The 57,671-nt window shown below is 42.9% G+C and carries 45 protein-coding genes and 2 tRNA genes (1 of these 47 running past the window's edge); 13 read left to right on the top strand and 34 right to left on the bottom strand.

The genetic code is table 11. From position 1 onward, the window contains the following. The 4 genes from gcvT to thrA all read right to left on the bottom strand — a co-directional run. Nucleotides 1-49: the 5' portion of a glycine cleavage system aminomethyltransferase GcvT gene (gene gcvT, locus GWK09_RS00235; protein ID WP_163691022.1), read on the bottom strand. The gene continues 1,040 nt to the left of window position 1, outside the view; 49 of the gene's 1,089 nt are visible here — the first part of the coding sequence; it begins with the start codon at nucleotides 47-49; its stop codon lies beyond the left edge, outside the window. A gap of 95 nt (nucleotides 50-144) precedes the next feature. Beyond that, nucleotides 145-1,437 (bottom strand): threonine synthase, encoded by a 1,293-nt coding sequence (gene thrC / locus GWK09_RS00230; RefSeq protein ID WP_163691021.1) that lies wholly within the window; start codon nucleotides 1,435-1,437, stop codon nucleotides 145-147. Between the two features lie 21 nt (nucleotides 1,438-1,458). Next, entirely contained in the window at nucleotides 1,459-2,388 is a 930-nt protein-coding gene (locus GWK09_RS00225; protein WP_163691020.1) for a homoserine kinase, read from the bottom strand. A 62-nt stretch (nucleotides 2,389-2,450) separates the two neighbouring features. Continuing rightward, on the bottom strand, nucleotides 2,451-4,895 hold the full coding sequence (gene thrA, locus GWK09_RS00220; RefSeq protein WP_163691019.1) for a bifunctional aspartate kinase/homoserine dehydrogenase I: 2,445 nt from the start codon (nucleotides 4,893-4,895) through the stop codon (nucleotides 2,451-2,453). 45 nt (nucleotides 4,896-4,940) lie between these two features. Here thrA and GWK09_RS00215 point away from each other — a divergent pair, with 45 nt between their 5' ends. Further along, entirely contained in the window at nucleotides 4,941-5,114 is a 174-nt protein-coding gene (locus GWK09_RS00215) for a hypothetical protein (RefSeq protein WP_163691018.1), read from the top strand. Nucleotides 5,115-5,225: 111 nt separating this feature from the next. After that, entirely contained in the window at nucleotides 5,226-6,764 is a 1,539-nt protein-coding gene (locus GWK09_RS00210) for an NAD(P)H-hydrate dehydratase (protein WP_163691017.1), read from the top strand. 1 nt (nucleotide 6,765) lies between these two features. Here GWK09_RS00210 and GWK09_RS00205 read toward each other — a convergent pair whose 3' ends face one another. After that, entirely contained in the window at nucleotides 6,766-7,167 is a 402-nt protein-coding gene (locus tag GWK09_RS00205; RefSeq protein ID WP_163691016.1) for an STAS/SEC14 domain-containing protein, read from the bottom strand. A 187-nt stretch (nucleotides 7,168-7,354) separates the two neighbouring features. Beyond that, nucleotides 7,355-9,904, bottom strand: a complete 2,550-nt coding sequence (locus GWK09_RS00200) for an ATP-dependent Clp protease ATP-binding subunit (protein ID WP_163691015.1) — start codon at nucleotides 9,902-9,904, stop codon at nucleotides 7,355-7,357. A gap of 260 nt (nucleotides 9,905-10,164) precedes the next feature. Here GWK09_RS00200 and gyrA point away from each other — a divergent pair, with 260 nt between their 5' ends. Next, a complete protein-coding gene (gyrA, locus tag GWK09_RS00195) occupies nucleotides 10,165-12,696 on the top strand; it encodes a DNA gyrase subunit A (RefSeq protein ID WP_163691014.1) in 2,532 nt (843 codons plus the stop codon). A gap of 30 nt (nucleotides 12,697-12,726) precedes the next feature. Next, on the top strand, nucleotides 12,727-13,992 hold the full coding sequence (locus tag GWK09_RS00190; protein ID WP_163691013.1) for a tetratricopeptide repeat protein: 1,266 nt from the start codon (nucleotides 12,727-12,729) through the stop codon (nucleotides 13,990-13,992). Between the two features lie 47 nt (nucleotides 13,993-14,039). Here GWK09_RS00190 and GWK09_RS00185 read toward each other — a convergent pair whose 3' ends face one another. After that, nucleotides 14,040-14,807, bottom strand: coding sequence for a C40 family peptidase (locus tag GWK09_RS00185; RefSeq protein ID WP_163691012.1), 768 nt, complete (start codon nucleotides 14,805-14,807; stop codon nucleotides 14,040-14,042). Nucleotides 14,808-14,813: 6 nt separating this feature from the next. After that, entirely contained in the window at nucleotides 14,814-15,989 is a 1,176-nt protein-coding gene (locus GWK09_RS00180; protein ID WP_163691011.1) for an acetyl-CoA C-acyltransferase, read from the bottom strand. A gap of 113 nt (nucleotides 15,990-16,102) precedes the next feature. On the opposite strand from GWK09_RS00180, the gene GWK09_RS00175 reads away from it, so the two are divergent. From GWK09_RS00175 to GWK09_RS00135, 9 genes are all read left to right on the top strand, one after another. Next, entirely contained in the window at nucleotides 16,103-18,151 is a 2,049-nt protein-coding gene (locus tag GWK09_RS00175) for an HD family phosphohydrolase (protein WP_163691010.1), read from the top strand. A gap of 109 nt (nucleotides 18,152-18,260) precedes the next feature. Next, nucleotides 18,261-20,609 carry a TonB-dependent receptor gene (locus GWK09_RS00170; protein ID WP_163691009.1) on the top strand — a complete coding sequence of 783 codons (2,349 nt, stop codon included), beginning with the start codon at nucleotides 18,261-18,263 and terminating at the stop codon, nucleotides 20,607-20,609. Nucleotides 20,610-20,696: 87 nt separating this feature from the next. Continuing rightward, nucleotides 20,697-20,780 (top strand) — tRNA-Ser (locus tag GWK09_RS00165). Between the two features lie 138 nt (nucleotides 20,781-20,918). Continuing rightward, nucleotides 20,919-20,993 (top strand) — tRNA-Pro (locus GWK09_RS00160). Nucleotides 20,994-21,699: 706 nt separating this feature from the next. Beyond that, nucleotides 21,700-22,275, top strand: a complete 576-nt coding sequence (locus GWK09_RS00155; protein ID WP_163691008.1) for a DUF502 domain-containing protein — start codon at nucleotides 21,700-21,702, stop codon at nucleotides 22,273-22,275. Between the two features lie 178 nt (nucleotides 22,276-22,453). Beyond that, a complete protein-coding gene (locus GWK09_RS00150; protein WP_163691007.1) occupies nucleotides 22,454-23,074 on the top strand; it encodes a hypothetical protein in 621 nt (206 codons plus the stop codon). 327 nt (nucleotides 23,075-23,401) lie between these two features. Further along, nucleotides 23,402-23,869 carry a YqhA family protein gene (locus GWK09_RS00145; protein ID WP_163691006.1) on the top strand — a complete coding sequence of 156 codons (468 nt, stop codon included), beginning with the start codon at nucleotides 23,402-23,404 and terminating at the stop codon, nucleotides 23,867-23,869. A 550-nt stretch (nucleotides 23,870-24,419) separates the two neighbouring features. After that, nucleotides 24,420-25,142, top strand: coding sequence for a DUF3575 domain-containing protein (locus tag GWK09_RS00140; RefSeq protein ID WP_163691005.1), 723 nt, complete (start codon nucleotides 24,420-24,422; stop codon nucleotides 25,140-25,142). 77 nt (nucleotides 25,143-25,219) lie between these two features. Continuing rightward, nucleotides 25,220-25,942 (top strand): porin family protein, encoded by a 723-nt coding sequence (locus GWK09_RS00135; protein WP_163691004.1) that lies wholly within the window; start codon nucleotides 25,220-25,222, stop codon nucleotides 25,940-25,942. Nucleotides 25,943-26,057: 115 nt separating this feature from the next. Here the strand turns inward: GWK09_RS00135 and GWK09_RS00130 are convergent, their stop codons facing one another. The 26 genes from GWK09_RS00130 to GWK09_RS00005 form a co-directional block, all read right to left on the bottom strand. Then, nucleotides 26,058-27,221, bottom strand: a complete 1,164-nt coding sequence (locus tag GWK09_RS00130) for a BamA/TamA family outer membrane protein (protein WP_163691003.1) — start codon at nucleotides 27,219-27,221, stop codon at nucleotides 26,058-26,060. Nucleotides 27,222-27,330: 109 nt separating this feature from the next. After that, entirely contained in the window at nucleotides 27,331-27,756 is a 426-nt protein-coding gene (locus GWK09_RS00125) for a DUF2141 domain-containing protein (protein WP_163691002.1), read from the bottom strand. A 708-nt stretch (nucleotides 27,757-28,464) separates the two neighbouring features. Continuing rightward, the gene (cls, locus tag GWK09_RS00120) at nucleotides 28,465-29,943 is read right to left on the bottom strand and encodes a cardiolipin synthase (protein WP_163691001.1); all 1,479 of its coding nucleotides are present in this window, start codon (nucleotides 29,941-29,943) and stop codon (nucleotides 28,465-28,467) included. A gap of 130 nt (nucleotides 29,944-30,073) precedes the next feature. After that, nucleotides 30,074-31,087 (bottom strand): DUF4421 family protein, encoded by a 1,014-nt coding sequence (locus tag GWK09_RS00115; protein WP_239530522.1) that lies wholly within the window; start codon nucleotides 31,085-31,087, stop codon nucleotides 30,074-30,076. Nucleotides 31,088-31,467: 380 nt separating this feature from the next. Continuing rightward, entirely contained in the window at nucleotides 31,468-31,893 is a 426-nt protein-coding gene (locus GWK09_RS00110; protein WP_163690999.1) for a DUF2141 domain-containing protein, read from the bottom strand. A gap of 144 nt (nucleotides 31,894-32,037) precedes the next feature. After that, on the bottom strand, nucleotides 32,038-32,640 hold the full coding sequence (locus GWK09_RS00105; RefSeq protein ID WP_163690978.1) for a hypothetical protein: 603 nt from the start codon (nucleotides 32,638-32,640) through the stop codon (nucleotides 32,038-32,040). A 101-nt stretch (nucleotides 32,641-32,741) separates the two neighbouring features. Beyond that, entirely contained in the window at nucleotides 32,742-33,203 is a 462-nt protein-coding gene (locus GWK09_RS00100; RefSeq protein ID WP_163690998.1) for a hypothetical protein, read from the bottom strand. A gap of 89 nt (nucleotides 33,204-33,292) precedes the next feature. Continuing rightward, on the bottom strand, nucleotides 33,293-35,605 hold the full coding sequence (locus tag GWK09_RS00095; RefSeq protein WP_163690997.1) for a patatin-like phospholipase family protein: 2,313 nt from the start codon (nucleotides 35,603-35,605) through the stop codon (nucleotides 33,293-33,295). A 369-nt stretch (nucleotides 35,606-35,974) separates the two neighbouring features. Next, nucleotides 35,975-36,904: a BamA/TamA family outer membrane protein gene (locus tag GWK09_RS00090; RefSeq protein WP_239530768.1), complete on the bottom strand. Its 930-nt coding sequence runs from the start codon at nucleotides 36,902-36,904 to the stop codon at nucleotides 35,975-35,977. A 739-nt stretch (nucleotides 36,905-37,643) separates the two neighbouring features. Next, nucleotides 37,644-38,687 carry a helix-turn-helix domain-containing protein gene (locus tag GWK09_RS00085; protein WP_163690995.1) on the bottom strand — a complete coding sequence of 348 codons (1,044 nt, stop codon included), beginning with the start codon at nucleotides 38,685-38,687 and terminating at the stop codon, nucleotides 37,644-37,646. Continuing rightward, nucleotides 38,680-40,626 carry a hypothetical protein gene (locus GWK09_RS00080; protein WP_163690994.1) on the bottom strand — a complete coding sequence of 649 codons (1,947 nt, stop codon included), beginning with the start codon at nucleotides 40,624-40,626 and terminating at the stop codon, nucleotides 38,680-38,682. Before GWK09_RS00080 ends, GWK09_RS00085 begins: the two co-directional genes overlap by 8 nt. 457 nt (nucleotides 40,627-41,083) lie before the next feature. After that, the gene (locus tag GWK09_RS00075) at nucleotides 41,084-42,001 is read right to left on the bottom strand and encodes a hypothetical protein (RefSeq protein WP_163690993.1); all 918 of its coding nucleotides are present in this window, start codon (nucleotides 41,999-42,001) and stop codon (nucleotides 41,084-41,086) included. 178 nt (nucleotides 42,002-42,179) lie between these two features. Continuing rightward, the gene (locus tag GWK09_RS00070) at nucleotides 42,180-43,520 is read right to left on the bottom strand and encodes a metal-dependent hydrolase family protein (RefSeq protein WP_163690992.1); all 1,341 of its coding nucleotides are present in this window, start codon (nucleotides 43,518-43,520) and stop codon (nucleotides 42,180-42,182) included. A gap of 34 nt (nucleotides 43,521-43,554) precedes the next feature. Beyond that, entirely contained in the window at nucleotides 43,555-45,111 is a 1,557-nt protein-coding gene (locus GWK09_RS00065) for an amidohydrolase family protein (protein ID WP_163690991.1), read from the bottom strand. A 14-nt stretch (nucleotides 45,112-45,125) separates the two neighbouring features. Continuing rightward, a complete protein-coding gene (locus GWK09_RS00060; protein ID WP_163690990.1) occupies nucleotides 45,126-46,463 on the bottom strand; it encodes a metal-dependent hydrolase family protein in 1,338 nt (445 codons plus the stop codon). Nucleotides 46,464-46,476: 13 nt separating this feature from the next. Next, nucleotides 46,477-47,010, bottom strand: coding sequence for an HdeD family acid-resistance protein (locus tag GWK09_RS00055; protein WP_163690989.1), 534 nt, complete (start codon nucleotides 47,008-47,010; stop codon nucleotides 46,477-46,479). 291 nt (nucleotides 47,011-47,301) lie between these two features. Continuing rightward, nucleotides 47,302-47,469, bottom strand: coding sequence for a response regulator transcription factor (locus GWK09_RS15120; RefSeq protein ID WP_163692453.1), 168 nt, complete (start codon nucleotides 47,467-47,469; stop codon nucleotides 47,302-47,304). A 6-nt stretch (nucleotides 47,470-47,475) separates the two neighbouring features. Beyond that, a complete protein-coding gene (locus tag GWK09_RS00045) occupies nucleotides 47,476-47,610 on the bottom strand; it encodes a transposase (protein WP_163690988.1) in 135 nt (44 codons plus the stop codon). 229 nt (nucleotides 47,611-47,839) lie between these two features. After that, nucleotides 47,840-48,499, bottom strand: a complete 660-nt coding sequence (locus GWK09_RS00040) for a DUF3299 domain-containing protein (RefSeq protein WP_163690987.1) — start codon at nucleotides 48,497-48,499, stop codon at nucleotides 47,840-47,842. 35 nt (nucleotides 48,500-48,534) lie between these two features. Then, a complete protein-coding gene (locus GWK09_RS00035; protein WP_163690986.1) occupies nucleotides 48,535-49,794 on the bottom strand; it encodes an ABC transporter permease in 1,260 nt (419 codons plus the stop codon). Then, on the bottom strand, nucleotides 49,782-50,525 hold the full coding sequence (locus tag GWK09_RS00030; protein WP_204260335.1) for an ABC transporter ATP-binding protein: 744 nt from the start codon (nucleotides 50,523-50,525) through the stop codon (nucleotides 49,782-49,784). Before GWK09_RS00030 ends, GWK09_RS00035 begins: the two co-directional genes overlap by 13 nt. 303 nt (nucleotides 50,526-50,828) lie before the next feature. Then, complete coding sequence (locus GWK09_RS00025) at nucleotides 50,829-52,133, bottom strand: DcaP family trimeric outer membrane transporter (protein ID WP_163690985.1); 1,305 nt, start codon at nucleotides 52,131-52,133, stop codon at nucleotides 50,829-50,831. A gap of 17 nt (nucleotides 52,134-52,150) precedes the next feature. Further along, nucleotides 52,151-53,434 (bottom strand): metal-dependent hydrolase family protein, encoded by a 1,284-nt coding sequence (locus GWK09_RS00020; protein ID WP_163690984.1) that lies wholly within the window; start codon nucleotides 53,432-53,434, stop codon nucleotides 52,151-52,153. Between the two features lie 398 nt (nucleotides 53,435-53,832). Continuing rightward, nucleotides 53,833-55,311: a metal-dependent hydrolase family protein gene (locus GWK09_RS00015; RefSeq protein ID WP_204260334.1), complete on the bottom strand. Its 1,479-nt coding sequence runs from the start codon at nucleotides 55,309-55,311 to the stop codon at nucleotides 53,833-53,835. 85 nt (nucleotides 55,312-55,396) lie between these two features. Beyond that, nucleotides 55,397-56,653 (bottom strand): carbohydrate porin, encoded by a 1,257-nt coding sequence (locus tag GWK09_RS00010; protein WP_163690983.1) that lies wholly within the window; start codon nucleotides 56,651-56,653, stop codon nucleotides 55,397-55,399. Nucleotides 56,654-56,888: 235 nt separating this feature from the next. Continuing rightward, a partial coding sequence (locus GWK09_RS00005) for a hypothetical protein (RefSeq protein WP_204260333.1) occupies nucleotides 56,889-57,671 on the bottom strand: 783 nt, incomplete at its 5' end.

Here is a 57,671-nt window from a genome sequence, read left to right as displayed (position 1 = left end):
TTTTGGCTCCCAGGGATACATGGATATCATGTAAAGCAGTGGTCTTCATGCTTTGTTTTTTTATGTGGCGCAAAGGTATTGAAAATAAGTCTTAGCCACTTTCCGGGGAAAGAACTTTTAACCATTTTTCAGAGGAGGGCACACTCAGGAGAGGAGGAAATCCCGGAGTTCTTCGTAGCCCTTTACAGGGGTCGAAACTTTCTCCTTATCCATGACCTCCCTGATCTGAGGCGGTAGCGGGATCTCCGTATTCAGGGTTTCTCTCACCACATCCAGGAATTTTACGGGATGGGCAGTTTCGAGGAAAACACCTTCGGTATCCGGATGGGATTGCATGTATTTCTTCAATCCCAGGTAGCCCACGGCACCATGGGGGTCTGCCACGTACCCGTTATCCCTGTAAAGGGACTTCATAGCCTCTCTGGTCTCTTTGTCAGAAAAGGAGTAGGAACTCAGGTGTTTCTTCAATTCTTCAAAATCCTGGCCGTAGAGTTCCAGGATCCTGACGAAGTTGCTCGGGTCTCCCACGTCCATGGCATTCGATATGGTTGCTGTGGATGGGTGTGGGTCGTATTCCGAGGTTTGCATGTATCGAGGTACGGTGTCGTTTACATTGGTGGAGGCGATGAAATGACTCACCGGCAGGCCCATCCTTTGTGCGAGCATGCCAGCACAGATATTCCCAAAATTCCCGCTTGGAACGGAAAAGACAAGTTTCTTGCCCGTGTGTGGTAATTGGTGGCAGGCAAGCAGGTAGTAGAGCATCTGCGGGAGCCAGCGGGCCACATTGATGGAGTTGGCGGAGGTGAGCTGTATCTTACGGGAAAGGTTTTCGTCCGTAAATGCCTTTTTTACCATACGCTGGCAGTCGTCAAAGGTGCCCTTTACCCTTAGTGCCTTTATATTCTGTCCCAGCGTAGTGAGCTGTCTTTCCTGAATGTCGCTTACCTTGCCTTCGGGATAGAGAATGACGACATTTACTCCGGTAACTCCCAGGAAACCCTTGGCCACAGCGCCGCCTGTATCGCCGGAAGTAGCCACCAGGACCGTGACCTCTTTGTCTGAATTCCTGTAGAAATACCCGAGGCTCAATGCCATGAAGCGGGCGCCCACATCTTTGAAAGCCATGGTAGGCCCGTGGAAGAGTTCCAGAGATGAAATCCCGCCACCCAGGTTCACCAGGGGAAATTCGAAGTCGAGAACCTTAGTCAATATACCTTCCAGGACCTCCCCGGGAAGTTCCCCTTCAACAAAAGGGGTCATGGCTTCCATCCCGATCTCCAATGGGGAAAGTCTGCCTAAATCTTTGATAAAGCCCGGACGGAATTCAGGGATGTGTTCGGGGAAATACAGTCCGCCATCCGGCGCTATACCGCGTATGACCGCTTCCCTGAAGGAGGTATTCGGAGATCTCTTGTTGAGGCTGTAGTACTTCATCCTTTGTGTTTTGCCAGGGTCCTAGGAAATGATCCGTATCCCCTGGGTATTGATCTCTGAGACATAGGTGTCGTGTTCCAGGTCTATTCCGGTAAGCACCCTGCTCATGCTTTCAGATACTTTTACGGCGGTTTCCCTCCCTTTGCTCAGGGCGAATATCGAAGGCCCGGAACCCGATATGCCGCACCCCAGAGCGCCGGCAGCAATCGCCGCTCGCTTGATCTCGTCAAAACCGGGTATGAGGATGGAGCGGATGGGTTCCACGATATGATCTTCAAGCGAGCGGCCGATGAGATCGTAATCTTCCCTGAACAGACCGGCTATGAGTGCACCGAGATTCCCCCATTGCCTGATCCCGTCCGCCAGGGAGATGCTCGTTCTAAGGATCTTCCTCGAATCAGAGGTCTTGATCTCTATCTGGGGATGGACCACTGAGGCAAAGAGTTCTGCCGGAGCGTGTATGCGCACTACGTCCAGGGGGTCCGAACTGCGCACCAGGGTAATGCCCCCATAGATCGCAGGAGCCACATTGTCTGCATGGGGAGTACCGCTGGCGAGTTTTTCCCCTTCCATCGCAAAGCGCACCAGTTGTTCTTCGGAACAAGGGTTGCCCAGGAGGTGATTGATCCCCCAGACCACTCCGGAGGCGCTGGCTGCACTGCTGCCTATCCCGCTTCCGGCCTTGATCTTTTTATGGATCTCCACCTCAAAGCCGCCCTGGTATTCCAGCTCTTTGAGCATAGCCATGCCTGCGACGCCGGCCACATTCTTATCGGCGTCCATGGGGATCTCCTGACCCGTAATCCTGGTGATCCTGATCCCGGGACTATTTCCCCTTCGGATCACCATCACATCCCCAACGGTTCCCAGGGCGAGTCCGAGGACATCGAAACCACAGGAAATATTGGCGATGGTGGCCGGACAGAATATTTTGATCTCGTCTTTTGTCATGAAGCAGGTATGCCTGTACCGAAACTAATACAATTTCCTTTTTCCAGGTAGTTTTATGTCGGTTAATACGTACCGATACGGATAATATCGGCAAAGATCCCCGAGGCGGTCACATCGGCTCCTGCCCCGGCCCCTTTTATGATCAGGGGTTGTTTGGGATACCTTTTCGTATAAAAAAGGACGATATTGTCACTTCCTGCAAGGGAATAAAAATCATGTCCCTGAGGAATATGTTCCAAACCTACACTGGCCTTCCCTTCCTTGAGGGACGCAACGAATTTCAGTTTGCACTTCTTCGCCTTGGCGTCCCGGACCAATTGCTGGAATTCCGCCTCGTGCTTCTGCAGGGCAGCAAAAAATTGGTTGTTGTCTTTCGTTTTCAATGCTTCTTCCGGGAGGAAGGAACGATTTTCGATATCGGACAGTTCCAGCTTAAATCCGCTTTCCCGAGCCAGGATCAGGATCTTTCGCATCACGTCTATCCCGCTGAGGTCGATCTTGGGATCTGGTTCGGTATATCCCTGTTCCTGCGCCTGTTTTACCACATCGTGAAAGGTGGTATGCTCGTCAAAATGGTCGAAGACAAAATTCAGACTACCCGATAAAACCGCTTTGATCTCGAGTACCTCGTCACCTGAGGCAACGAGATGTTTGAGGGTGTCGATGATGGGCAGTCCGGCTCCAACATTCGTCTCGAACAAAAACGGCGCCCTGAATTGCTTGGCCAGCTCCTTCAGCTGCCTGTAATTCTCATATGCGGAAGAACAGGCGATCTTGTTGCAGGTGACCACAGAAATGCTCTCTCTGAGGTATCTTGGATAGCTCTCTGCCACCTTTTCGCTTGCTGTATTGTCTACCAGGATACTGTTGCGGGCATTGATCTTCTGAATGGTTTTAAAGAATTCTCCTGCATTCGCCTTTTCTCCGCCTGCCAGCAGATCCTGCCAATTTTGAAGCGAAATCCCCTGCTCGTCGAAGTACATCCTGCGCGAATTAGAGATCCCCAGAACCCTGATATTCAGCCTCAGGTGTTCCTTGAGATATTTCCTTTGCTTTCTGAGTTGTTCCAGCAATTTGGATCCTACATTCCCACACCCCAGGACATAGAGGTTCAACTGTTTGACGTTCTCCTCGAAAAAGGTCTCGTGCAGGGTGTTCAGCGCTTTTTTGACATCCTCCTTGCGGATCACGGCCGAGATATTCCTTTCTGAAGCCCCCTGGGCGATCGCCCGGATGTTCACATTGTTCTTTCCCAGTGTACTGAACATCCTGCCGCTCAACCCCTGGTGATTCTTCATCTGGTCTCCCACCAGGGCTATGATGGCAAGGTCTTTTTCATGGGCCACGGGTTTGATCTTCCCCTGCGACCTCTCAAACGCAAAGGCCTTGTCTATTTCCTTGATGGCCTTTGAGGCGTCTTCATCTGCGATCCCTATACAGATGGAATGTTCTGAAGAGGCCTGGGTGATAAGCACCACACTGATATTAGCCAGGGAGAGCACCTCAAAAAATCGCTTTGAAATACCCGGGATCCCGATCATTCCTGGACCTTCCAGGGAAAGCAGGGAAATGCCGGGGATGTAACTGATTCCCCTTACCGTCCTGCCTTCTTCAGGCGACTTCCTGGTGATCAACGTCCCGGCAGCATCGGGGTCAAAGGTGTTTTTGATACTGATGGGAAGGCCTTTGGCAAGAACTGGTTGCACAGTGGGCGGGTAGAGCACCTTGGCACCAAAATGCGACAGTTCCATGGCTTCTTCATAGGAGATATGTGCGATGGGTTTGGCCTGTTTTACGATCTTCGGATTGGCCGTGAACATCCCGCTGACATCCGTCCAGATCTGTAATTCGTCCACTTTCAGGGCGGCGGCGATAATGGAGGCGGTATAGTCAGAACCGCCCCGGCCGAGTGTCGTGACATTACCGTCCTCTGAGGACGCAATAAATCCGGGAAGAATGACCACTTTGGCCGATTCCTCTTCAAAATAATGGATAATCCGTTTATCGGTCTCCTTAAAATCCACAGCAGCCTTACCGTGGGTCTGATCCGTGATCAGAAGTTCGCGCGAATCCTTGAAAACCGCATCGAGTCCGCTCACCTTGAAATATTCGCTGATGATAAAGGCCGACAGTAATTCCCCGTAACTGACGACCTTATCGGAAAGCCTTGGGGTGACCTCACCTATATAATAAGCGCCCTCCAGGAGGGTCTCCAGTACGTTGAGCTCACTTTTTACCTTACTGAGAATCCCGCTTTGCGCCTTGGTAGGCAGCAGTTCTCGGACGACCTCCAAATGCCGGTCTTCTATGCCTTTCAGGGCTTTTCGGAAGGACGCATCCTGCCTGGAAGCCGTGTGCATGGTATCGAGAAGGAGATCGGTGACACCACCCAGGGCTGAGACTACTACAGCGATCCGTTCTGCCTTCGAGTTAGCCGAGATTTCCCGGACCTGCTTTATAACGCCTGAAGAAGCGACAGAGGTACCACCAAATTTTAAAACTTTCATTTTGCAAGGAGATTAAGGATAGAATAATAAACGTGACTGCGGAGAATGATCAGAGGCTACCCCCAGGGGGTGGTGATCGTCATCACACCCGTGCGGAAAGGGAATTCCGATGAGGAAAACATTGGGAAAGAAATAGGCGTTGATCTCATACCGGTCAAATGTAGTATTTTTACGATGCTGCCCCAACAAATCAGACGATTTTTGAGGACCAGCCTGTGAATAACCATCTTTTTTGCGGATTTTTCACCGACGGAGGGAAAAAGTGTGAACTTTCCATCAGTCGACAAAAAAGGATCCCAAACGGGGTTGACCCAAACTGAACTTGAAGAGATGAAAATACTTTCCGCGGAACAGATCAGGGCTGCAGATGCCTTTACAATAGAAAAGGAGGGCATCCAGAGCGATGAACTCATGGAGAGGGCCGGTAGCGCTATTTTCGGCTGGCTAAACAGTCAGCTGAACGGATCTCCTGTAACCCTCCACATCTTTTGCGGAACGGGGAACAACGGGGGAGACGGACTGGTAGTGGCCAGGCATTTGCTGGAACACGGCTATCAGATACAGGTGTATATCGTCAATTACAGCGATAAGCGTTCAGCAGATTTCCTGATCAACCTCGACAGGCTTAAAGACCGGAAAGTCTGGCCGGAGGTCATTAAAGAGGAGAGTGCCCTGCCCGTTATTCCCGAAGGGGATATCGTTTTGGACGCTATTTTCGGGACAGGCCTGAACCGTGAGCCCGAACCCTGGGTATGCAAGCTGATGCAATCCCTGAATAAAAGCAAAGCCCTGGTAGTGTCCATTGATGTCCCCTCAGGGATGTTCCTCGAGAGGCATTCAGATCCGAAACAGGTGGTGCACGCCCATTATGTCCTGACCTTTCAACATCCGAAACTACCCTTTTTCCTGCCTTCTTCCGGTCGTTTTTGTGAACAGTGGGTAGCCCTCGATATCGGTCTGCATCAGGAATTTATTGATTCACTGGACACGGCATACGAATTAATAGGGTTTCGGGAGGTCAGGCCCCTGTACCGATTCAGAAAAAAATTTTCCCATAAAGGCACGTACGGCCATGCTTTGATCGTTGGCGGATCCCATGGCAAAATGGGTGCTGTGATCCTGAGTTCTGAAGCCTGTTTGAGAAGCGGGAGCGGACTCGTCACGGCCTTTGTACCGGGTTGCGGTTACAATCCCCTGCAGTCGGCCCTGCCCGAGGTCATGGTGATGACCGGCAAGGATGAAAGTGAACTCACGGAAATAAGGATGCCGTTCACCCCTTCTGCCGTTGGTATCGGAATGGGGATGGGTACTTCCAAGGCTTCCATCGCTGCTTTCAGGGCTTTTCTGGAGAGCAACACCTCCCCACTGGTGGTCGATGCAGACGGGCTGAATGCCATTTCCAAAGACAGGTCCCTGCTGAAACTTATGCCACCGGGGACCGTTCTCACTCCCCATCCCGGGGAACTGGAACGACTCATCGGCCCGTGGAAAGACGATTTTGAAAAATTGGAAATGGCCAGGAAATTTGTCGGAGAGCACCACTGCCTTTTGGTGATCAAAGGGGCGCATACCATGGTTGTAAGCGGTACAAAAGGATACGTGAATTCTACCGGTAACCCGGGAATGGCCACAGCGGGAAGCGGGGACGTGCTCACCGGGGTGATCACTGGACTTCTCTCCCAGGGATATCTCCCTGAGGAGGCCGCGCTCATGGGTGTCTATATACATGGAAGGGCAGGGGATCTCTGCCTGGATTCTCAAAGTATGGAATCCTCGATCGCATCCGATATCACAGCACATATAGGGGCTGCATTCCGGGAATTCTATACGGAGGATAGCGATGAAAAAGAAAGAGAGGTCAGGGAGTAGTCTATTTCTTGAGCACCCGTCTCTTCACCCAAGCCAGGGCGTTGTTGTAATCGATAAAGAACTTCATCGGTTTTTTGTAGAACATCTTCTCGATGGTGAAGTTGTGCATGTCCATTTCCTTAACTGAAACGATAGCAAATGCTTTTAGGTTCTCCAGTTCCCTCACAAAACTGTAGATATTTGGATCAATGGCATAGGAGTTCTTCCTGTAACTGATATAACCAAAAGGTTTGTTTCTGAAGTGAATTTCTGTAATGCCTATCAGTTGATAGGCCCTTTCCAGGGTTACTGTGCAGCCTTCATTAAAAATGGACACCATGTAATTGTCAAAGACCTGAACCGTACCTATATCCAGAATATACTCCTTTACGACAACCGGTGTTTTGATCGGTCCAACTTTCATCCCCATGTAGTTTTGTAGTGTTCATTACGAAAGTATAGGGAGGGCCGTACCTTTAGAAAAATATTAGATTAAAGGCTCAAAAATCGTTTTATTGACATGAGGCGCAGTCAGGAATTGAAGTTCTGAAGGAGGAATAAAAAAAGGGTGTCAGTTAACTAACACCCTGTTTACATCTATTTCTTACAGCTTACGCTTTGGAAGACTTCTTGGCTTTGTTGATCTCAATAGTAAGGAGTTCTGATTTCCCGTCATAGTCCATAAAAATGCTGTCTCCTTCTTCCAGTTTCGAATTGACGATCTCTTCGGCCAGGGCATCCTCTATGTATTTCTGAATCGCCCTTTTAAGAGGTCTGGCACCGTATTGTTTGTCAAACCCTTTTTCCGAGATATAGTCCTTGGCCTTGTCTGAAAGATTCAGTTCGTAGCCTATGTCCTTGATCCTGTTGAACAATTTATCGAGCTCAATATCAATGATCTGGTGGATATGCTCTCTTTCGAGCGGATTAAAGACAATCACATCGTCTATCCTGTTCAGGAACTCAGGGGCAAAAGCTTTCTTTAGTGCGTTCTCTATCACACTCTTTTGGTGGGAATCCTCCTGGGATTTTTTGGCCGAAGTACCAAAACCTACCCCTTGTCCGAAGTCTTTCAACTGTCTGGCCCCGATATTGGAGGTCATTATAATGATGGTATTTCTGAAATCGATCTTCCTGCCCAAGCTGTCTGTCAGGTAGCCGTCGTCCAGTACCTGTAAGAGCATATTGAATACATCGGGATGCGCTTTTTCCACCTCGTCGAGGAGGATGACTGAATAGGGTTTGCGTCTGACTTTCTCAGTCAGTTGTCCGCCTTCCTCATACCCCACATATCCGGGAGGGGCACCTACCAGTCTGGAGATGGCAAATTTCTCCATGTATTCGCTCATATCGATCCGGATAAGCGCGTCCTCAGAATCAAACAATTCCTTGGCCAGTACCTTGGCTAACTGAGTCTTACCCACCCCGGTCTGACCGAGGAAGATAAAGGATCCTATGGGTTTGTTGGGATCTTTGAGTCCGGCCCGGTTACGCTGTATGGCTTTGGCCACCTTGGCCACCGCCTCGTCCTGCCCGATCACATTCCCTTTTATGAGGGCCGGCAATTCTGCCAGTTTGTTACTCTCGGTCTGTGCGATCTTGTTTACCGGGATACCACTCATCATGGAAACCACATCTGCCACATTGTCCTCGCTCACGACCTCCCTGTGCAGTTTGCTGTCTTCTTCCCATTTTTCCTGGGCCACTGCCAGTTCCTTCTCCAGGCGTTTTTCATCATCTCTCAATTTGGCAGCCTCTTCATACCGTTGTTTTTTCACAACCGTATTCTTGAGTTCCCTTACATCCTCTAGTTGTTTTTCCAGTTCGAGGATCTGTTTGGGCACGTCCATATTAACGATATGTACACGGGATCCGGATTCGTCCAGGGCATCGATGGCCTTGTCCGGCAGAAAACGGTCCGTCATATAGCGATTCGTGAGTTTTACACAGGCGAGGATGGCCTCATCCGTATAAATCACGTTGTGGTGGTCTTCGTATTTTCCTTTGATGTTCCGGAGGATCTCTATGGTTTCCTCCACGGTGGTGGGTTCTACCATGACCTTCTGGAACCTTCGCTCCAGGGCTCCGTCCTTTTCAATGTACTGACGGTACTCATCCAGGGTAGTGGCCCCTATACATTGGATCTCCCCTCTGGCAAGGGCAGGTTTGAACATATTGGAGGCATCCAGGCTCCCGGTGGCTCCACCGGCACCCACTATGGTGTGGATCTCGTCAATGAACAGGATCACATCGTCATTTTTTTCCAGCTCGTTCATCACCGCCTTCATCCGCTCTTCGAATTGCCCGCGGTACTTGGTGCCGGCAACGAGGGAGGCGAGATCAAGGGTCACCACCCTCTTGTTGTAGAGGATTCGGGATACTTTCTTGTTGATGATACGCAGGGCCAGCCCTTCAGCAATAGCACTCTTTCCCACTCCGGGTTCACCGATGAGCAGGGGGTTGTTTTTCTTTCTGCGACTGAGGATCTGGGAGACGCGTTCGATCTCTTTTTCACGGCCTACCACGGGGTCGAGTTTGTTCTCCTCAGCCAATTGGGTTAGGTCGCGTCCGAAATTGTCGAGCACGGGCGTCTTGGATTTCTTGCTCCCCTTTTGGGCAGAGGCTCCCCCATAGGAGGCTTCCTTCCCTTCGGAGGGCTCATCAGAATCGCTTGGGAAGGATTCTGAGGTAGGAGAATCCACGTAATCGTCCTCGCTGGTGATCATAGATTTGAACTGTTCCTTTACCCCGTCGTAGTCCACTTTCAGCTTGTGGAGCAATTTGGTGGTAGGGTCATTCTCATTCCTCAAAATGCAAAGGAGGAGGTGAGCTGTATTGATGGAAGAACTCTGGAACAATTTAGCTTCCAGGAAGGTCGTCTTCAAAGCGCGTTCAGCCTGCCTGGTGAGGTGCAGGTTCTTCTTGTCTTTTTGGGTATTCCCCGGATTGGGGTTGGCCGGACTCAGGATTTCCACCTTTCTGCGGAGATGGTCGAGGTCTACGTCCAAAGCGTCCAGGATACTAATGGCCTTTCCACTGCCATCCCGGAGTAAGCCTAACATCAGGTGTTCGGTGCCTATGAAGTCGTGACCGAGCCTCAGGGCCTCCTCCTTGCTGTAAGCAATTACGTCTTTTACTCTTGGTGAAAAATTATCGTCCATAAGGTTTCCTTAAAACACTTTAAAATTACTAAAACTTACCATAAGAACGTCAATAACCGTACCTATATTAGATTAAGTTGGCCTAAATGACGAAAAAATGCCCGATTTACAAAATAATTAACAGGGCTTTTATCAACGAAAATGACCATATGTCATGTTGATAAATTCTGCAATAAACTCAGCGTTTTGTACGCCTTAACCTATCATTTTACGTATATTGGGCCGATGTTTTAACCACTGATAAGCAATAGGATTTTTATATGGCGGAAGGAGAAAAATTGATCCCGATCAACATAGAGGATGAGATGAAATCTGCCTACATTGATTACTCAATGTCGGTCATTGTGTCACGGGCCTTACCCGATGTCAGGGATGGACTCAAACCGGTGCACAGAAGGGTGCTCTACGGAATGCACGAACTGGGTGTGAGATCTAACAGTGCCCATAAGAAATCTGCCCGTATCGTAGGGGAGGTTCTGGGTAAGTATCACCCCCATGGCGACACGTCTGTTTACGATACCATGGTGCGTATGGCACAGGAATGGAGCCTGAGGTACATGCTCATAGACGGGCAGGGTAACTTCGGGTCCATAGACGGGGACAGCCCGGCGGCGATGAGGTATACGGAGGCAAGGATGCGGAAGATCGCGGACGAAATGCTTACGGATATAGAGAAGGAGACTGTAGACCACCAGCTCAACTTCGACGACTCCTTAGAGGAGCCCACCGTCCTGCCTGCCAGGATACCCAACCTGCTCATCAACGGAGCATCCGGGATCGCCGTGGGTATGGCGACCAACATGCCTCCCCACAACCTGTCGGAGGTAGTGGACGGTACCGTTGCTTACATCGATAACCCGGAGATCGAAATAGACGAGCTGATCTCCCACATCAAAGCCCCGGATTTCCCTACAGGAGGGATCATCTACGGATATGACGGGGTTAAGGAAGCCTTTCATACCGGCCGAGGGCGCATCGTCATGCGGGCCAAATCCCATTTCGAGGAAGTGGATGGCCGCGAGTGCATCGTGGTGACTGAGATCCCCTACCAGGTCAACAAGGCGGATATGATCAAAAAGACGGCCGACCTGGTCAATGAGAAGAAGATAGAAGGTATCAGCAACATCCGGGACGAAAGTGACCGCAAGGGAATGCGTGTGGTGTACATCCTTAAGAGGGATGCAATCCCGAACATCGTGCTGAATACCCTGTACAAATACACCGCCTTACAATCCTCCTTCAGCGTGAACAACATCGCCCTGGTAAAAGGACGACCCCAGTTGCTCAACGTCAAAGAGATCATAACATACTTTGTCGAACACCGCCATGAGGTGGTAGTTCGCAGGACCACCTTCGACCTGAAAAAGGCAGAGGATCGGGCCCATATCCTGGAAGGATTGATCATCGCTTCGGACAATATAGACGAGGTGATCAGCATTATCCGCGCCTCTTCGGATGCGGATACGGCCAGGCAGAATCTGATCGAACGATTCGAACTGACAGAAGTTCAGGCCCGGGCGATCGTGGAAATGAGATTGAGGCAACTCACCGGACTCGAGCAGGACAAACTGAGGTCTGAATACGAGGAGATCCTCAAGACCATTGAGGACCTCAAAGACATTCTCGCCCGCAAGGAAAGGAGGATGGACATCATCAAGGAGGAATTACTTGAGATCAAGGAGAAATACGGGGATGAGAGGCGCTCGGAGATCAACTTCGCCGGGGGAGACCTCAGTATAGAGGACATGATTCCCGATGAGCAGGTGGTTATTACCATTTCCCACGCGGGATATATCAAAAGGACCCCCCTCACGGAATACAAGACCCAGCACAGGGGTGGGGTAGGCCAGAAGGCATCCTCTACCCGGAACGAAGACTTCCTGGAGCACCTCTTTGTGGGGACCAACCACCAATACATGTTGTTCTTCACCCAGAGCGGAAAGTGTTTCTGGATGCGGGTCTATGAGATCCCTGAAGGTAGCAGGACCTCCAAAGGCAGGGCGATACAGAACCTGATCAACATAGAGACAGACGATAAGGTAAAGGCCTTTATATGTACCCAGGACCTCAAGGATGAGGACTACGTCAACAGCCATTACGTCATTATGGCCACCAAAAAAGGTGTGGTGAAGAAGACCTCCCTGGAACAGTATTCAAGGCCCAGGCAAAATGGAATCATCGCGATCAATGTGAGGGAAGGGGATGAGTTGCTCGAGGCCAAGCTTACCACGGGGACCAGTCAGATCTTCCTCGGCCTGAAATCCGGAAAAGCCATCCGTTTTGAGGAAAGCAAAACACGGCCAATGGGCAGAAGTGCCTCCGGAGTTCGCGGGATCACCCTGGCCAGCGAGGATGATGAAGTGATCGGCATGGTCTCAGTACATAATTTTGAAGAGGATATCCTCGTGGTTTCTGAGAACGGATACGGAAAAAGGTCGAGTATTGATGACTACCGTATCACCAACCGCGGAGGAAAAGGGGTCAAGACCATTTCCATTACCAAGAAAACGGGAGGACTCGTGGCGATCAAGAATGTGTCCGATTCGGATGACCTGATGATCATAAACAAATCAGGCATTGCCATCCGCATGAGCGTGGACGATCTGAGGACCATGGGCAGGGCTACCCAGGGGGTAAGACTGATCAACCTCAAGGACAACGATTCGATCGCAGCAGTGGCCAAGGTTATGAAGGATGAAGATGATCTGGAGGAGGTAAACCTCAGGGATATCGAAGTTAAAACCGAAGATGGCACGGCTCTTGATACACAGGAACCAGAATCAGAAGAATAATTAATAAACACTAAACAAAAGATTAAAACAATGAGAACGAAACTATTCATTTTAACGGCTATGATGATTAGCGCGCTCGCTTTTTCACAAAAGAACGAGCTGAAGGATGCCGAAAAAGCCATGAAAAGTGGGGATGCTGCAGCAGCCAAAGCCAGTCTGGAATCTATTTCTGGAATGATAGGCGGGGCCGATGACCGTTCCCAGGCTCAATACTACTACGTCAGGGGGCAGGTGTTTGCCGATCTGGCCAAGAAAGGAGAAGCCGGGGCTTTTGATGAGGCGATCGCTGCCTACAAAAAGGTGATCGAAGTGGAGGATGCCAGTGGGAAGCAGAAGTACAGCTCAGATAGCGGGCAGGCCCTGGCGGGAATGACCTCCGACCTGATCAATGCGGCTGTTGAGGACAACAACAACAAAAAATTCAAGGAAGGGGCCGATAAACTCTACATGGCTTACAAGTTGAGCCCACAGGACACCATTTACCTTTACTACGCCGCCAGCAGTGCGGTTAACGGGCAACATTACGAGCAGGCTCTAGGGTATTACGAGGAGCTTAAGGATCTGAATTACGACGGAAGCACCATGTCCTACAAGGCCACGAACGTAGAGACTGGAGAGGTTGAAGAAATGAACGACAAGACTCAGATGGACATCATGATCAAATCCGGAACCTACAAGGATCCGGTCATGGAGCGATCTCCTTCTAAAAGTTCTGAGATCATTAAGAATATTGCCCTGATCTACACTCAGCTCGGGCAGGACGAGAAGGCCCTACAGGCCTATAAGGATGCAAAAATAAAAAACCCGAATGACGTGAACCTGGTCCTGAATGAGGCCAACCTGTATTACAAGATGGGTGATAAGGACCGATTCAAGAGTCTGATGGCAGAGGCTTCCAACATGGCTCCGGACAACCCGGATCTCCAGTACAATATTGGAGTGATCAATATGGAGCAAGGCAATATGGAAGAAGCCAGGGCGGCCTACCGCAGGGCTATTGAGATCAATCCGGGCTATGTGAATGCCCAGCTCAACCTTTCCACTACCTATGTAAATGAGGGGAATGCGTTGATCGATGAGATGAACAGCCTGGGGAATTCAAGGGCAGATATTGCGAGGTATGAGGAATTGAAGAAACAAAAAGACGGACTTTTCAGAGAAGGTGCTCTGGTTCTGGAGGATGCCCTGAAAAACAATCCGGATAACCAGGGAATCCTATCCCAGCTGAAGAATATCTATGGAGCCCTGGGGGATAATGAGAATTTTATGAGGATCAAGAAACTCCTCGGAGAATAATTTTCATTACTGACATAAAAAAGAACCCGGCAAGCTGCCGGGTTTTTTTATAGGATCTTTTTGATCACGCGAAGCCGGTGGGTGTATCTTCCCTGTTCCTGATCGTAGATTCCGCTCTGATCCAGCCGGTCTATACGGACCTTTCCGTGGGCGTGAATCACGTGGTTGTCCTTCATAATGAGCCCCACATGGGTGATCTTTCCCTCCTCATCATCAAAGAAGGCGAGGTCTCCGGGGTTACTCTCTTCCACAAAGCTCAGTACTTCCCCTAAAAGAGCCTGGTCCCAGGCATTTCTGGGAAGCTTGTATCCGTTGATCTTATAGACCATTTGTGCCAGACCCGAGGCATCGATCCCGAAAGGGGTCTTTCCTCCCCACTGGTAGGGGGCGTTGAGGTAGAGGAAGGCGGTATTCAGCAAGTGGGATTTTTCGAGTGTACCCCTTACCAGTTCTCCCTCGTAATCGTGTTTCAGGTGGTCTGCAAAATGGACTACAGAACCCAGTAGCACAGGGATGAGTTGGTTATTCCCCATACTGACAAAGGAGATGAGGTCTGAGGCATGGGCGGGTTCCCGGGCCGACTTCAAAGCCTGATAGTCCTCCTTTTCAAGTGCATGGGATTGATTTTTGGGGATCCACCCCTCGGTCCCGTCATAGGTCACCCGTATCTTTACCCATTCTTTCCGGTGGTCTGTCACCTTGTACAGGTCCCCGTACAAGAGCTGGGTCACCTGTTCCCCCGATGGATTTGCGGTATTCCTGACCGGGATGATACTCTGGGCACAGAGCCCGTAGTGATGGGCGTTTTTTTGCAAGGAATCTTATTTACGTTCCAGGAGCAGGGCTGAGGCACCTCCCCCTCCATTACAGATAGCTGCTGCCCCGTATTTACCGTTGTTCTGCTTCATCACGCTGAGCAGGGTGATAACGATTCTCGCTCCGGAGCAACCCAAAGGATGCCCCAGGGACACGGCACCTCCGTTGACATTGACGTTGGAATCCTTAAGGCCTAGGAGTTTCATATTGGCAAGACCTACCACAGAAAAGGCCTCATTGAACTCAAAAAAGTCGATTTCCTCTATTTTCAAGTTCGCTTTTGCAAGCGCTTTGGGAAGGGCCTTTGCCGGGGCCGTAGTAAACCATTTGGGTTCCTGGGCGGCATCCGCATAGGCTTTGATAGAGGCCAGTGGTTTGAGATTCAGTTCGGCCGCTTTTTCGGCGCTCATCAGCACCAAGGCGGCTGCACCGTCATTGATGGTGGAGGCATTGGCCGCCGTGACCGTACCGTCCTTAGTAAAAGCCGGCCTTAGGTCAGGGATCTTCTCTATTTTTACATTTTTGAATTCCTCATCCTCGGAGACGATCAAAGGTTCCCCCCTTCTTTGGGGTACTTCCACGGGGACCACCTCATCCGCAAATTTTCCCTCGGCCCATGCTTTGGCGGACCTCTGGTATGATTGGATCGCGAAGGCGTCCTGGTCCTCCCTGCTGAACTTGTGTTCCGCCGCACAGAGGTCGGCACATACGCCCATCGCATTCTGGTCATAGGCATCTACCAGACCATCTTTTTGCATGCCGTCCTCCAGAGTTGCCGGGCCGAATTTTTGCCCCGTCCTCATATGCACATAATGAGGGATCAAACTCATGTTCTCCATCCCGCCGGCCACCACGATGGAGGTGTCGCCCAGGGCGATGGATTGGGCTCCCTGCATGATGGCCTTCATCCCGGAGGCGCAAACCTTATTTACTGTGGTACAGGGAACCGTATCAGGGATCCCGGCGTAGATGGCGGCCTGGCGGGCAGGAGCCTGGCCGGTCCCGGCCTGTACCACGTTGCCCATAAGCACTTCTTCCACCTGGTCCGGGGCAAGGCCTACCTTTTCGAGAGCCCCTTTGATAGCAATAGCACCCAATTTAGGTGCCGGAATACCGGATAATGCCCCCATAAAACTTCCGATAGGGGTCCTGGCGACTGAAACGATTACGACTTCTTTCATTGTTGTGTAGTTCTGTCGCGAAATTAAGAAATTATGTGCCAAAGAAGAGCCTTAGAATATAAAAGAGGAGGGATGCCATTATATTTTCTATTTTTATTGCAGCGGATGACTGCATGGAAGATTCACTAGATAAACTTTATAAGAACCAGGGCCTGATCTACAAGTACATCCTGTATTTTGTGACGGTAGGCTGTATTGTTTTCTTCTTCCCCAGGGGAGGGAAGTTCAAATACGAATTCCAGAAGGGAAAACCCTGGCAGTACGAGAACCTGTATGCCCCCTTCGATTTCTCCATCCGTAAAGGGGAAGAGGAGATCAGTAGGGAACAACAGTCCCTGAGGGAGAAACAAATTCCCTATTACACCTATGACACGGCTGTGGTGGCAGAGGTCAGCCAAAATTTCCGGGAGGATTTCCAGGTCCTTCTGGATAGCCAACAGCTTACAGAGAGGCAGAAAAGACGGCTGAGCCGGATAGGGGAGGATATCCTGCTCGAATTGTACCGGAACGGGATCCTGCAGAATACCTCGGGCAGGGAAGTACCGGAATTTCTTTACCTGGTGAGGAACAATGAGGCCAGCCGAGTCAGGACCGATGCCCTTTATTCCCTCTCGGAAGTGGATTCCTTGGTCAGGGATATCCTCAAATCGAGAAGGGCGGGCGACTATTATTCGATTTTTCAGGATGTGTTCTTCAACGCGGTCAGGCCCAACGTAACTTATGATGCGGAACTTTCAGAAAAAGAGTTGGCAGACGAACTTTCCAAGATCTCTACCACCCGGGGGAATGTAGACGAGGGGAAACTCATCATCGCCAGGGGGGAGGTGGTTGAAGCCGAGAACCTCAACATCCTGAATTCCCTCAAGGCAGAGTTTGAGTCGGAGTTATGGTCGGCAAACAATCAGTACCTCATCCTTTTTGGTTACACCATCCTTGTGGCACTGGTACTCATGATGTTGTTCCTTTTCCTGAAGAAGTACCGCCCTGCGATCTACCGGAACAACATCAAGGTCACCTTTATCTTCTTTAACGTTCTGCTGATGGTCTTTCTGACCACCCTGGTGGTTAAGTACGATGAGGCTTATGTCTTTGTGGTGCCCCTCTGCATCCTCCCACTGATCCTCAAAACCTTTTTCGATGCCCGACTGGGGCTTTTTGTCCACGTGCTTACGGTGTTGATCCTGGGCTTTGTGGTACCCAATAGTTTTGAATACATCTTCCTGCAGATCATAGCAGGGATCGTTACCATCCTGACGGTGTCAGAATTGTACAAAAGGGCTAACCTCTTTATTTCGGTCGGACAGATCACACTGATCTATATAGTGGGCTATTTCGCTTTCCACATCATACACGAAGGGAACCTGGATGATATGAACTTTTTTACCTTCGGCTTCTTCCTGCTCAACGGTATGATTACCCTGTTCGCCCAGCCACTCATCTACATCTATGAAAAAATATTCGGTATGGTCTCCGATGTGTCCCTTCTGGAGTTATCCGATACGAATTCCCGCCTGCTGAAAGAACTATCGAATAAAGCACCCGGTACCTTTCATCACTCCCTCCAGGTCGCCAACCTGGCTGAGGCAGCTGCCAATGCGGTTGGGGCGAATGCAATGCTTACCCGGGTGGGCGCCCTGTATCACGATATCGGTAAAATGAACAACCCCACTTATTTTACGGAGAACCAGGTAACCAATGTGAACCCCCACGACGATATAGAACCCAGGGAAAGTGCCGAGATCATTATCAACCACGTCATAGAAGGTATAGAGATGGCCCAGAGGAACAATATACCGGACAGGGTGATCGACTTTATCCGCACCCACCACGGGACCACTCGCGTGTATTATTTTTACAAGAAAGAAATGGAGCGGAACCCGGAGACAGATGAAGTGGCTTTCACCTACCCGGGCCCCATTCCATTTTCGAAGGAAACGGCTATTTTAATGATGGCCGATTCTGTGGAGGCAGCATCCAAGAGCCTGGTAAACCCTACCTATCCCGTAATCGAGGAGTTTGTGGAAAAGATCGTGAACGGGCAGATGAAGTCTAACCAGTTCCTCAATGCCAACATCACCTTTAAGGAGATCGAAATGGTAAAAAAGGTACTCAAGCAAAAACTCACCAATATTTACCACCTCAGGGTGGAATATCCGGAATAGGCCATCTGTTCGTCGACGTTAAAGAATTCCCAAAGAATTTGGGGAATTCCTCATTCCATCCTAACTTAAAGGCAATACTACTTTTTATTAATAGTAATACTTTCATTACATGAGATTCTGTTTGAATTGTTATGCCGTTTTTATCCTGTTTTTCTCTTCTTTCTATTTTGTTTCGGGACAGGGAAATAGTAACCATTTCGAAGAAGGTGTTCACCACATCAATTTTACGGATACTGGACTTAACCAACAGGTGCTGGCCGACTCACTCTGGCTATGGCAGGAACGGGTAGACCTGCAAATTGATAGGCCTGTCGTACGACCAGAAGAGGTTCTTTTCTTTAAAGCTAACATACTCACGGGGCCAAACCAATACAGGGTCAGCGCCAGTGAGGTCTTAAGGCTGGAACTTTTGGATGGGGATGGGAAGCTGCTCAAGAAACAGGTTCACAGGATTACGGAAGGGAGTAGCTCGGGATCTTTGGAATTGCCAAAAAAGATGGACGCTGGAATTTACTATCTCAGGGCTTATACCCGCTGGATGTTGAATTATGGCCTCAACCATCTTCCGACGAAGAAAATTCTTGTAAAGGACCGGAAAGATGATTTTTTTAAGGAAACGAACGAGGATCTGGTAGTTGTTCCTGAAGGAGGCTTTCTTGTCAGCGGCCTTCAGACCAAGGTCATCGTCTCGTCCGGAACCCTGAATTTAGAAGCAATCCCAGTGGTAAATCAAAAGGGAGAAATCGTTGCGAATATCAATACCTACGGCAGGGGCCTTGGTGCTTTTCAACTGACACCTGTTTGGGGAGATACCTATGCAGTGCGTATTGCTGATGACCGGCTGGTACCATTACCTGAAGTCCTTGAAAAGGGTTACAATATGCAGGTCAACAACCTCGCGCCTGAAAAGATGATCGTACAGATAACTGGTTCAGGTCCTTCTGGAAAATCGTCATTGTATCTCCTGGGGAAATCCGGAGGAGCCACCTATGTGGATAAGGAGGTCGCCTTTGACGATGATCTGGTGGCCCGTATTGAGATACCCAAATCGGACATTCCTGAAGGCATTTTCCACTTGCAGCTTAGGGATGGATCCGGGCGGGCTTGGAGCTACAGGCCCGTAGTGGTCGAAAAGAATGAGCTGCAGATTCAGGCAGAGAAGTCCTTCGATTCTGAGGGAACGGAGATACTGAAAATAAGGGTAACAGACAGGGACAATGAACCCGTTGAAACTACCTTGTCCCTTAGCCTTACGGGAGAGGTTCTCACAAATCGGTCAGGAGGAAGACTCCCTTTTGATTTACCAGCCCGAATACTGGATCGCAGTACAGCTTTTGTCAATGATCTTAAAATCCTCTCCGGAGAGCAGCAAATTTCTACTGGCTTGTTGAAAAGGTCTGCTGTCCCTGAAAGGATCAAATACGACTTCCAGAAAGGAGTGGATTTTTACGGACAGGCATACAACCTCTATAACGAGTTGTTGAGAGACACAGACATACAAATCCTGATTGAAGAAGGAGACAATGTCTATGTCCGGGAGGTAAGAACGGACGATGATGGTCGGTTTCAGCTTTCTGATCTGGATATATCGGGAGAAGCTACCCTGGTGTTCAGGACTGCAGGAGAAGAAACGGAAGCCAAACTGGTTAAGGTGATCCCTTTTGAATTCGAGACCCCACCCCTAATAATTCCTGAGGTTTACAAAGGAACTTTGATTCCAGAGGAAACACTCAATTCAAGCACAGAATTTATGGGCAACCGTGAAGAAAATGAGCAGATCATAGCCTTAAATACGGTGACCCTGATAGCCACCCGTGAACTAAAGAAATCGAATATTCCGGATTATGCATTACAGGCTACGAGGGTCATTAGCCAGGAAAGGGAAAGACCTGTACCCATAGACCAATTATTCCTCAATATTCCAGGTGTTCAAGTGGTAGGACTGGGAACTCCGTATCCTTATTTGTCCATTCCAAGGGCGGCAGGACTGGGACCTCTTTTGTGGGTTCTGGATGGCTTTATAATGAACCAAAGCACAACGCTGGTCGATATCATAAGTCTGGTACCTTATACCGATGTCGAGAGCATAGAGATCCTGATCGGTGCGGAAGCTTCTATTTACGGTACGCGGTCAGCCGGAGGTGTCATCTCCATAAAGACCAGATCCGGTTCGGACGTCGATTACCTTGCGCGGAAAGACGCACAGGCTGTATTGCATGGGTATCACGAATCCCCTTCTTTCAAAGAGATCAGTGGGGGAGAGCGCAGCCGTAGGAAAGGCAGAATAGCTCTCACCACTCTCTTCTGGGACCCTGTGTTGAAGACCGATAAAAACGGGGAGGTGATCATACCCCTGCCCGGTGCTGAGGAGTTCGATTTGATACGCATGGAGGCCAGGATCTTCACCCAGGATGGGAAGCAAGGGAATATTGAAAGCTTTTTCACTAAAAACAATTGAAAAAGTTGCGTTATTACCTTTGAAAAAGTACTTTTGCACCCGCCTCATGGATGAACTGAAAGATCATTTTTGAGACATTGACAAATTGGAGAGGTGCCGGAGTGGTAACGGAGCAGATTGCTAATCTGTCGACGCGTAAGTGTCGCCTGGGTTCGAGTCCCAGTCTCTCCGCCTTCGCTACGCAAGAGCGTAGCTCCGGCGGACAGGTCCGCCAGTATAAAGTTCATATTTCATTTACCCAGATTGCCATTAATAATAGTAATTTAGGTTTTGGAATTTATTTATTGGAATTTGCAGCTTTAGCTGCTACGGGGTGTAGCGTAGCCCGGTTATCGCGCCTGCTTTGGGAGCAGGAGGCCGCAGGTTCGAATCCTGCCACCCCGACAGTAAAGTAGAACCATCGTCTTTAGGCGATGGTTTTTTATTTTCCTGTACCGAGTGGAATTCATTCTGATGAGAGACAGGAAAATAAAAAACGCAATGAGCGCAGCGAATAGGTTCACTTTACTGTAAAGCAGCCCTTCAGGATCACGGCGAAGCCGTAATCCTGAATATCGAAATTCCAAATCCCAAATTCCAAAACTACGCGAGCGGAGCGAATGGTTCACTTTACTGTAAACCACCCCCTTCAGGATCACGGCGAAGCCGTAATCCTGAATATCGAAATTCCAAATCCCAAATTCCAAAACTACGCGAGCGGATCGAATGGTTCACTTTACTGTAAACCTCCCCCTTCAGGATCACCGACTGAAAGGAGGTAATCCTGATTATAAGGTCAGGAAATAAACTATTTGAGCGGAGCGAATGGTTCACTTTACTGTAAACCACTCCCTTGTGGATCACGGCTTGCCTGCCGTGAGGCAGGCGCAGTCTTAATACCGCGATCCCGGACAAAAAAACCGATGCTTGCTTCTATTGAGCTGACCGCCAAGATGCACTGTAAAAGGATGATTAGTAAAACTATTAAAAGAGTCGCAAACTGAAACTGACATCAGTTACAACTCAGTTATTGCAACATTGCTTTGCAAAAGGGGTGCTTACAGGATGCGTGTTTTTTCTTAAATTCATGAACTAATTTAATTCAATAATTATGAAAACCTTCTTCAGCTTTATAAAGTCAACCCTCTTAGGCGGCATCTTATTTCTGTTGCCTTCGGTATTGTTGATAATAATATTAACCAAGGCATATTCCATCTTGGAGAAGCTTTCTGAACCATTGTCGGAAAGACTGCCTGAAAGCGCTTCAGGTTTTAATTATGGCATTTTACTCACAATAGTCTTGTTACTTACTATTTGCTTTTTTAGCGGGTTGCTGATTCGTTCTGCTTGGGTCAATAAGAGGATTAGCAAACTGGAGAATACGGTTCTTGTTAATATTCCGGGCTATAGTTTGATAAAATCGATTACGGCTGATGCCGTTCGTGCTAAATCCGATAAACATCTACTGCCCATTACTATCCGGGATGGCGACAGTTGGAATATTGGGTTTTTGGTGGAAGTGGGTGATAAGGTGAGTATGGTCTTTATTCCGGATGCCCCCAAGTACGACGCTGGAGAAATGAGGGTGGTAGCTTCTGAAAATGTTCAAAAACTGAATATCAGCACTAAGGATTTTTTAAAATCGATTAAAATCTTCGGCAAAGGAATAATTCATCACATGGACTGATTCTGTATTGAGGTGTGCTCCGAATGGATTTTTTTCCATTAATCCAGGGTTAGTAACAAACAATGATGAAGGTACATAGTTCCAGAAAGCTAAAAAAAACTATTTTAGCGATGCTATAGGGACGGATCAAACCCCTGTGCTATATACCATAGAAAGAACAATTATTATTTTGTAAATTATGAAGAATATCAACATAAAAAGCAGTTACCTTTTGAAACCAGTTTATATAATCGTTTTAAGTCTATTATTTACTTCTTGCGCAACGACCTATTTAACAGATAGCATAGCTGTTTCGGAGAAGCAAGCTTCATTTGAAAATATATTGATCTATGCCAATTCAAAAGATCAGGTGAATAAAATCAGGTTTGAGGAACAAATAAAATTAGAACTGAGTGCTTTACAAAAAGGCAGTAAAACCAGTGCGGAGGTAAATGTGACCTCCAATGATCCTGATGTAATTATAAAAACATTGCGATCACAAGGAGTAGATGGTGTAGTTGTGACCACGCTTTTGTCTGAGGATGAATATCAAAATGTCATCCCGGGCACACCCAGTACGTATTATTATCCCAGGCGTTTTGGGCGGTATTGGGGGGCCTACCCTGTAACAACCTGGTCACCGGATAGGGTAGTAACCGGTAAAAAGTACTCTTTTCAATCTGCTTTATACGATTTGAGAAAACAGGAGGACAATCTCATTTGGGTGGGTAAATTTCAAATAAAGGACCCGACGAACATAGAGAAAGTTATCAATAAAGTGGCAGCCGAATTGGTTGCTGCTATGCAGGATAAGTTGTAAAAGCTTGGATCCAACTACATTGTAAAGCATGAGCGCTTGTTATATCCAGATTCTCTTGTTATAAATCTTCATAAAAAACGCTTTTTATATGCAAAGGTAGGCATCTCCAACGTTAGATCATTCTGGGGATAATAATGTAAAACCTCCTTCAAAGCAAAGAGGCCGATTCAAGATCATTTCATTTAAAGGCCATTCCGGGGCGCAGCTATCTTAGGGTAAAGGTTTGGACGACAAATTAAATTAAGGTTATGGCACTGTGAGCATAGTAATTGCCATTGCCGGAAACATTTTAAATGACAAAATAATTAAATAACCAAAATTGAAATCATGCGAATAGAAAGAATGTTTAGGATCAGGTATCTGGCATTGGTAATTTGTATTTTGTTTCTTATATGTGGTTTTATTTCAATTGGTTTGGGTGTCAAACATATTGTATTAAGCATTCTAGAAGTAGGAAAGGGCGCACAGGGCAAGCCTGGAATTCCTTTGATAGAGGCAGTGGATACACTACTTTTTAGCCTGGTGGTATTGATACTGTGTGCCGGAATATTCAAACTGTTTGTCGGGTTTAACAATAACATAGGGGAAGGACCAGTAATTGCCGAAATAAAAACCTTTAAAGATCTTAAAATTCTTTTGTGGGAAACCCTTTTGTTGACGCTTACCGTTTGGACCGCTTTGGGATTTTTTGAACACCCGAATAATTTGAAATTTGAACAGTTGATATTGCCAATTAGTATTTTGCTCATGGCAGCTGCTTTGAAGTTGGTTAAAGGTTTTAGAATTGGAAAATAACCGTATCTCTGGGTTCATTCGTATGAATTTCCTTAAAAACAGAACTTTGAATAAGGGATATGGTCTTCTTTCCCACGCAGAACAGGTTCTCGGATATTACCTTGGACCGGATTATACGTAGAGCCAATCGCCAAAGCGGAAATGACAAGATGAAACCTTAATGGGGTGGAATGTATATTTTAAGTTGGTCTCTGAGACCCTTAAGCAGGTGCAGGGGTATCTGGCACATCGATTCTTGGCTTGGTAAGTACGGGTTTTGATTTTCGTCCATGGAGGCGAAACGTCCCTTAGGGATCTTAATAGGGCACTGCTTTTTGGTTTGTATCATGGTGCTGTATTCGAATTCCGCTGGGCTGCCAGATTCTGAGTGTTGTTGGTATGCAAGACCCTACGTCTCAGGCGAGGGATCCGGTCGGAAGCTATGTGTTTCTTTCCTTTTTTTACTCAGAACTTTTTTATTTTTTTTATAAAAAAAAAAGGCCTTCTTTTAAACGAGGGTGTTACTTTGTTTCTTTAAATTTAATAATTACTAATTCCTAAAATATTTATTATGAAGTGTTTCATTCCAATACTTATATTCGGATTTATGGTGCCTGTTCTGGGGCAGGAAACACCTCCTAATCGTGAGATGAACAACGAAGTGGGCATCATCTTAAGCGATATGATAAATGGTTCCCTTTCCTTTAATTATGAAAGGGCTTTAGGAAAACATATCAGTGTAGGATTGATCGCCGGCTATAAAACAGAGCAGGGCCTAATAGCACTATCCGGCCTTGATACTGACTTTGTAAAAACTGGGGATATTAGTTATTCGGGTACCCGGTTTATTCCGGAATTCCGGTATTATCTTACTGAAAAAGGGCAGGGAATGCTGAGCGGATTTTATTTTGGGGCCTATCTGAAGTTTATAAACTTTACATCGGACATCGATGGTATTTTTATCTCCAGTGAAGGAGAAAACTTCGATTTTTTATATAAAGGGAACATCAATGTAGCCTCCTTAGGCCTTATGGTAGGGTATAAGCTGAAAATTTCCGACAGGTTCAATATAGATTTCCTTATTGCCGGCCCGGGAGCCAGTAATTATAAATTCAGATTGAGAAACATCATCCCACCCCCGGATGAATTTTATGATGCCTTGAATGAAGCCCTTAAAGAATACAGTTTATTCGACTTGCTCAATGCAGATTTAGAATTTAGGGACAATAAATTAAATGAAAAGATATTGCTTCCTGAATTCAGGTATGGGATCAAGCTGTCCTATGCTTTCTGAGTAATTTATAAAAAGCATGGAGCACATCCAATTCAGATAAGGAATTAATTAATTAATTAATACAGATAAAGTATAGTATGTCATTTAAAAAACTTCTTCTCCTTCTTCTGTTGTTGTTAACAGGTTCGGCAGCGCATTCCCAGATTCTCATGTCGCTTTTATTTGGGGATAAACTTAATTCAGATGGCCTGGAATTTGGCCTGGAAGTTGGGTTAAATTCCTCCTATATTTCAGGCCTTGAGGCAGATAAAAGGTTATCTGCCTTTAACATAGGTTTTTATTTTGATATCCGCCTGAAAAACCAATGGCACCTTTATACGGGTGTACTGGCCAAATCCAGGCTAGGTGCGAATAAATTGTCAGAGGAAGACCTAACGTTTTTAGGCATTACTCCATACGAACAGGAAGGAACCTATAGCCAAAGAATCAATTATTTCCTGTTGCCGGCCTTTTTGAAGTATAGTTTTGGCAACCGTATCTATCTGGAAACGGGGCCACAATTTGGAGTTAGGAACAAGGCCTGGGTTGAATTTAATGCTAAAACCGATGATAGTAACTTACGCATCAGGGATTTTAATAAAGGGGCTATAAATTTCCTTGATGCAGGTTGGGTCATCGGAACAGGTTATAAACTAAGACCTGATTCAGGAGTAACGATCGGCATAAAATATTATTCCGGTTTTACGAATGTATATAAGGATCAAGCGGGTAGCAGAAATAACTCTATTTTCCTGAAAGCAAATATTCCCATAGGGGCACATAAATCAGAAAAAAAAGCAAAAAACCCCGCCAATGAATAAGAAAACCATCCATTATCGAAACAGGATGGCCTGGTGCCTTACAGACGCTTTCGCAGGCAATAGAATGAGGAGGATTGGGTAAGATTATTAGGATACTTCGTCCATTATTAAGGAATTACCAGGACTTTCCAAAAACAACATAAAAGGCAAAATCTTTACCATTGCCCCATGCAAAGTCTGTACCCATATCTACACCGAGTTGTCTGGCTATTTTGTACCTAAAACCGGTGCCAATTGTATAGGCCCAGTCTTCCGACCCAAAATTTTTGAATTCAGAAAAAGCCTTCCCTCCGCCGAAAAATCCCAGTAGTGACCACCGTCTGTAAATATTATAATTCCATTCGGTTTCAGCAACCATTGTATTATCTCCTTGATAGCGCATAGCAGGAACGCCCCTCAGGTTGATAAATGGATATGCATAAAACGGTGCATCGCCAAGCAGGTAACTCCCCTGAAAGCGCCAGGAGGATCTTAACCGGGAAGTCACAGGCAAATAACCGAAAAAATCGGTAGACAGCGAGCTGAAATTATCGGAAGAGCCCAACCACTCTGCACTATAGTTCAGGGCAAACTGCGCATTTATCCCCTTGGTAGGCGTAAAGGCATTGTTGCGGCTGTCATAGCTAATACTCGGTTTAATGGAACTGATCTTTGAATTGACATTTAACCTTCGCAGGATTGCATTGATAATTGGCTGGTTTGGGATAGTGTCAAAGGAAATATCTGCATTAAAAAACGTATAGGTAGCCCCTGCGTAAAATTTCGATTTTCCAAGCCGAAGCTCAGCCTTCTGTAAGACCACCCAGGAATCCAGATTGATCCCTATAGGATTACCATCCAGGATGGAGCTGTTGTTGCCGTAGTATTTATAATTCACATCTGGTTTAAATACGGCTGTTATGGTACGTACCCGGTTCTCGCCGAAGATATGACTGTGAAAGGCCCCAGCTCCCCAGGTTTTATTCGAGGTATATAACCCCGCAACCCCTGTTACATTTGGAGGCACATAGGTATCGTATTTTTTCTTTCGTTTGTGAAAATACAGGATCGCTGCCCCGCCGCCGTAGCCCACTGCTGGCTCTGTTATTGGAATTATAACCGGTAATACCCCATTGGCCTCCAGCAGGAATTGGCTCAGGTCGAAGGCCCCGTCTTCCGGATCCTTAAAACTGAGTTTCTTTTTTTTCGGGATGCTGTCCGATTGTGCCTCTACAAAGCCCGGTCCAAGCAACAAACCCAACAGGAGGCAAATTCTAATTAGTCGCGATAAAATCAGCATCTGTTGTGGCTTTTGCAATACATATTGTATCAAATACTTAAAAGTTAAATTAATCCAGGGAAAGATCAAAAACTACTTTAAAGAGTTTAAAATACGAAAGGTTACCTTATCAATCCATAAGTTTAATGCGTATTTTTTTATCGGCATTCAAAATGATACTTGTTACTTCAAAAGAAGGGGCTTTTAGTACGGGCTTTATATTATTGGAAAAGCCATAGGGCTCTTTTGGAATTCCAATAAAATTCAAATTACATTCCTGATCCCCGTTGATGTCATGAAACAATGCAATGGCATATTCATTATGGGGTAAATCTTTTATGACGGCATTCAATTCTGCTGAGGTGACCTCAAAACATTCTACCCTGTATGCTTTGCCCTTTTCAGGAAATACCTCACTATCATTGTATACAGCTATCTGGATTTTTCCTTTCACCTCATTGATACCTAAAATCTCAATTTCCAATTGTGCATTTTGAGAAATGGCATTTTGTGAAAGAACACACAATATGAGGATTGACCATATGTATTTTTGCATTTTTTTGGTTTTAATTCCAGCGTTCAGTAGACGTTGAATAAGTGAATCAAATCACTTAATCGTCCATATTTCAAGAGTCGAGGATGAGGTTTTATCTTAAAAAAAATAACTGACTTTTAGACCGTTCAAAAATATAACAATCCTATGGATAATACACCTATACCAAAAGTATCCACCGTTTTATTTTCCCTGTACACCAAAACTTGGCATTCTGGCTTTCAAGGTATAGTAAGGTTTAATGAATTATACACTCTTTACTAAACACTTTTAGTCATGGTTGGCTCCCTGCTATTTTGCCAGAAGGCTACTTACTTTTTTTCTAAAAATGGGATTTCCTAACCCGCAATACATTGCCAATGGGTATACCGCACTCCGGCATCCAAATTGTTTGCAATTTCAAACCTTTCTGCGTTTAATCTGTAATGACTTGCAAAACTTACTGAACTCCGGGTATAGGTAAAGCCGACATAAAAAAATAATAGGAGTAAATAATCTTTAAGCTTAAGTTCATCGCGCTTTGGCATTGGATTTCAGATTTCCTTAGGTTTTTGGCCAGTTAGTAAACCAAAAATACACAGAATCGGTTTTTGGCTAATAGCCTTTATTTATTCCTAACGCTCAGCGAATGTTTTATCTAAAATTCAATTTTTAATGGTAACCTGGTTATTTTCTTCTAAATTTCAGGCTTAGCCACACATACAGCAAGTGTCAAAGGAATGAGGAGATCAAACGGGCTGTGGCATAGACCAACATGTTTAATTTTGGCTGCATCATCCATTCACTGCAATTTATTTCAACGGATTCCTTCAAATCCGCTATAAAGGCATCTTCCAGTTCTTTGGCAAAATCAGGGCTATAAATTACAGACATAATTTCAAAATTCAGGTCGAAACTGCGTAAGTCCATGTTGGCTGTTCCTACAATACTCACAATACCATCTGCCACAACGGTTTTGGCATGGACGAATCCCTTTTTGTACAGATAGACTTTTACGCCAGCCTGAAGCAGTTCCCCGAAGTAATATTTAGCAGCTGCACCCACCAGGGCCGAATCGGATTTTTGGGGTAATAACAGCCGCACATCAACACCGCTTTTCGCTGCCAGTGTAAGTGCGTCAAGTATAGTTTCGTTCGGAATAAAATAGGGATTGGTGATGTATAGCTTTTTTTTTACCAGGGTAAAGAGCCTGGCATAGCTTAACATAATGTTCGACATGTTATAAATGGGCCCGCCGGCAATGATCTGAGCCAAGCCTATTTTATTTTCCTTTAGTTCGGTCAGTTCCTTTTGGGGAAGGACTTCCCTTAAAAACAACGGCTTAGTTTGACAGGCATTCCAGCTCACCATAAAGTGACGTTGTAAATTCATTACCCCGGGACCGGTAATCTTTATGTGCGTATCTCGCCAGTAGAGTCCTGTGTCAATTGAATTATCATACCGATCAGATATATTTATACCCCCTACAAAACCTACCTTACCATCAACAATAACAATCTTTCTATGATCCCTGTGGTTTAGCCTGTTGGCCAATCCTGCCAGTTTAACTTTGATTATGGGATGAATTTCAACACCACCGGCCTGGAGTTCCGCAACAATGTTGTACCTGATTTTCCGGCTAGCATAGGCATCATAAATGGCCTTCACCTTAATGCCTTCTTTAACCTTTTGCAAGAGAATGTCTTTTATTTGGTTGCCCCGTATGTCATTCTCCCATGCATAATATTCCATATGGATGTAATGTTCGGCATTCTTGAGTATTTTGAGCAACTCCGGGAATTTTTCTTCACCATTAAGTAATAATTGATAATCGTTAAGGGACAGGTTTTCATCGCCCAGGTTTTTCAGGAAAAGGGCAAATCCGGAATATTGGGCGAGTACCTCTTTATGATCGGCTATTAACCTATTGGTTTCATTTTTAAAGTGTGATTCAAATTCGTTTGAAACCTGGCTGTAAGAAGCCCCTATTTTTTTATTTGATCTGCCCCGTCTGGTATTAATACCGAAGGAATAATAGAAGGCGATTCCCAAAACCGGAAGAATCAATACCAATAGGAGGTAGGCGAGTGTCTTTGATGTTTTTGTAGTATCCAATAAAATCCGGATCGTGGTATAGATCAAAAACAGGGTATACAACAGGCCAATAATGTAAACAAAGGATAAACTTGTGTTTGAGAAAGTTGCATTCATGTCGGGATACATCAATTTGTGCTACTTAGGGGATGGGAAACCATGATCACGAGTATATGGTAGTAATCGATGAACTGTAAAATTTGCATAAAACATAGTACAAACAGGCTATTTAGCCCTTGAAATTATACTACGAACCTCTCTTTTTCTTCCTGGGGTGAACAATTTTCTTAACGATCCGCGGCGCATCAAACCTATATCCTACATATACTTTTGCATACAAGGAATTATTGGTAATGTTGGTTGTATTATCTGAAGTGTACCACGTGGTTTCAAAATTGAAATTACCCCCAAAAATAATTTTGCTGGAACTATAGCCCAACTGCAATCCGCCGTCAAATGATATGGGCCAGGAGGTTTTTTTTTCGGGTGCATCTACGCCTTCTTCCTCTGCAGTTGAAAATCGGATCCCCAGGCCAGGAGATAAAAAAAGAGAAGCGAACCAGTTTTTTTGGAAGACATAAGTGTAGTAGTAATCTGGGGATAAACTGATATCAAAACTTTTTTCGAAGGAATTGGAGTCATCACTTTCCAATATCAAATTGGTATACCCGTAACGCAGGGTCGGTATCAAACTTCCGGCACTTTTAAGTTGCCATTCCGTATTGTAAACCACATTCCTCAAGGAAAAATTTGGATTTAGGACAAAAGAGGTAGCACCACCCCAAAAAATGGTCTCAAAATCTGGAAACTGTATGTAGGGATCTTGCCCTTTGATCCACGATGGAATAAAATCCTCTGTATTTTCAACATAAAAGCTTTTCACATTTTTATACTGAAGGGTTTGAGTCCATTGTCCAATAAAAAAGCGAAAACTGAAGTCCTGGTAGGTAGATTCACCTTTGAGTTCATTCTCGTTGTTTCCTGGCAGAAATTTTGGAGAAAAGCCAATACTTACTCCAATAAAGTCATAGTCTAAAGACAAACTAAGTTCCAATTGATTGTTGGTCTCAAGGCGAAAGTCTGAACTGTTTTCTGATTTAACCGAGTAGGACTCTGTTTGTGTATCGACATTCACTTTCAAAAGAATTTTATCCACAAACGATCGAATTGCCGTTGAATCATTATTTCTAACCTTCTGGCAGACCACCCCGGAAGTAAAGCAGAACAGGCAGATTAGAAAGATTGAATTTTTTAAAGCCATATATCGTTATCGATTAATGCCGGCTTGCGGCCGGATTAACTAAACAGAAACTTTCTAACTAAATCAAGACTATTCCGATCTGCGTTTACGAATATCGTATCTTCAAAGAAAGAGAGGTGTAAGGATAAGCCTAACATATTAAAAGACAACTGTTTACTAATTGTATTTTGGTTTATTTATGACAACCCCCAAAACAGTAAATGCGAACCGTATATAACGAAATTCCAATTTCAAAAACAGTTACATCGGTGCCATCAAAGCCATGGGAATAGACAAGCTGCCAAAGCTGCCAAATAGATTAGGTAAGACCATCGCAGTATCAAACGCCAAATGGAATTCACCTTTGCTCCGCCTACAATCCCAAACCTCTCCTACCAGATCTAAAGATTTATGGTTATATTTTTATCCTTATCTGATAACTCAAACTTCGCATTTTTCCATTTTGGTGGCCCCATGAATCCTTTCGCATCATTAGAACAACCAAAACTTTCAATAGGAATTCCTAAACTATTGGTATCCATTTCGCCATTATCATTTTTATCATGAAAAACCGAGACGGCATAAACACCTGCAGGAACATTTTTAAAAGTAATTACAGAGGTTTTATTCGATATCACATTAATTTCCCCTTTAATTTCCTTCTTTAAAAAATCTTCTTCATTATCGTATAATGCAAAAAACATTTTGCCTTCATCATTTTTTGCATTTTTTACCTCAACCTTAATCTCAAAGGTTTTCTGTTCTTGCGCATTGACAAGTGAAACAACAAAAACAAATAGGACAACATACTTTATTGATAAACCCATAGGCTTTTATTTTAAATCAATTCAAATAAAACGAAGCTGTTCTTTATAACAGTACTTTGTAATTCATTCCTCTTTACTATCGTACTAAAGTTTTAAACCTTGCACTATATTCAAAATTTATATGCTTTATAATTTCAACGAGTTTCAAAGCCAATTTACTTTTAAGGGCTTTGTTAGTTGAAATGTTGCTTCTGTCCCTGGAGGAAAATAAATTGATTCACCTGGAGTAAGTAATCCCATGGCACCTCCAATGGCAGCACCTTTACCTGCACCTTTGCCACCGCCAAATACAGCTCCAATACCAGCACCAATTGCTGCTTTCCTAATAGTATTACCTGCTTGCGCTTCAGTAGTTACAACTTTAGTTTCGGTTTCAACTCCTTGCAGGTAATTATCTATAATAAAACCACCAACAGTAACCGAAAAAGTACTTCCTCTGCGATTTGTATTATCCGAGACAAGGACATTCATTTGAACTATTGTACCTTTTGGTATTACTATTTCCCCTTTTGAAGTTACATCTTTATCGAGCTCGACGAAGAAATTGTCACCGGCATTAAAATTTTTTGCTGATATTCCTTTCGTAGACTTAATGAACAAAATAGTGCCTACTGGAAGAACAGGTACTTCCTGAAATAATCCTTCAGATGATTTAGGATAAGGCGAAAGATTGGAAAAAGAAGAGGTATAGCTACTTAGCAGCAATACCACTATTAACATCATTAAACTTTTTGCTTTGATTTTCATACATTTTGGTTTTTAGAATTAATACTGATTTAAAACGAGCTTTATTTAAAATGTTCTTTTGGTATAGACGTTACACATCCCCTCAGTGATTGAAATGACATTTATACGCTATTAAACGCAACACCGGGATTAAGGTCTAAGGAAACTTGTCCTTTGAAAAATGGGATACTGATCATTGGGGCCAGCCACCATGTGCGATAGCTGTCTGTGAGTCCACCGTTGGAATATAATCCGGGGTCACCTCCAATACCGCCGGCCATGGCCAAACCTCCGTTTTTCTGTTTATTCTCGTAGAGATTGCGTTTGCCCCATACAGCGGTCCTGTAATTGGCTGTGTTGTCGTCATTTTCATACGTTGAAAAGGCACCCACAAAAAACTCCCATTTATTGGCCAATGCAAATGAGGGTTGAATACCCATATACTCGGTGCCTGCCGTTAACGTTAAATAAGATGGTCCATGGGGCATGGCCCAATAGTTATCGTTTTTGAATTGTTGTGCCATTAAATTATGACTAAAACAAAACAGGACAATTAATAATCCGGTTAAAATAACAGATTTCATACAAGCAATAATTTAATCAAAAAAGGTTGATCCCTGAATTGTTGTATCCTGTGGTTTACTATTTTGGCCGCATACATCTTGTCATCAAATTAGCGATTAAACGGAATACCAACGCTGAGAAATACCCTTACTTTATTGATGTCGTTGGTCCATGAAAAACTTAAATCGACAGGCCCTAAAATGGATTTATACGACACCATAGTTCCAATGGAGAAAAGAAGACTAGTCTGGTCAGAATCTTCCCAGCTGCCCCTGGGAGAAAATACATTTTTAGAAAACTCTTCCAGGTCACTAAAGCCTATGCTACCAAGGTTTATATTTGGGGTAATATAAAAATTGTTAAAAACATCCAATTGGGACGCTACTTTTAAAACGATAAATTGGCTTGTAATTACTTCGTCTTCCTGAAGTCCTTGAAATCCTACAGTATTTGACCTCAGTATTGGTAAGTTGCCTCCTAAATAAAACAGTTGTGGAAAACCTGCATTATAAAATGAAATTTCATTCTCTTCGTCCTTATCCGCAATGGTAAACCCCATGGATGCTTCAAAAATGCCAGTAACCTTATTTCCTAATGGCAGTCTTTTGTGATAATTGCCCTGCAAATTTGTAAATCCATAATTGAGACCTGCAAGGCTTAACGCTTCCGCGTCTGAAAAGAAAACACTGGCTCGCTGTTTAATAGACCTGTTTACAGTGGCATTAATACTCGTTCCTTGTTTTGGATAAAACACCTTATCCATGGTGTTGCTGAAAAAATGCGCATCAAAACCTACATACGAGGCATAGTATTGGTTCAATACAAGGAGGTTGTCTCTGAATTCTGAATTGGCCGTTGGGTCAATGTTTACGTACTCATAATTAAACCCTAAGCCTGCATAGCTGCTTAGCGAATTAATATTTCTGTTTATTTGGTTTTTAAATTTCACAGATTTTTCCCTGTAGTCATCTGCGTATTGCCCATTAATAAAAATACGTTGAATCAGTTGTTTGCCGATACCCTCAGAGCGCCACCACCATTGTTTTTTTTCACCAAAGTTTTTTTGTACCTGTAGCATACCTTTTGGTTGTTCTGCAATATCAAGGGTAACGAGCACTCTAGAGGCTTCACCTAAAAGATTTCTCCCCGTGTAATTGCCCACTAACCCGATCCCTCTGTATAAATCATAGTGAACGGAAGCATTAAGTCTGTGGTTTGATTTTTCAAAACCCGTTATTACCAATTCTTCGTTATTAGCCGCACTTAAGTCCAAATAAATTTTTCTAAAAATATCTGTGCCCATGGATCTTTTAATCGCTGCAACCAGATCTTCAGAAGTATAGACATGATCTTCTTCCAAGCCCATTCGGCTCTTTAGTAATTGCAGGTTATCTTCACTGATATTTTTGTACGTTATTTTACCAAAGCTAACACTGTCTTTAAATACAGGGAGCGCTATTTCTCTTTGTTTAAAACGAGCCAACTGCAGGCCCAATGCTGCTAATTCTCCAATCTTTTCCTTCGAAGCAATTTTCCCCTCTTCATAAAGTTCCGTGGTTTTATTAAAGTCGCCTGTGGAGTAGGTTAAATTGGGAACATGATCGATCATAATATTAACCAATGCTCTATTGGAGGGGTACATCCTATAATTTTGCACCATTGTTGTTTGGAAAAGAAGATCGGAAATATTGTCTAAACCTTCGATATCTTGAGCCCCTCCCGAAACATCGCTGCCAATTATAATGTCTGCCCCCCATTCCTTGGCTATGTTCGTGGGAAAATTATTGAGTATACCGCCGTCCACTAAAATGGTATTCTTATATTTTACAGGTTCAAACACCCCGGGAATAGACATACTTGCGCGCATGGCTGTAGCCAGTGAGCCATCTTTAAGAACAATCTCTTTAAAATTTATAAGATCTGTTGTTACTGATCTAAAAGGTATTGGCAAGTCATCAAAATTAGTGTCCTTATAAAAGGGAGCGGTTAATGTGCCCAGTTTCAACCTTAAATTTTGATCATTCAACAGATAGGGTGTTGTTTTTGGTGCACCATCAACAATATCCAATCCTATTAAATACTTCTCATTTTCGCTTTTCTCTTCAACGCTCACATCATTGAAGGGGGTCTTTTCATAAAGTAGATTATTCCATTCCGTTGTATTTACCAGATACGCAATTTCATCGCCGGAATAGCCCATGGCATATAAACCTCCTATAACGCTTCCCATGCTGGTTCCTACTACGATATCCGGTACGATATGTAATGAATCCAAAGCCTGCAGCACGGGGATATGGGCCACGCCCTTTGCACCCCCTCCACTTAAAACGAGCGCTATCTTAGGCTTCTCGTTTTGCGCAAAAAGGACAACGGGTAATTGAATTAGAATTACCAATACGAACCACAACAAATTGCGAATCACAAAAATACAGCATTAAAATTTCAACAAATAATAGCATCAATGATTGACCCAAAGCAGATGGAGCATACATCATAATGACCATTTTGTAATGGTTCAATAGCTCTTACAAAAACCTCCGTATCCTATATCACCTACTACTAAACGGCATGTGAACTCGGCAGCTTAGTGCTTTACCCCTTTTATTAACCAGCCCTGTTTACGGATCAAATACCGTTTTCACTTTCGGATTAGCATGGCAGCATTTCAGGATCTTCACATACTGAAGCTACAGTTCATATCAGAAAGAAACTGGCCTCTTCTTAAATCAAGAATTCTAACTTATTCATAGGAAGGAAGAATAGACCCTGATTTTAATTAAACACCGACCTGTTAACGGCCGAATGATTCGCCAATTCTAAAATAAATACCCCAATCGTCCTTACCAAGAGCTGCATCAAGGCCAATATTGATCCGCATTTGTTCTATGACCATATATCGTATGCCAACACCTCCGCCCGGTAAAAATGGGGCATTGTCTAATTCTGAAAACGAATCAAAGGCCGTGGCCATACCAAAAAAACCAACTACCCCAAACCTGTTCTGAAAACGGTGGCGGTATTCTGCCTGCAGGGTATAGACCTGATCGCCTCGATAACGGCCCTCAGAGTACCCCCTGATATCTTCTTGCCCTACCACATTCTGCCCCTGAAACGGGACATCGCCCGCTGCTATGGATGCATGTAACCTTGTTGCAATGATATCGCGTGGCGATTTAATGGGGATAAAATGATTATAGGAAATGCTATACATCTCAAAGTCATTATCGCTCCCCAGCCAATCCCTGAAGAAATTATTTCTAAAATATAGGTAGTAACCACTATATGGATTTAGTTGGTTATCGCGCATGTCAAAATTAAAGGAATACCCTATGGTATTCATACTGCGTGTATCGGTCGCAAGATCGGGGGGAATAAAATCAGGAAGGTCAAAGACCGTTTTAGAATTGGCATATATCCCCAAAAGGCCAAAGTACAGTTTGCTGAATAATCTACGATCTATATTAAGCAATCCGAAATCGGCTTTGGTATTAAAGCCAATAAAGGCACCTCCTCCAAAAACAGGGATGTCCTGAAAATATTGATAATTAATATTGCCTGCTCCTATTGCAGCGGTTACACGCCATCTATCTTCATTGATGTATAAGCGCTGAAATAAGGCACCAAACCAGGTACCGTTGGTTGTATACGAACCAAAAATACCAGTAGAGGATACCGGTGAGATAGTATCGTTCTTGCTTATTTTGTAAAACATCTGCCCCATCACTCCAAGGCTAAACCCCGTACTATTGCTGAAACCTACGACAGGTACCGCGGCAAAATTGACCTTTTTAGGAGGTTTTGATTCTTCCTGAGCACTGCTGTATGAGCTGGTGATACATATAAAAAGTAGAACGGTAACCCTGTAAATGGATCTAATGGTTGGATTCTTCATGGTAGTTTATTTTTCAAAAATAAAAACAAGTACAGGAGCTCTTTTTCTATCTCCGCATCTGCTCATAAAAACATTTGTGATACTAAGTCTTTTTTAAGCATGTATTTGGAATTGGAAAAAAACGCAACACATTTGGCTGAAACCAGTGAAAGATTTCCATTATAGTGATGGTTTATTCCAATGTCACTGCCCTTATTATTTTCATATTTATATGCAAAAACAAGCATTCCTGGCGTTACTATCTGATTATTAATTTCATCTGTATTGCATCTTAGCTGCAAAAGGAATCATTAATGGCCCTTAAGCCATTTTACGCTTCGGAATTTATATTTTCCAATAGCGGTGTTACCCGTGCTATATGGCTTGTTACCTATATCTTCAACTCCAGTCAAAAAAACTGAAAATGGGATTATTCCGTGTAATCAGGCAATCATTATGTATTTGACTCAAAGACAATTTGTGAATCTTCCTTTTTAAAGAGGCTTTTTTCTCAGCCTTAAGTTAAACATCAAGAAATAACTGTCTTCAAAATCCAAAGGGGAATGAATTTGTTATCCTGCAATACATTTTACAATTGTAAACCGGACAACAGATTCTTTCCTTTAATACCAAACCGATAACCCAGACCAACAACGAGCTGACTTCGACTTCCGAAACTGTAAATGCCGGTTAAGGTATATCGTTTATTATATTGAAAATTAAGGCCAACATTCATACTCCAGGGCGATATAAACCTTTTATTAAACTTATAATAAAGATTTGTCGACTCTGAGCTGTCAAGCCAATTGGCAAGCCCACTATATAGCGGTTCCAAGACTTCCTGTTCCCTGTCCGTCAGGTTATCATACCAACCGTTTAAATCTCCAAGAGCTTTTTCTTTGTCAGAAGCACTGATCAATTCTAATTTACCGCTTCCTGCTTTATTAATGCCTATATATTGTGCTCCTACCAGAAATGCCAAGTTTCTTTCCGGGTTTCTAAATTTCATTAAATAACCTGTCCTTGCACCAAAAAGAATCGATTTGTTAGGCTGGTCGAGGTCGGCCATCTTGGTCCACATCATAGCAAAATCTGTGGATATGATCATTGGCCCAATGGCACCTCCTAAAACAGTCCCCCAACCATAGGCGAGACCGGTTTTTCTTTTCGTATCGAATTCCGCTTCAAAGGGAAGGCCCAGTTGGATATTCGTTATTGCGTCTACACTTCCTCCGATACCATAAAAATTCATAAAAGGCAGTAACCAAAAATCATAACGCACTGTATAGGCATTCACAACTGAACTGATACTTCTAAAACGGGCGAAACCATCAATGGGAATGAGTTCGTCCGGATCAAAACCTACAAAGGCATCACTTAATAGGAGATCCTGTTTGGAATGAGCATAGGTAAAGGAAACCCCATTAGGATAGGGAATATCAAATCCCATTTCCCTGATTTTTTTCCCCATGATAGGCAAATGCCATTCATAGGGGGTTCTTTTTAGGCTGTCCCGATAGGATTCTAGTTTATCACTAATCGATAGGTCACTTACTGTTTGACTGTAAGTCATCGTAACACAAGCTAACAACAATAGAACAAGGGATATAAATCTTTGAATATTTTTAATCATGACGCAGTATTATAGATAGTTCTTTAAAATTGTTAGCGACCAGTACTTCTTCCCAAGTGGCTTTATAAATTAGGAGTGAAATGATTGCGGAAACGCGTTCCTCTGTGATCACTTCCTCAAAGATACCGGTGTTTACTATGGCATTTATAAGGTTTTGTGCTACCTCCTTGACGTTGGTCTCTTGTACGGATTGCAATACAGGTAAAATGGCCTGGAATATGGCTTCCTCAGTAACATTATCTTGAATTAGATCTGAATTAAGGATAAGCTGTGCTAAATAGGCGGCTACCGCTTCTGCATTGAGATTGGTTATTTCATCTAAAAGCGGGATGATCAAATTTTTAACCGCTTCGGGGGTCAAATTTTCAGAAATAAAAGAATTCAATGCTGTTGCTATGGCCAGGGCGGTTGCATTGGGATCCAAATTATCGAGAATCGGACTTATCAGATCTCTGATATAGGCATATAAAGCAGGGGAAATATCATTTTCAAAACTTAACAGCCATTGCGTTAGCGTTGTTCCCGCCGTTTCAGGGTCGATTGTTTGTAAAAATTGAAGTGCGGCCCTAAAGGTATTACTGATATTTTCCGATGTTAAGAATTGCGACAATAATAGATTAGCGACATCGGTAGCGGCCTGTTCCGGCCCGAGAATGGCAATTACAGGTTTAATGCCAATATAGGCCAGCCTGATCGTATTTTGCATACTCTCATAATCAGGGGTCAGATTAAGGTCTGGAAATGACTGATTAAGGCCATTAACCAGGTTTTCTATGCTTGTTGTGGTCTCTGCTGCCAAAGCACCCATTTGCAGTATGGATGTTTCGTCTATACGCGTCGTAAAGGGTAATAGTCCGGCAGAGATCGTTTGTTCATTGATGAATACCGTTTCTACAACCGAGGTTAATGTATCTGAAATAACGCCTATTTGCGCTTCATCTAAACGTGTAAATTGTGTCCACGCATCAACCAACAGCGGTTGAAGGTTGTTCTCATTGAAGACATCAGAAAAGAGGTCTGTGATTAAAGTTGCTATAGCTTCAGAAACCGCTTCAGAATTGATCGCTATTTGTTCAATGTAAGGAAGAATTAAAGAATTGATCTGTTCCTGAGAAAGTTTTTCGTTGATAAGTTGAACCACCTGGCTCGCTATTGCCTCAGCCACTGCCTCTTTATCGATGTTTGAGATCCCTTCAAGTTTCGTTAGAATTAAATCGGTCAATATTTGTTGCCAATCTACTTGTTCAAGCGCATTCCTGATATCGGCAGCCAATAAGGCGGCCAACTCATCCGGGTCAATCTCATTTATAAATTCCAGTTTCCCTGCGATGGCAGACACCACTACATCATTAATTAAGGTTTGTAAGGCCTCATTATTAAATAAAAGACCCGCGATAAAATCTCCTATTTTGGTAGGGGTCCCGTTCGCAACCTGGTCTATAAGCTTATCGTTTATTTTTTTTACGATTCTTTCAGCCGATTCTTCATTTGCTACCAGGGATAGCTCCTTCTCATTGGCGTCATAAATGTAGGTGTAATTAAGGCTTTCAGCCGAGCTAATCCTTATAGTTCGTTCATTAAAGACAAAATAGGTCCCTATTTCCTCCTCCAACAACAGGTCTAGCTCGCCATTTCTGGTAATGATGGTACCATCTTCCTTAAATTCTACTTCGTATTTACGCATTTCTGAGGCATCCAGGACCATATCGTCCAGATCATAGACCCCGGCAGCCAATAAGGCATTAGTGGCATTGAACAATAGGGGAGGGGGAATGTCATCATTGCGAAGCTCAAATTTGAATTCTTCCAGATTCCATTTGTTGGTTGTCAGTATTTCCTTGGTGTCATCCACCGCTTTAATAACACTGTCTTCAGGCACTTCGCATGAAAAGAGCAGCAGCAGGGCAAGGGAAACGACAAAAGTTAAATTTGTTCTCATAACTATTTTTTTTCAACTCTAAAAAATTAATATACCCTCGACCATTGGTAGCAATGGCCAGGCCTTTTGAATCTATCGAATATTAAAAACTATACTTAACCATCATTTGGAGACGATTTCCTGTTCCAGAACTTGAATCTCCATTGATGCGTTCTAGTCTCATAAACTCCAATGCCTGTTTCTATATTTTTTTCAGGTGACCATATTTGATCTATGTGTCCAGAAGAACCACCTTCAATTTTAGTAGGGTCTCTATATATAGAAGCATCTATAAGATCCTGTCCGGCATATTCAATCATATTGCCTCTAAAGTAATCAATTCTGTCTTCAATTTATTTATTAATATTTGCACTATCTGAAGCATTCCATTTCATAGCATTAACTAACGTATAAACCAGAAAAACTAACCCTAATTAATATTTTGTACATTCATTCATATGCTATTATTTTAATTTAATTACCAAGGTAAAGGCACAACAGGAGATATTGTTAATCGGATCTGATGTTGTGGACCAAATGCCTCTGGAGATGCCACATAATACCAATATTGCAGATTAAACTTTATAGGTAATTTACCAAAATGTGTTACTTTAGTTACACCAGTAGCAAGGGGAAGGGTTAATTTATTCCCTTTTGAGGCGTTGTGATTATAAGACCAGGTTGGACTCGACATGATTTGCCAACCATTACTCAAGCTAACTGCATAAACATATTGTCCAGCTGTAATACTAGCAGATTCTCCTCCTTCTGATGAAATCCATACATCATCACCCAAAATAGAAAAACTATCATTCGTAGATGGGTCAATCTTATTCAAATTCCATGAGTGATTTACCATAAGCCCGACAACACCCCATTTAAAAAGTTGAGAAACCATGATTTCAGGACCTAATAAGGTATAAGGAGATCGTAAGGCCTCATTGCTAGCCGTTCTAAAACTACCAAATACACCAAGGATACCAATAGTTTTTGATGGAAATGTTTTTCCTATCGCAATATCGGCGCTGATATTCCCCAGACCGAATCCCTGATTTTCAAACCCGTTCGCCCCAAATGTCGGCTGCGTAAAATAAAGGGGGATATTGGGTCTTACAAAAAGATTCGTCGTCTTATTTAACGGTACTGGAAGGACGGGTTGAAAACCCATCGCAAAGCTATTTTGACTTTTAGCTCCGGGTAATTCTCCCTGATAATGCACATAATCAAAGTTAAAGTTCAAGGTACCCCTTGTATTATTGGGATTGGCTAATTCTTTTGCCAGCTCATCTGCACTTGGTTTATCTTGGGTTTCTTGTGCTTCCTGTGCATTTATCAATGCTGAAAATAGCATCATTAAAAGAAATAAATACTTCTTAATTTTTAACATTTTTTTCATAATTTAATTGTTTTTGTTTAATTGTTCTCTAAAATAAATATCTAAAAACAGCTGTTAAAGTACTACGTTTTCCCATAATAGGGCTCAGTTATTTAGCTTTTCTTAGTGACAAGAACAGCATAAAAAACAGATGTTACTATCTAAAAAGTCAATCCATATCAGTTTAATTTACAGGGTGTTACAGACTATTTTTATAAATTACGCCATCTTTCATAATTAAAGATAAATTTTTATCTGGTGCAGCTAACAGCGATATATCTTCAAGAGGGTTGCCGTTTACTAGCAGCAAATCCGCATATGCGCCTTCTTCGATAACACCTAGCTTACCTTCCTTATAGGGATGGCGCTCTCCGGATAATTCAAAGAGTTCTGCATTTTGCGATGTAGCTTGCTTCAATATTTCATACGGAGTAAAGTACTTGCTTCGGGCTGTAAATTCTAAATTTTGCATACGGTGAAGTTCTAGCGAACCTAAAATATCGGTACCAAACGTCATTTTCACACCATATTTTTTAGCACGTTCATACCCTTTTTGAGCGCCTTCTTGTGCGGTTAGATACTTGGAAACAGCCTCCCCTTTCATTCCCGCCTTTTCTGGAGGCAAACTAAAAGCTAAAAACTGAGTTGAAAACCACACATCATTTTTTTTAATCATTTCCATGGTTTCTTCTGAAGCGAATAGACCATGTTCAATACTTTTTATACCGGCTTTAATTGCGTTTTGGATGCCCTCATCGCTGTAAGCGTGTATCGCTGCGTATGTTCCCCATTTTTTTGTTTCATCGGCAAGCGCTTTGAGTTCTTCATAGGTATACTCTGTGACATCTATCGGGTCATGAGCGCCGGTAATGCTTCCGCTACCAAAGACTTTGAGATGTGTTGCTCCTGACCGAAGAACATCTCGTGAGGCCTTCTGTACTTCAGCCACGCCATCAGCAACTATGGTCCAACCACGGATGTAGGCCTTGTCAATCTGACCGGTAAAGTGCGGTGATAAATAGAACATGCGTTGGTCATAATCACCGTGACCTGACGTTTGAGATATAAACGCACCCGCAGGAAGAATTCGCGGACCAGGAATGATATGTTCATCAATTGCTTTTTTTAATCCGAAAGCTGGGCCGCCGTTGTCTCGAATAGTTGTAAATCCGCGTTGTAGCATTTCACCTGCGTTAACTGCTGCAAGTGTGCCCGACCACCCCTCCGGGGCACTATAAATCAGATTTTCGATATCATCAGTCCACATAATGTGCGTGTGGGCGTCAGTCAAACCCGGCATCAGCGTTTTTCCTCCTCCGTCAATAATGCTTACATTATCAGTTTGCGCAACCATTAGAGGTTCTTTGGATATTTGTTTGATCAGGTTTCCCTCCACCAACACATCTGCCTTGATCAACTTATCGGATGTGCCGTCAAAGACTTGTACATTCGTAAAAAGGGTAATCTGTTTGGGTTTTTCTTGTGCATTCAAGCTACTTAAAACTACCATTAATGCAATAGTTGTTATTATTTTTTTCATTTTGAGTAGTTTAATTATTTTTCAATTGTGTTTCTTATTCTTGAATTTCTGCTCGAATCGGTTGTCCTGGATAAACATCTTTTAAAACTTTAGAATCTTTAACCACAACTGTACCATTGACTATCACGTAAGGAATACCTGTAGATGGTAAAGTACCCATTTGTGGTGTTGCATTATCTTTGATGGTAGCAGGATCAAAAATTGTTATGTCTGCGTCTTTACCCACTTGTAATCGTCCTTTGTTCGCCATTTGATCTACTCCATTTTCCTGAAGAAATTTAGCTGGCATAAAAGTCATTTTGGAAACGGCCAACATTAAAGACATTAAATTTTCTTCCCGTACTAATCTTAAAATTCGAGCATGAGTTCCAGCACCTCGAGGGTGAGCATTGACAGATTCATAGGGTGTATCCCAATCTTTAGGGAGAGATTTGTCTATCTTTGAAACACCAGGGAAAGCATCACTACCTATAATAGAAGTAGGGTGGGAAAGTGCCCAATATAAATCTTCCTTCGTAGCATTCTCAAACGTTACATTAGTAGTAGGAGCATCTTTTTTTAGTTGTTCGTAGGTTTCTTTTGTTAAGGGCTTCATGTCTGTTAAATTGACAATATCTTTATAATCATGTCCCATATTATTTTGATAATTATCTGGTTCAAGATAGTCGGCAGCAACGATAGTAGAACCATAGGTATAGGCATATATTTCAGATATAACAGGAATACCTTTTCTAGCAGCGGCATCTATAATCGCCTGTGCTTCTTTTGTTTGACTTAAAGTCTGTGCCGTCATATGTGCGATAACCAGACCACCTCCATAAGCTTCTGCAGCACCTAGCTGTTGCAATGTGCCGGTTAGTCCGTCATTAGGAGGGAGTTGACCTGAAAACCGACCGTGTAAATAAACGAAACGTCTGTATTTACCAGCCAACTTTTGTGCGCCAACACCTTCTTCAGACCTTACTCCGTAGACCATATAACCAGGTGTGTAACCAATACCAAGACCACCTTGCTTTAATCCTTCTTCAACTAAATCAAGAATCTGGTTTACTTGTTCATCGGAAGCAACATCTTTTGACCAAGCCATGGAAAGATGGGTTTCATCCATTATCGAGGCATCATTGATAAGTGCTGCATCAGATGTTTGGTAGGTAGGATTAAGTATTTTTTCTCGAGCCGCTTCAATACTAGCAGAAGCACCGTAATTCGTTTGTGATTTTCCCTTCATTTGATCATACCAAAAATTGATAGGCAACACTCCAAGTTCTAATTCTAGTGGTGTTGTTACACCATCTCTTAAGGCTAATTTTTGACCAAATGGAGTTGGAACGTTGTGGCTATGTGGATCAATGAAACCTGGAGCAACAACATGACCTTTTGCGTTAATTATTTCTTTACCTGTAATTTTACTTTTAGTAATCATTACAATTTTCCCGTCTTTAATTCCAACGTTTGCAATAGCATCAAACATGGTTTCAGGGTCCATTACTCTTCCGTTAAGAATGACAAGGTCATACTCAGCAGGTTTTTCTTGTGCATTCAAGCTACTTAAAGCTAGCATTAATGCAATAGTTGTTATTATTTTTTTCAATTTGAGTAGCTTAATTATCTTTCAATTGTGTTTTTATAGATTTTTCCATCTTTCATGATAAGATCTAGATTGTTTTCAGGATCGTGAAATAGTGTTAAATCTTCTAAGGGATTTCCATCAATTAATAGAATGTCAGCCAAAGCACCTTCTTCAATCACACCTAGTTTTCCAGGATAGGGATTACGAGGACCACTAAAATAAAGTACTTCAGCATTTCCAGAAGTGGCTTGACTTAAGATTTCTGGAGCTGTCCACCATTTTAATCTATTGCTCAGTTCAAAAGACTGTCCTTTTTTCTGCTCTGCATTGTCAACATAATCACTACCAATAGTAATTTTGGCATTGTATTTTTTTGCTAACTTAAACAAGTTGTCTATACCATCTCTAGCTTTATCATGTTTCATTTTGCTTTCTTCGCTCCAGTTTTCAGGTGCATCTGAAAAATAAACTCCAGTTTGTGTACTTAAGAACGCACCTTTTTCAACAAGTAGCTTCATGGTTTCTTCTGTCATTAAATTTGCATGTTCAATAGACATTGCACCAGCTTCTAAAGCTAAACTTACCCCTTTGTCATTATATGAATGCACAGCTAAATAAGTATTCCATCTTTTTGCTTCATCTGCAGCAGCTTTAATTTCTTCGAAAGAATACTCACCAATATCTAAAGGATCATACATCCCACTTACTGCTCCACTTGTAAACATTTTTAAAAATGCAGCACCTTTACGCATTTGGAGTCGGGCAGCGCTTAATACTTCTGGCACACCATCAGCAATCACTGTAATCCCGTTAAATTCCCCATCGTAATAAACTGGACCTCCTAATTGACGTGGTCTTTGAGCTTGAGGTCTTAAATCTGCATGCCCACCCGTCATACAAATCCCTGCACCTGCAGCCCAAATACGTGGCCCAATTGCATAACCTTGATCAATGGCTAATTTTATTCCTAATACTTCTCCTCCTGTATCTCTTACAGAAGTAAAGCCTCGCATTAAAGTGTTTTTTGCTTCATCTATAGCTCGTATTGCCAGATAGTCTGGAGATTGATAAAACATAGAGATAAAATTCATATTTAATGAAAGATGCACATGTGCGTCAATAAGACCTGGCATCAGCGTGCGCCCACCTCCATCAATAATGGATACATTATCGGTTTGCATCACCATCAAAGGCTCTTTGGATATTTGTTTGATCAGATTTCCCTCAACCAAAACATCTGCCTTGATCAGCTTGTCAGTTTTTCCATCAAAAACTTGGACGTTAGTGAAAAGTGTAATTGGCTTTGGTTTTTCCTGGGCGAATAGCCCTAAGCTGAGGATGCAAAGTATGGATACCAGTACTATTCTTTTCATAATGATGAATTATTTATTTTAATGATTTTAATTTTAATCCAATGGTAATGTTCACAATGCCGGCAATAGCAAATCCAATCCCCATCCATGTGGTAATGGTAAGTACTCCAACTACTATATTGCTCATAATAAGGTAACCTATCAATACGGACAGCACGCCGCCTAGCATACTTAAGGCCCAAAGGGAATTGCCTTCTTTTTTACTTTGAAAAGCGTCTGAAAACGACATGATACCCGAAACCATGATCCAAAACCCTACTACAAAGGGCAGTGTACTTGCCGTAAGTGCCGGGTTAGATAAGAGTACAAACCCGAATACAATATCAAGAAGCCCTCCGGCAAGGATATACTCCCAATTAGGAAATAAATCTTTAAACCCAATTGATGCTGCAGTCTGTAATATTCCTGTAATCAATAAGCTAATCCCAATGTAGATAGCCACGCCCATAAGTGCATTCACCGGATGGCGAAATACAAAAAAAGCGAGTATTAAAAGTATAACCCCTCTTAAGAAGGTTAACCACCACAGTTTTTGTAATGTTTTCATATTTGTTATGTTTTTAATTAACATCTCAGAATGTGTTAGTTTTTTGGTAGAACATATCCTGAGATGCTTTACTTATGTTATGATTGATTAAGATCAAATCATCTACCGCATTCAAAAGGGTAGTATTGAGCTCCCCCTTTACTCTAATTTGATAGATGGCCCCCGTTTTATCGCCCGAAGTTATTACAAAGATAAATTTGTTAATAATTCGTTAAAGGTATTATTAATCTTGACGCCCAATTCTATGACTTTAGTCACAAAAAGGTCGTATTTCTAGGGAGGAGATTTTCCCTAATCCACGATTTTCCTGAGCATGGAGGTGCGATTAGAAACCTGGAGTTTGCTAGAAATATTGGTCAGATGACTTTTAACGGTTCCCGTGGAGATGTTGAGCAGATCCGCAATTTCTTTGTTTCTGAGCCCTTTAGCGATAAGCCGTACGAGCTCCTGTTTTTTCAGACCGGCCTATTTGTTTTTCCAGTTGTGAAAGGTGGCATGCGAAATGTTGTGCGCACGGCTGATCTCAGCCACAGTTTTGCCAAAGTCTTGCTCTTTGAGAATGTCGAGAATCTGCTTCTCTGAAAATTTGCCCTTTTTCATGTCTTAAAGTTACAAGGTATCTACTTTCAACCTGTCCGAAAAAAGCGACCAGTTGCCATTTGAAGCGTTTAATTTTGCCAAAAATTAAAGTCATAAAAAAAAGGAAGACGGTAGTTGATACCGCTTCCTTTTAAATTGTTTTATCGGACACTATTGATTTAAAATATAATTTATACCAAAACCGGCATTAACGGATTCTCTTCCCGTATTGGTCTATCGCTTGTCTTATTTACTTCTTCTTGTAGTCCAAGATTTTTTTTGCCGACATGGCATATCCCACATTTATTTCGGATTCACCATCTGCCAAATAAAGCTCTTTCGTTAATCTTTTTGTTATCAGCGTACCTTCAACCCACACCGGGGCAAAGAGGGAATTCATTTCGAAGCCATTGTCAAATTTTATAAAAACAATTTGATTTGCCGGTGGTGGCGGTGTGTGGATGCATGCCCCTACCCAGGGCACCAAAAGAAATTCAACTCCATTTTTTCCATCAAAGTCCAGCGGCAATAAAAAACCTGACATTCTAATGTTTACTCCGTTTAATGAGTCGACTACTCCTTCCGCACTCTTTTTCCTAAACTCCGTAATAGCTGTATGCTGGGCAAGCATGCCGTCAATATCAACTCCTTCAGCGGTGAGTTTTTTTTCTTTTTCTTCAATTGTTTTCAGGCTTTCAGCGCCCACACTTCCCGGTTTTCTTTCTTGAAGCATCCGCATTCTCACTATATACCTTAAATCGTCAATTTGATCCTCCGTCAATTTTTCAAAAGGATCATCAAGTTTAACTTCATCCGGAACTAGATCATCCCATTGAATTTCTTTTACCTCCTGGGCAAAGGAGCCAGTAAAAAAGGTTAAAAACAGAAAAGTGAAAATTAAATTGCGCATATTTTTTTAATTAAGTTTTTTGGTGTGAAAGATAGTTACACTTTAACTGTCATTCCATCCAAAAGTGAGTATTTATATATTTTATAACCGGGAATTATCCCAATTAATATTCCCAAAATTATTACCGTTCCGATAATATAAATTTCCTGTAATGATATCCCTGAGGGATTTAAATAAATGCCGTACTGTGTTTCGAGTATGGGTTTAGCTATCTGCAACAAGAGAAAAACAAAACCTATACCCAGCGCTATTCCCCAAAAGGTTATTACAATAGATTCGCTGGAAATTAAACCGAATATTTTTAACGGGCTGGCACCAACCGAACGTAGAATTGCCATTTCGCGCCGTCTTTCACTAACGCCGGTGAGCAATGCCACAAGCATACCTATTAATCCGGCAATGGCAACAAAACCAGAGACAATCAGCAGTGCTGTTTCAATTTTGCCCATCATGTTCCAAAGTCGTTGCAAGGTAATCCCTGGCATAACTGCAGTTAGGGGCTCACTCTTATTTGTATTGATTTGGCGCTGTAAGGTTAATACGTCTGTTCTGTTTTTTAATCCCACCAAAAAAGCAGTAATGAATTCGGGTTCAAGATTAAGCTCCTCTACCTCTTCAGCCGAAAAGTTCATGAGTTTGTCGGGCATTCCATCTACCCAGTCAATATGAATGGCTTCGATTCCTCCCAGGCTCACATGAATGGTTTGGTCAACAGGTGTGCCGGTGCGTTCCAGGATTCCAGTTACTCGAAAAGGTTTGTCGCCATGATCTTGAAATGCAATTTCACCCGAACCGTGGTTGATTACAATTTCATCGCCAATTTTATATTCATGAGTGGCTGCGACATCTGCCCCCAAAACGGCATCAAAAGTTTCACGAAACGCTTTTCCCGTCTGAAATTTCAAATGTTGTTTATTGGCAAATTTATAATGTTTGAAATAATCTTCATTAGTACCAATTACACTAAATCCATCATGCGAATCGCCCAGGGAAATCGGAATCGTCCAGTCTATTAATTCATTGGCAGCAATATCTTCGTACCTATTCCAGCTGATATTGTTGGAAGCCATACCGATATGAAATACAGCTGACAAGAGAAGCTGCTCGTCGCCGGTGCGCCCGCCAACAACCAAATCGGTGCCTGAAATTGTATTGGTGAAACTATTTTCAACGCCAATCCTTATCCGTTCAACACCCAATAAAAGAGTGATACTAATAGCGATAGAAAATATGGTAAGTGCCACCGTAAACTTACGGTTCAACAGACTTTTTAACGCGAGCTTTAAGATGAACATTCCACGGCCTCCTTTCTTTTTTTCTCAACAATCGGTATATCTTCCGTAAAATCATTGATTGAAATACTTTGTTGGAATCTTTGATGGATACGACTGTCGTGACTTACAAACAACAAAGTGCTGTTGTTTTTATTGCACTCTTCCAAAAGCAGGTCGAGGAAGCGCATGGAATTCTTTTCATCGAGTGCTGAAGTTGGTTCATCGGCCAGTATAATTTCGGGCGAACCAATTAAAGCCCGGGCTGCCGCCACCCGCTGCTGTTGCCCAACACTCAGTTCGGTCACTTTTTTTTCGTGAATCTCTTTTTGCTGAAGGCCTAATTCAGAAAGTAAACGGATGGCTTCTTCTTTTGCAGTACTTCCCTTTGCCCGGATTTTATTCTTTTTGACTTCAGAAAAATGTATGGGAAGAAGCACATTTTCGATAACCGAAAGATAGGGGATGAGATTAAACATCTGGAAAATAACACCCATGTGATTTGCCCTGATGGCATCCCGTTTTGAAGATGACACATCGGCCAAATTTTCGCCTAAAATTTTAATTTCACCACTGCTAAGGGGTAAAACGCCGGATATTAAATTGAGAAAAGTGGTTTTTCCACTTCCACTGTCGCCTTTAATTAAAAGATGTTCACTTTTCAAAACTTCAAGTTCCGGAATTGTAATAAAAGGAACCTTTGATTTGTCCCAATCAAACTGTAAACCCTGTATTTGTATGATTGAATTATTCACGATGAATTTAGAATTGAATGGTATTGTTTTTATTAAAATCCTTTTTCAAAAATGGAGGAGAGAAAATAACAACTCCTATTTCTAAACCCGCACCCGGACTGCCATCGAATCAGCCTCCGCAGGTAATGGCAGGAATAATGTAGCTGTTTGGTTCCCAACGCAATCCAACTTTGTATTCAGGTTTAGAATAGGTCTTTCCCTCGGTTCCATAAGCTTCTTACTCATTTATTATTTTAAATTCGTTCGATTATGATTTTCTATTTGGTACATCACTTTATTTACAGGCACTGGTTAGGGCTGTCATTAAAATAGCTGTATTCCAAATTGAAAACGGTTATTAATGAATTTTCCCCCGTTGAAATTTTCCTTGGCTGAGTATATCCATTCCACACCAATATTTACATATTTATTAACCCTGTAAAACGTATTAATAAATGCGAAGGTGCTTGATTTTATATGTGGATTAGGATTATTGGGAATTTCATCACCGACAAACATTCCATATGCGAAATTACTCCTGAATTTGTCATTCCATTCATGGCGGTATGCACCAAAACCACCATGTTGGGTTTGCAATTCAGTTCTAGTTCCATCGAAATATCCTGTATTGCTATCCGCTCCCAATAGATAATTTGAGGCTCCTGAACCATACAGGCCTGAAAGCGTAAGCTTGTTAGCATCATTTGGTTTAACGATGAGCGTTGCGTTGCTTAAATAACCAGTTGCAGGATTTTGAGAATCATCTGTTAAATCAGCAAAAGACATGGGGCGAACCATTCCCATGATGCTAAAATGAAATATAGATGAAGGGTCAATGCTCAGTGATCCAACAAAAAGAGGATATTTATTCAACGGAATCATATTAACTCCTTTCAGATCTGAATTTCTGGGTTCTTCCAGAGAAACCGACAATGCAAGCGTTTTCGAGAGTGGGGTGCTAAACCGAATTTGTCCAAGGCGTATAAAGGGGAGTCCACTTATCGTAGGTTCAACCAAACCTTCAGGAATTGCCTCCAAATCCATTATGAGACTCCAGTATTGCCCCATTAATAGTTTTTGACCCTTTTTATTACTCAATTCTAAATAAGCATGTCGCAAGTTAAATCCCGATGCTCCCGTGAAGTTCATCTCGAAATAACCTCGCATATCTATATCCTTTATGGTAGACCTTCCATCAAAATATAAGCGCGATGCTTTGGCGCCCATATAGGTCTGACCTTTATAAATATTTTCGGGAGAGAATGTGCCGGGAAGAAGGATTTCGTTTTTTTCATTATATCTGGTATCGTATAATGCAACAGCCTTAATAAATCCTCCAATTGCCAGAGAAACATCTGTGCCGGGGAGTCTAATGGCACCCGGGAAATCACCTTTTCTTATAGCCGCTTCGTTTAGATCTCCTATGTTATCGCGTATCGGTGTAATGGAATCAAGCTTTTGCGCATTTTGCGCATTTAGATTTGTAAAAGCAAACAAACAGAAGAGCAAGGCAATTAAGCGGTAGGAGAGGCTGGAAGCCTTTGTTATTAGTAATGAAGACTGAGTATGTCCTCCCTTTGTAAGAGGGATTGACACATTCAGTCTTCTTTTAATCCAGATCGATCTCATTCTTTAGAACGTCTAACTTATAAAGTATTCTTGTATATTTTATCGTCCTTCATGACCATCGGGATGTTCTTTCCATCTTCACCCAAGATCGAGACGTCTTTTAAAGGATCTCCATCTACCAACAGGATATCGGCGTAGGCACCTTGCTTAATTACGCCCAGCGGTCCCTCCTTGTAGGGATGCCCTGGTCCGCTCAATTCAAAGTACGTGGCGTTGTTGGAAGTTGCCATACGAAGGATCTCAACATCGTTATAATAGTTTTTAAATCGGGCAAAAAGATCACCCTGCTGACCGTTGGTTTTCGGTGAAAAGAGTAGGTCTGTTCCATAGGCCATGTTCAGGTTATATTTTTTAACAAGTTTCATTGTCCTATCAAAACCGTCTACGACCTGCATAAACTTTGCATAGCGACCTGGGTCTAATGTCTCTGCACCCGGAATATCTTTGTAAAACGGCTGGATGCACAGCCAGGCGCCCTTCTCCGCCATGAGTTTTGCACTTTCTTCACTCATCAGGTGTCCATGCTCGATACCCTTAACGCCGGCGTTCAATGCCCGGGCGATTCCTTCTTCGTTGTAAATATGCACGGTAACGTAGGTACCCCAGTCAGACGCCGCATCCACGATAGCTTTTAGTTCTTCAGCAGTATATTCATTGACATACAATTGATCGTACAGGCTAGATACACCCCCGCCGGCCATAACTTTAATCTGAGTCGCCCCTTGCTTCAGGTTGTAGCGTGTGGCCGCGAGAACTTCATCCACCCCGTCTGCCACCCGGGAGATCCCAAGCTGCTCAAATCGTGGTGGACCCGCTCCGAAGGCACGCGGACCGTCCCACACATGACCGAAATCACCATGCCCTGAAGTCTGGGAGATCAATGCCCCACTGGGGAAAATGCGCGGCCCCTCAAGTAATCCTTCATCAATGGCTTTCTTAATACCAAAAACCGGCCCGCCGACATCACGGACAGTGGTAAAACCCCGCAGGAGCGTTTTTTCCGCGCCGACAATCGCGCGAGCATGCAGATAGTCCGCTTCTTCCGATTGACCTTCCTCTAACGTAATAGAAGAGAGCAGCGTATGCCAGTGAGCGTCAATCAGCCCGGGCATCAGCGTGCGCCCGCCACCGTCTATTACAGTGGCACCTTTAGGAGCTTTAATTCCACTGCTAACCTCTTTAATTAAGTTGTTTTCAATTAATACATCTGCTTTTACCAGCTTATCACTTGTTCCATCCCAAACATTTACATTGGTGATTAATTTGTAAGTGGGTGTTTTTTTTTTCTTGTGCAAATACATTAGGATTCATTAAACATAATGCCACAATAAGAATGAGAATCGAGTTTATTTTTTTCATGTTTCTATGGTGAAAATTAAAATTATGGTAATGTCATTTTTATTTGTTGGGTTTGTGCTTTTTCATATTTCATTTTTTTTATTGTTATTAATTATTTTTATGTGGAGTGCCTCTACCAACAAAATTATTCTTACCATAAATACGAAACACCCCCAGCACTAACATCATCGCCAATTGCTGATTATAACTCCCATTATTTGTGAGTTAGTTATAACCATTCAATATTCCCGCGAGAATAGTCATGGCTACCAAAATGATGTATAGAAACGGAGAAGCTAGCTTCTCCGTTTTTTATTAAATTAACAATATAAATATGTCCACTTATTTTAGGACGGCTTACTTACAAAGTATTCTTATATACTTTGCCATCTTTCATGACAAGCTTCATTCCTGGGATATCATCACCAGCACGTCCAGATGCATCAAACCATTTTTCATTAGCTCCAATAAGTGTTAAGTCTTCTAATGGATTTCCGGCTACGATAAGAAGATCTGCATAGGCTCCAGGTTTTACTACGCCTAAATCTCCTTCAAAATATGGGTCTAGAACGTCTCCTACAAGTTTTACTATTTCACCATTTACAGAAGTCAACGATTTTAACGTAAATAAATTACCAAAGAGCTCTCCACTTAAATAAATGGAATAGTCAGCTTGCGTTATACCGTTTTGAAGATCGCCAATCGCATCACAATTGAACCCCATTTTTGGTTGATATTTTTTAACATTTGCAACAAAGTCTTTAGTTGCTATTTTCGCAGACTCATATTTTTTCTTAGACATTGGACTTGTGCGTATATAATCCAGTTGATCAATGAGAGGAGAGAAAGACGTCACGTTTGTGGTCATATACGCTCCCTTTTCTACCAATTTTTTGGCAACATCTTCATCAAACATTAAGCAATGCTCTATAGTCTTTACCCCATTATCTAAGCACCTCATAATTGCTGTCTTGGAGTACGCATGAGACATTACATAAGAACCATAAGCATCTGCTACTTCAACAACGGCTTTTATGTCTTCTGCAGAGAAGGCATTTAATTGCCAAGGGTCAAATTGTGAAGCAATTCCACCACTGGACATGATTTTAATTTGAGTTGCTCCTTGCATATAGTTTTGGCGAGCTGCTGTTTTAATCGCTTCCGGACTATCAGCCGTAAAACTCATGGCATTGCGAGCGGCTGAAGTATGGGCCCCAAACATAGTTTCGTTAGGCGTTGTATAATTTCTAAAATCTGCGTGAGAACCGGATGGGCCAATTAAAGCACCAGAGGGATAAATTCTTGGTCCATTTACTATACCTGCATCAATAGATTTCTTTAGCCCAGTACCCATTCCTCCTGCATCTCTCCAAGTCGTAAATCCAGACATTAAATGAGCTTCAGCTTTTACCGCTGCTCTAATCGCTAATTCATCATATCCTTTATTATTTTCAATATCCGCTAGAGTTAAGCCATTCAAGTATAAATGGCCGTGCCCCTCAATTAAGCCAGGCATTACTGTGCCTCCCTTACCGTCTATTACAGTGGCACCTTTAGGTGCTGTAATTCCGTTCTTAACCTCTTTAATTAGGTTGTTTTCAATTAATACATCTGCTTTTACCAGCTTGTCACTTGTTCCATCCCAAACATTTACATTGGTGATCAATTTGTAAGTGGGTGCATTTTTTTCTTGTGCAAATACATTAGGATTCATTAATACTAATGCTACTACAAGACCGAGAATCGAGTTTAATTTTTTCATTCTAAATAGGTTTGTTAAAGTTAAAATTATGTTAATGTCATTTTTATTTGTTAGGCTTTGTCTTTTTTCATATTTCATTGTTTTTTGGTTATTAATTAATTTTATAAAATTATTGTAGTGTGTATTATATCTTAATTTTTTACAACAGTAATTCCTAGTTTCTTTATATATTAATTCGTGCACGTCCTCCGAAAATAGTTGTAAAGTTTGCGTTAGTATTTAATGCTGGATTTATGATGAATTGTAGATTTGGTGTGAATTCAACATGATTTGAAACCTGTAATTTGTAGAAAATTTCAGACAGGTATTGATCTTTCAAGCCAGGACCAAATAGATTTTTATTTGGTTGGTTCCAGTTTAGTCCTAATCCAAATACGTTTGATCCTATTACATTATAACCAATACCTGCGCTGACTGAGGCTGTAAAAAAACTACCACCATCATTTGCCCAGCCCCCTCTAAGGAATGGAAATAATTTATTACCTAACTCCCAGCTAATAGAGCCTGAAAGCCCCCAACCACTAGGAGCACTTGTTGTCTCGTCTACTTGCCATAAGGTTACATGTACGTTTTGTAAAATAGGCATTTCGGGATTCGGTGTAAAACCAACTTCAAAAGTTTTGAGGGTTTCAAATTCAGTAAAGAACGTATCAAAACTTTTATAAAATTCTTTGGCACTACCATTAGCATCAATTAAACCTCCTATAACATAAATATTATCCGTTAACCATGCGCTAACCATTAAGCCCAATGAACCATCAGGGTATGAACCACCGGTAGTACTGGAACCTGTTGCAAATGATAGATTGTTAAAACTACTCCAAGGGCTAGCCAATACAAAAATGTCAGTCCAATCAGTCACATCCAGAAATCCAGCATAAGCAACAATATTAGCCTTAGCAAATGTTTGTCTCCAATAAAGATTGGTAACACGCCACCTGTCATCATTATAAACAGATTGCATAAGACCAGCATAACCTACTCCTGCAAGTCCCCATTCACGTAAAGGTAGGTCGGTGTATCTATGTCTGTTTTCAACTTTAAACACTAAACCGCCCTCATGTGAAGTCCCTCTCCCAACAAGATTATACTTACCATAAATACGAAACACACCACTAGCACCAACATTATCTCCAATGGCTTCGGTAGCTGCCATTATTTGTGAGTTATAATCAGCATTAATTATAAACCCAGTTTTTTTATAAAACCTTTCTTTCAATTGGTCTAAACCGTCTAACCCAGGCAATATATTAGACGTTTCTATTGAGGTTGTGTCTTGATTAATCTGCTGATGCACAGAGTTTGGACCTGAAAGATCTCTTATCTTAATAGTGTCTTTCTTTTTGTCTTGCCCATAGACAGAAAAATTAAGCACCACTGCAACAAAAAATAATAGTAAACCTCTCATTACTCTATTCATACTTTTAAATTTATTTTATAATATTTTCATGTATTTTCCCTTCTTTGCTAATAAGCAGTAAGTTCTTTTCAGGATTAGCTAATAAAGAAATACTTACCAACAGGTTTCCGTTTACAAGTAATATATCAGCATCAATATGCGCAGCAAATGATGCATGAAGAGAATCTTCTTTTCAACCCATTGTGTTAAATACTCTTTTTTAGCAGGCGTTTTCATTCAATTATTTTAATCTGTCTTACCAAGGCAAAGGCACAACAGGAGATATTGTTAATCGGATCTGATGTTGTGGACCAAATGCCTCTGGAGATGCCACATAATACCAATATTGCAGATTAAACTTTATAGGTAATTTACCAAAATGTGTTACTTTAGTTACACCAGTAGCAAGGGGAAGGGTTAATTTATTCCCTTTTGAGGCGTTGTGATTATAAGACCAGGTTGGACTCGACATGATTTGCCAACCATTACTCAAGCTAACTGCATAAACATATTGTCCAGCTGTAATACTAGCAGATTCTCCTCCTTCTGATGAAATCCATACATCATCACCCAAAATAGAAAAACTATCATTCGTAGATGGGTCAATCTTATTCAAATTCCATGAGTGATTTACCATAAGCCCGACAACACCCCATTTAAAAAGTTGAGAAACCATGATTTCAGGACCTAATAAGGTATAAGGAGATCGTAAGGCCTCATTGCTAGCCGTTCTAAAACTACCAAATACACCAAGGATACCAATAGTTTTTGATGGAAATGTTTTTCCTATCGCAATATCGGCGCTGATATTCCCCAGACCGAATCCCTGATTTTCAAACCCGTTCGCCCCAAATGTCGGCTGCGTAAAATAAAGGGGGATATTGGGTCTTACAAAAAGATTCGTCGTCTTATTTAACGGTACTGGAAGGACGGGTTGAAAACCCATCGCAAAGCTATTTTGACTTTTAGCTCCGGGTAATTCTCCCTGATAATGCACATAATCAAAGTTAAAGTTCAAGGTACCCCTTGTATTATTGGG

Origin of the sequence: Muriicola jejuensis (assembly GCF_010671595.1) — a bacterium.
Lineage (GTDB): Bacteria > Bacteroidota > Bacteroidia > Flavobacteriales > Flavobacteriaceae > Muriicola > Muriicola jejuensis.
Note: the sequence above shows the minus strand (reverse complement) of the source record. Positions and strands in the feature narration are given on the sequence as shown.

Bases quoted from the DNA above. Each gene is read 5' to 3' on its own strand.
- thrC (WP_163691021.1), bottom strand. From the start codon at position 1,437: ATGAAGTACTACAGCCTCAACAAGAGATCTCCGAATACCTCCTTCAGG.
- GWK09_RS00225 (WP_163691020.1), bottom strand. From the start codon at position 2,388: ATGACAAAAGACGAGATCAAAATATTCTGTCCGGCCACCATCGCCAAT.
- thrA (WP_163691019.1), bottom strand. From the start codon at position 4,895: ATGAAAGTTTTAAAATTTGGTGGTACCTCTGTCGCTTCTTCAGGCGTT.
- GWK09_RS00215 (WP_163691018.1), top strand. From the start codon at position 4,941: ATGATCAGAGGCTACCCCCAGGGGGTGGTGATCGTCATCACACCCGTG.
- GWK09_RS00210 (WP_163691017.1), top strand. From the start codon at position 5,226: ATGAAAATACTTTCCGCGGAACAGATCAGGGCTGCAGATGCCTTTACA.
- GWK09_RS00205 (WP_163691016.1), bottom strand. From the start codon at position 7,167: ATGAAAGTTGGACCGATCAAAACACCGGTTGTCGTAAAGGAGTATATT.
- GWK09_RS00200 (WP_163691015.1), bottom strand. From the start codon at position 9,904: ATGGACGATAATTTTTCACCAAGAGTAAAAGACGTAATTGCTTACAGC.
- gyrA (WP_163691014.1), top strand. From the start codon at position 10,165: ATGGCGGAAGGAGAAAAATTGATCCCGATCAACATAGAGGATGAGATG.
- GWK09_RS00190 (WP_163691013.1), top strand. From the start codon at position 12,727: ATGAGAACGAAACTATTCATTTTAACGGCTATGATGATTAGCGCGCTC.
- GWK09_RS00180 (WP_163691011.1), bottom strand. From the start codon at position 15,989: ATGAAAGAAGTCGTAATCGTTTCAGTCGCCAGGACCCCTATCGGAAGT.
- GWK09_RS00175 (WP_163691010.1), top strand. From the start codon at position 16,103: ATGGAAGATTCACTAGATAAACTTTATAAGAACCAGGGCCTGATCTAC.
- GWK09_RS00170 (WP_163691009.1), top strand. From the start codon at position 18,261: ATGAGATTCTGTTTGAATTGTTATGCCGTTTTTATCCTGTTTTTCTCT.
- GWK09_RS00155 (WP_163691008.1), top strand. From the start codon at position 21,700: ATGAAAACCTTCTTCAGCTTTATAAAGTCAACCCTCTTAGGCGGCATC.
- GWK09_RS00150 (WP_163691007.1), top strand. From the start codon at position 22,454: ATGAAGAATATCAACATAAAAAGCAGTTACCTTTTGAAACCAGTTTAT.
- GWK09_RS00145 (WP_163691006.1), top strand. From the start codon at position 23,402: ATGCGAATAGAAAGAATGTTTAGGATCAGGTATCTGGCATTGGTAATT.
- GWK09_RS00140 (WP_163691005.1), top strand. From the start codon at position 24,420: ATGAAGTGTTTCATTCCAATACTTATATTCGGATTTATGGTGCCTGTT.
- GWK09_RS00135 (WP_163691004.1), top strand. From the start codon at position 25,220: ATGTCATTTAAAAAACTTCTTCTCCTTCTTCTGTTGTTGTTAACAGGT.
- GWK09_RS00130 (WP_163691003.1), bottom strand. From the start codon at position 27,221: ATGCTGATTTTATCGCGACTAATTAGAATTTGCCTCCTGTTGGGTTTG.
- GWK09_RS00125 (WP_163691002.1), bottom strand. From the start codon at position 27,756: ATGCAAAAATACATATGGTCAATCCTCATATTGTGTGTTCTTTCACAA.
- cls (WP_163691001.1), bottom strand. From the start codon at position 29,943: ATGAATGCAACTTTCTCAAACACAAGTTTATCCTTTGTTTACATTATT.
- GWK09_RS00115 (WP_239530522.1), bottom strand. From the start codon at position 31,087: ATGGCTTTAAAAAATTCAATCTTTCTAATCTGCCTGTTCTGCTTTACT.
- GWK09_RS00110 (WP_163690999.1), bottom strand. From the start codon at position 31,893: ATGGGTTTATCAATAAAGTATGTTGTCCTATTTGTTTTTGTTGTTTCA.
- GWK09_RS00105 (WP_163690978.1), bottom strand. From the start codon at position 32,640: ATGAAAATCAAAGCAAAAAGTTTAATGATGTTAATAGTGGTATTGCTG.
- GWK09_RS00100 (WP_163690998.1), bottom strand. From the start codon at position 33,203: ATGAAATCTGTTATTTTAACCGGATTATTAATTGTCCTGTTTTGTTTT.
- GWK09_RS00090 (WP_239530768.1), bottom strand. From the start codon at position 36,904: ATGGGGCAGATGTTTTACAAAATAAGCAAGAACGATACTATCTCACCG.
- GWK09_RS00085 (WP_163690995.1), bottom strand. From the start codon at position 38,687: ATGATTAAAAATATTCAAAGATTTATATCCCTTGTTCTATTGTTGTTA.
- GWK09_RS00080 (WP_163690994.1), bottom strand. From the start codon at position 40,626: ATGAGAACAAATTTAACTTTTGTCGTTTCCCTTGCCCTGCTGCTGCTC.
- GWK09_RS00075 (WP_163690993.1), bottom strand. From the start codon at position 42,001: ATGAAAAAAATGTTAAAAATTAAGAAGTATTTATTTCTTTTAATGATG.
- GWK09_RS00070 (WP_163690992.1), bottom strand. From the start codon at position 43,520: ATGAAAAAAATAATAACAACTATTGCATTAATGGTAGTTTTAAGTAGC.
- GWK09_RS00060 (WP_163690990.1), bottom strand. From the start codon at position 46,463: ATGAAAAGAATAGTACTGGTATCCATACTTTGCATCCTCAGCTTAGGG.
- GWK09_RS00055 (WP_163690989.1), bottom strand. From the start codon at position 47,010: ATGAAAACATTACAAAAACTGTGGTGGTTAACCTTCTTAAGAGGGGTT.
- GWK09_RS00045 (WP_163690988.1), bottom strand. From the start codon at position 47,610: ATGAAAAAGGGCAAATTTTCAGAGAAGCAGATTCTCGACATTCTCAAA.
- GWK09_RS00040 (WP_163690987.1), bottom strand. From the start codon at position 48,499: ATGCGCAATTTAATTTTCACTTTTCTGTTTTTAACCTTTTTTACTGGC.
- GWK09_RS00035 (WP_163690986.1), bottom strand. From the start codon at position 49,794: ATGTTCATCTTAAAGCTCGCGTTAAAAAGTCTGTTGAACCGTAAGTTT.
- GWK09_RS00025 (WP_163690985.1), bottom strand. From the start codon at position 52,133: ATGAGATCGATCTGGATTAAAAGAAGACTGAATGTGTCAATCCCTCTT.
- GWK09_RS00020 (WP_163690984.1), bottom strand. From the start codon at position 53,434: ATGTATTTGCACAAGAAAAAAAAAACACCCACTTACAAATTAATCACC.
- GWK09_RS00015 (WP_204260334.1), bottom strand. From the start codon at position 55,311: ATGAAATATGAAAAAAGACAAAGCCTAACAAATAAAAATGACATTAAC.
- GWK09_RS00010 (WP_163690983.1), bottom strand. From the start codon at position 56,653: ATGAATAGAGTAATGAGAGGTTTACTATTATTTTTTGTTGCAGTGGTG.